The 57,671-nt window shown below is 29.3% G+C and carries 48 protein-coding genes and 2 tRNA genes (2 of these 50 running past the window's edge); 19 read left to right on the top strand and 31 right to left on the bottom strand.

Features of this window, described 5'->3' with window-relative positions:
* Both clpP and clpX read left to right on the top strand, forming a co-directional pair.
* A protein-coding gene (gene clpP, locus H518_RS0104365) for an ATP-dependent Clp endopeptidase proteolytic subunit ClpP (RefSeq protein WP_028887932.1) crosses the window boundary here: on the top strand, window positions 1-489 show its 3' portion. 171 nt of this gene lie to the left of the window's left edge; only the last 489 of its 660 coding nucleotides appear in the window; its start codon lies beyond the left edge, outside the window; it ends in the stop codon at window positions 487-489.
* Window positions 490-596: 107 nt separating this feature from the next.
* A complete protein-coding gene (gene clpX / locus H518_RS0104360) occupies window positions 597-1,835 on the top strand; it encodes an ATP-dependent Clp protease ATP-binding subunit ClpX (RefSeq protein WP_028887931.1) in 1,239 nt (412 codons plus the stop codon).
* A gap of 79 nt (window positions 1,836-1,914) precedes the next feature.
* Here the strand turns inward: clpX and H518_RS20385 are convergent, their stop codons facing one another.
* Window positions 1,915-3,264, bottom strand: a complete 1,350-nt coding sequence (locus tag H518_RS20385) for a hypothetical protein (protein WP_028887930.1) — start codon at window positions 3,262-3,264, stop codon at window positions 1,915-1,917.
* A gap of 120 nt (window positions 3,265-3,384) precedes the next feature.
* Here H518_RS20385 and dnaG point away from each other — a divergent pair, with 120 nt between their 5' ends.
* Complete coding sequence (gene dnaG / locus H518_RS0104350) at window positions 3,385-5,391, top strand: DNA primase (RefSeq protein WP_028887929.1); 2,007 nt, start codon at window positions 3,385-3,387, stop codon at window positions 5,389-5,391.
* A gap of 208 nt (window positions 5,392-5,599) precedes the next feature.
* On the opposite strand, the gene nadE is transcribed toward dnaG, so the two are convergent.
* Window positions 5,600-6,388 carry an NAD(+) synthase gene (gene nadE, locus H518_RS0104340; protein WP_028887928.1) on the bottom strand — a complete coding sequence of 263 codons (789 nt, stop codon included), beginning with the start codon at window positions 6,386-6,388 and terminating at the stop codon, window positions 5,600-5,602.
* Window positions 6,389-6,484: 96 nt separating this feature from the next.
* Here nadE and gldB point away from each other — a divergent pair, with 96 nt between their 5' ends.
* A complete protein-coding gene (gldB, locus tag H518_RS0104335) occupies window positions 6,485-7,447 on the top strand; it encodes a gliding motility lipoprotein GldB (RefSeq protein ID WP_028887927.1) in 963 nt (320 codons plus the stop codon).
* Window positions 7,447-7,782: a gliding motility protein GldC gene (gldC, locus tag H518_RS0104330; RefSeq protein WP_028887926.1), complete on the top strand. Its 336-nt coding sequence runs from the start codon at window positions 7,447-7,449 to the stop codon at window positions 7,780-7,782. The genes gldB and gldC overlap by 1 nt, the downstream gene beginning before the upstream one ends.
* A 26-nt stretch (window positions 7,783-7,808) precedes the next feature.
* On the opposite strand, the gene folK is transcribed toward gldC, so the two are convergent.
* Window positions 7,809-8,939, bottom strand: coding sequence for a 2-amino-4-hydroxy-6-hydroxymethyldihydropteridine diphosphokinase (folK, locus tag H518_RS0104325; protein ID WP_028887925.1), 1,131 nt, complete (start codon window positions 8,937-8,939; stop codon window positions 7,809-7,811).
* Window positions 8,940-9,107: 168 nt separating this feature from the next.
* Between folK and H518_RS19215 the strand changes: the two genes are divergently transcribed.
* The gene (locus tag H518_RS19215; protein ID WP_162143103.1) at window positions 9,108-11,033 is read left to right on the top strand and encodes a tetratricopeptide repeat-containing sensor histidine kinase; all 1,926 of its coding nucleotides are present in this window, start codon (window positions 9,108-9,110) and stop codon (window positions 11,031-11,033) included.
* Window positions 11,023-11,667 carry a response regulator transcription factor gene (locus tag H518_RS0104315; RefSeq protein WP_028887924.1) on the top strand — a complete coding sequence of 215 codons (645 nt, stop codon included), beginning with the start codon at window positions 11,023-11,025 and terminating at the stop codon, window positions 11,665-11,667. The genes H518_RS19215 and H518_RS0104315 overlap by 11 nt, the downstream gene beginning before the upstream one ends.
* A gap of 205 nt (window positions 11,668-11,872) precedes the next feature.
* Here H518_RS0104315 and H518_RS0104310 read toward each other — a convergent pair whose 3' ends face one another.
* From H518_RS0104310 to tamL, 5 genes are all read right to left on the bottom strand, one after another.
* The gene (locus H518_RS0104310; RefSeq protein ID WP_028887923.1) at window positions 11,873-14,116 is read right to left on the bottom strand and encodes a polyribonucleotide nucleotidyltransferase; all 2,244 of its coding nucleotides are present in this window, start codon (window positions 14,114-14,116) and stop codon (window positions 11,873-11,875) included.
* 185 nt (window positions 14,117-14,301) lie between these two features.
* Window positions 14,302-14,571 carry a 30S ribosomal protein S15 gene (gene rpsO, locus H518_RS0104305; RefSeq protein ID WP_028887922.1) on the bottom strand — a complete coding sequence of 90 codons (270 nt, stop codon included), beginning with the start codon at window positions 14,569-14,571 and terminating at the stop codon, window positions 14,302-14,304.
* A gap of 151 nt (window positions 14,572-14,722) precedes the next feature.
* Window positions 14,723-15,580, bottom strand: coding sequence for an acetyl-CoA carboxylase, carboxyltransferase subunit beta (accD, locus tag H518_RS0104295; protein ID WP_028887921.1), 858 nt, complete (start codon window positions 15,578-15,580; stop codon window positions 14,723-14,725).
* Between the two features lie 158 nt (window positions 15,581-15,738).
* Entirely contained in the window at window positions 15,739-16,797 is a 1,059-nt protein-coding gene (gene fbaA, locus H518_RS0104290; RefSeq protein ID WP_028887920.1) for a class II fructose-bisphosphate aldolase, read from the bottom strand.
* Window positions 16,798-16,885: 88 nt separating this feature from the next.
* On the bottom strand, window positions 16,886-19,330 hold the full coding sequence (gene tamL / locus H518_RS0104285) for a translocation and assembly module lipoprotein TamL (RefSeq protein WP_028887919.1): 2,445 nt from the start codon (window positions 19,328-19,330) through the stop codon (window positions 16,886-16,888).
* A 73-nt stretch (window positions 19,331-19,403) separates the two neighbouring features.
* Between tamL and H518_RS0104280 the strand changes: the two genes are divergently transcribed.
* Window positions 19,404-20,138, top strand: a complete 735-nt coding sequence (locus H518_RS0104280) for a TrmH family RNA methyltransferase (protein ID WP_028887918.1) — start codon at window positions 19,404-19,406, stop codon at window positions 20,136-20,138.
* Here the strand turns inward: H518_RS0104280 and H518_RS0104275 are convergent.
* Genes H518_RS0104275 through H518_RS0104265 form a run of 3 tightly spaced genes read right to left on the bottom strand, consistent with a single transcriptional unit; the run spans window position 20,130 to window position 23,008 of the window.
* A complete protein-coding gene (locus tag H518_RS0104275) occupies window positions 20,130-20,744 on the bottom strand; it encodes a deoxynucleoside kinase (protein WP_028887917.1) in 615 nt (204 codons plus the stop codon). The two genes, H518_RS0104280 and H518_RS0104275, sit on opposite strands and share 9 nt — an antisense overlap.
* A 55-nt stretch (window positions 20,745-20,799) precedes the next feature.
* Window positions 20,800-21,477, bottom strand: coding sequence for a response regulator transcription factor (locus H518_RS0104270; protein ID WP_028887916.1), 678 nt, complete (start codon window positions 21,475-21,477; stop codon window positions 20,800-20,802).
* Window positions 21,473-23,008 carry a sensor histidine kinase gene (locus H518_RS0104265; RefSeq protein ID WP_028887915.1) on the bottom strand — a complete coding sequence of 512 codons (1,536 nt, stop codon included), beginning with the start codon at window positions 23,006-23,008 and terminating at the stop codon, window positions 21,473-21,475. Before H518_RS0104265 ends, H518_RS0104270 begins: the two co-directional genes overlap by 5 nt.
* 119 nt (window positions 23,009-23,127) lie before the next feature.
* Here H518_RS0104265 and H518_RS0104260 point away from each other — a divergent pair, with 119 nt between their 5' ends.
* The 3 genes from H518_RS0104260 (at window position 23,128) to H518_RS0104250 (ending at window position 27,216) form a co-directional block, all read left to right on the top strand.
* On the top strand, window positions 23,128-23,382 hold the full coding sequence (locus H518_RS0104260) for a hypothetical protein (protein ID WP_028887914.1): 255 nt from the start codon (window positions 23,128-23,130) through the stop codon (window positions 23,380-23,382).
* A gap of 71 nt (window positions 23,383-23,453) precedes the next feature.
* Window positions 23,454-24,290, top strand: a complete 837-nt coding sequence (locus tag H518_RS0104255; protein ID WP_028887913.1) for a GLPGLI family protein — start codon at window positions 23,454-23,456, stop codon at window positions 24,288-24,290.
* Between the two features lie 157 nt (window positions 24,291-24,447).
* Complete coding sequence (locus tag H518_RS0104250; protein WP_028887912.1) at window positions 24,448-27,216, top strand: TonB-dependent receptor; 2,769 nt, start codon at window positions 24,448-24,450, stop codon at window positions 27,214-27,216.
* 68 nt (window positions 27,217-27,284) lie between these two features.
* On the opposite strand, the gene H518_RS20380 is transcribed toward H518_RS0104250, so the two are convergent.
* Window positions 27,285-32,060: a GEVED domain-containing protein gene (locus tag H518_RS20380; protein WP_051263656.1), complete on the bottom strand. Its 4,776-nt coding sequence runs from the start codon at window positions 32,058-32,060 to the stop codon at window positions 27,285-27,287.
* A gap of 84 nt (window positions 32,061-32,144) precedes the next feature.
* Here H518_RS20380 and lipB point away from each other — a divergent pair, with 84 nt between their 5' ends.
* Entirely contained in the window at window positions 32,145-32,849 is a 705-nt protein-coding gene (gene lipB, locus H518_RS0104240; protein ID WP_028887911.1) for a lipoyl(octanoyl) transferase LipB, read from the top strand.
* 49 nt (window positions 32,850-32,898) lie between these two features.
* Here the strand turns inward: lipB and H518_RS0104235 are convergent, their stop codons facing one another.
* The 16 genes from H518_RS0104235 to trxA form a co-directional block, all read right to left on the bottom strand.
* Window positions 32,899-33,543, bottom strand: a complete 645-nt coding sequence (locus H518_RS0104235; RefSeq protein ID WP_028887910.1) for a YceI family protein — start codon at window positions 33,541-33,543, stop codon at window positions 32,899-32,901.
* Between the two features lie 69 nt (window positions 33,544-33,612).
* Window positions 33,613-34,329 carry a tRNA threonylcarbamoyladenosine dehydratase gene (locus H518_RS0104230; protein WP_028887909.1) on the bottom strand — a complete coding sequence of 239 codons (717 nt, stop codon included), beginning with the start codon at window positions 34,327-34,329 and terminating at the stop codon, window positions 33,613-33,615.
* The gene (locus H518_RS0104225) at window positions 34,326-34,970 is read right to left on the bottom strand and encodes a TatD family hydrolase (protein ID WP_028887908.1); all 645 of its coding nucleotides are present in this window, start codon (window positions 34,968-34,970) and stop codon (window positions 34,326-34,328) included. The genes H518_RS0104230 and H518_RS0104225 overlap by 4 nt, the downstream gene beginning before the upstream one ends.
* Before the next feature lie 10 nt (window positions 34,971-34,980).
* Window positions 34,981-35,433, bottom strand: coding sequence for a D-aminoacyl-tRNA deacylase (gene dtd / locus H518_RS0104220; protein WP_028887907.1), 453 nt, complete (start codon window positions 35,431-35,433; stop codon window positions 34,981-34,983).
* A complete protein-coding gene (gene rsgA, locus H518_RS0104215) occupies window positions 35,434-36,399 on the bottom strand; it encodes a ribosome small subunit-dependent GTPase A (protein WP_028887906.1) in 966 nt (321 codons plus the stop codon).
* A 39-nt stretch (window positions 36,400-36,438) separates the two neighbouring features.
* Window positions 36,439-37,194, bottom strand: a complete 756-nt coding sequence (locus tag H518_RS0104210; RefSeq protein ID WP_028887905.1) for a DUF5995 family protein — start codon at window positions 37,192-37,194, stop codon at window positions 36,439-36,441.
* Window positions 37,195-37,298: 104 nt separating this feature from the next.
* Window positions 37,299-38,381 carry a bifunctional 3-deoxy-7-phosphoheptulonate synthase/chorismate mutase type II gene (locus tag H518_RS0104205; protein WP_028887904.1) on the bottom strand — a complete coding sequence of 361 codons (1,083 nt, stop codon included), beginning with the start codon at window positions 38,379-38,381 and terminating at the stop codon, window positions 37,299-37,301.
* Between the two features lie 20 nt (window positions 38,382-38,401).
* Window positions 38,402-39,250 (bottom strand): prephenate dehydrogenase, encoded by an 849-nt coding sequence (locus H518_RS0104200; protein ID WP_028887903.1) that lies wholly within the window; start codon window positions 39,248-39,250, stop codon window positions 38,402-38,404.
* Window positions 39,251-40,393, bottom strand: coding sequence for a pyridoxal phosphate-dependent aminotransferase (locus H518_RS0104195; protein WP_028887902.1), 1,143 nt, complete (start codon window positions 40,391-40,393; stop codon window positions 39,251-39,253).
* Window positions 40,390-41,220 (bottom strand): prephenate dehydratase, encoded by an 831-nt coding sequence (locus tag H518_RS0104190; RefSeq protein WP_028887901.1) that lies wholly within the window; start codon window positions 41,218-41,220, stop codon window positions 40,390-40,392. Before H518_RS0104190 ends, H518_RS0104195 begins: the two co-directional genes overlap by 4 nt.
* A 334-nt stretch (window positions 41,221-41,554) precedes the next feature.
* Window positions 41,555-44,359 carry a M16 family metallopeptidase gene (locus H518_RS0104185; RefSeq protein WP_028887900.1) on the bottom strand — a complete coding sequence of 935 codons (2,805 nt, stop codon included), beginning with the start codon at window positions 44,357-44,359 and terminating at the stop codon, window positions 41,555-41,557.
* A 157-nt stretch (window positions 44,360-44,516) separates the two neighbouring features.
* Window positions 44,517-44,590 (bottom strand) — tRNA-Asp (locus H518_RS0104180).
* 41 nt (window positions 44,591-44,631) lie between these two features.
* A tRNA-Asp gene (locus tag H518_RS0104175) sits at window positions 44,632-44,705 on the bottom strand.
* A 51-nt stretch (window positions 44,706-44,756) separates the two neighbouring features.
* On the bottom strand, window positions 44,757-45,671 hold the full coding sequence (locus H518_RS0104170; RefSeq protein ID WP_028887899.1) for a DUF58 domain-containing protein: 915 nt from the start codon (window positions 45,669-45,671) through the stop codon (window positions 44,757-44,759).
* Window positions 45,671-48,229: a M1 family metallopeptidase gene (locus H518_RS0104165; protein ID WP_028887898.1), complete on the bottom strand. Its 2,559-nt coding sequence runs from the start codon at window positions 48,227-48,229 to the stop codon at window positions 45,671-45,673. Before H518_RS0104165 ends, H518_RS0104170 begins: the two co-directional genes overlap by 1 nt.
* 81 nt (window positions 48,230-48,310) lie before the next feature.
* Window positions 48,311-48,628, bottom strand: a complete 318-nt coding sequence (gene trxA, locus H518_RS0104160) for a thioredoxin (protein WP_028887897.1) — start codon at window positions 48,626-48,628, stop codon at window positions 48,311-48,313.
* Window positions 48,629-48,942: 314 nt separating this feature from the next.
* Between trxA and metK the strand changes: the two genes are divergently transcribed.
* Window positions 48,943-50,199: a methionine adenosyltransferase gene (metK, locus tag H518_RS0104155; RefSeq protein WP_028887896.1), complete on the top strand. Its 1,257-nt coding sequence runs from the start codon at window positions 48,943-48,945 to the stop codon at window positions 50,197-50,199.
* Between the two features lie 60 nt (window positions 50,200-50,259).
* On the opposite strand, the gene sppA is transcribed toward metK, so the two are convergent.
* Window positions 50,260-52,005 carry a signal peptide peptidase SppA gene (gene sppA, locus H518_RS0104150; RefSeq protein WP_028887895.1) on the bottom strand — a complete coding sequence of 582 codons (1,746 nt, stop codon included), beginning with the start codon at window positions 52,003-52,005 and terminating at the stop codon, window positions 50,260-50,262.
* A 62-nt stretch (window positions 52,006-52,067) separates the two neighbouring features.
* A complete protein-coding gene (locus H518_RS0104145; protein ID WP_028887894.1) occupies window positions 52,068-52,496 on the bottom strand; it encodes a DUF6146 family protein in 429 nt (142 codons plus the stop codon).
* Between the two features lie 99 nt (window positions 52,497-52,595).
* Between H518_RS0104145 and H518_RS0104140 the strand changes: the two genes are divergently transcribed.
* The 5 genes from H518_RS0104140 (at window position 52,596) to H518_RS0104120 (ending at window position 57,214) form a co-directional block, all read left to right on the top strand.
* Window positions 52,596-53,156, top strand: a complete 561-nt coding sequence (locus H518_RS0104140) for a DNA-3-methyladenine glycosylase I (protein ID WP_028887893.1) — start codon at window positions 52,596-52,598, stop codon at window positions 53,154-53,156.
* A 45-nt stretch (window positions 53,157-53,201) separates the two neighbouring features.
* The gene (locus H518_RS0104135) at window positions 53,202-55,247 is read left to right on the top strand and encodes a dipeptidyl-peptidase 3 family protein (protein WP_028887892.1); all 2,046 of its coding nucleotides are present in this window, start codon (window positions 53,202-53,204) and stop codon (window positions 55,245-55,247) included.
* Between the two features lie 292 nt (window positions 55,248-55,539).
* Complete coding sequence (locus H518_RS0104130) at window positions 55,540-56,016, top strand: hypothetical protein (protein WP_028887891.1); 477 nt, start codon at window positions 55,540-55,542, stop codon at window positions 56,014-56,016.
* Window positions 56,006-56,212, top strand: a complete 207-nt coding sequence (locus H518_RS0104125; RefSeq protein ID WP_028887890.1) for a helix-turn-helix transcriptional regulator — start codon at window positions 56,006-56,008, stop codon at window positions 56,210-56,212. Before H518_RS0104130 ends, H518_RS0104125 begins: the two co-directional genes overlap by 11 nt.
* An 81-nt stretch (window positions 56,213-56,293) precedes the next feature.
* Window positions 56,294-57,214 (top strand): ion channel, encoded by a 921-nt coding sequence (locus H518_RS0104120; RefSeq protein WP_028887889.1) that lies wholly within the window; start codon window positions 56,294-56,296, stop codon window positions 57,212-57,214.
* Here the strand turns inward: H518_RS0104120 and H518_RS0104115 are convergent.
* The gene (locus tag H518_RS0104115) at window positions 57,211-57,426 is read right to left on the bottom strand and encodes a hypothetical protein (RefSeq protein WP_240472489.1); all 216 of its coding nucleotides are present in this window, start codon (window positions 57,424-57,426) and stop codon (window positions 57,211-57,213) included. The genes H518_RS0104120 and H518_RS0104115 overlap by 4 nt on opposite strands.
* 38 nt (window positions 57,427-57,464) lie before the next feature.
* Between H518_RS0104115 and H518_RS0104110 the strand changes: the two genes are divergently transcribed.
* Window positions 57,465-57,671, top strand: partial view of an SDR family NAD(P)-dependent oxidoreductase gene (locus tag H518_RS0104110; protein ID WP_028887887.1) — the start only. 525 nt of this gene lie beyond the right edge of the window; the window shows 207 of its 732 coding nt (coding positions 1-207); it begins with the start codon at window positions 57,465-57,467; its stop codon lies off the right edge, out of view.

Below are 57,671 nucleotides of genomic sequence, written 5' to 3'. Positions count from 1 at the left end.
TTAGGTACTGGTGTTAATGATCAAGTAGCTAATGTAATTCAAGCACAATTATTGTTTTTAGAAAGTGTAGATGCGAATAAAGATATTTCAATTTATATTAATTCACCAGGAGGTGGCGTTTATGCAGGTTTAGGTATTTACGATACGATGCAGTTTATTAAGCCAGATGTAGCAACAATTTGTACAGGTATGGCAGCATCTATGGGAGCTGTTTTAATGTGTGCAGGAGCAAAAGGAAAACGTTCTGCTTTGCCACATTCACGTATTATGATTCACCAACCAATGGGAGGTGCGCAAGGACAAGCATCTGATATGGAAATTACAGTAAAAGAAATAGGTAAATTAAAAACAGAATTATATAACATTATTTCTGATCACTCAGGACAACCTTTCGAAAAAGTACAAGAAGATTCTGATAGAGATTATTGGATGAAGGCAGACGAAGCGAAAGCTTACGGAATGGTGGATGAAATTTTAAAAAGAAAATAATTTTTCGTGATTGCGAATAAAACGAGGTAACTTTTTATTAATTAAAAAGATAATAATGGCGTTTTTTATTTTCGTGATAGTAGAGAATAACAAGTTAGTATAATATAATGTCGAAAGAAGAAAACTTAGAATGTTCCTTTTGTGGGCGTAAAAAACCAGAAACAGATTTATTAATCGCTGGTATGGATGCTCATATATGTGATAAGTGTATTGAGCAAGCTCACGGAATTGTAGAAGAAGAAGTTGCAGAAGCTAAAACAGATAGCTTGTCTAAAGATTTAACTTTAAATAAGCCAAAACAAATTAAGGCTTTTTTAGATGAATATATCATAGGGCAAACCGAAACTAAAAGAGGTATGTCTGTAGCTGTATATAATCACTATAAACGATTATTGCAAGAGAAAGATGAAGTAGATGAGGTAGAGATTGAAAAATCGAATATCATTTTAGTAGGAGAAACAGGTACGGGTAAAACATTAATAGCTCGTACAATTGCTAAAATGTTAAACGTACCATTTTCTATTGTTGATGCAACTGTTTTAACACAAGCAGGATATGTAGGTGAAGATGTAGAAAGTATTTTAAGTCGTTTACTACAAGCAGCAGATTATGAAGTGGATAAGGCTGAACGAGGAATTGTTTTTATCGATGAAATAGATAAAATAGCTCGTAAAGGTGATAATCCATCAATTACTCGTGATGTCTCAGGAGAAGGTGTTCAGCAAGCATTATTAAAGCTTTTAGAAGGTTCGGTTGTAAATGTTGCTCCTAAAGGAGGAAGAAAGCATCCAGATCAAAAATTTATAGAAGTAAATACTAAAGATATTTTATTTATTGCAGGTGGTGCTTTTTCAGGAATTGATAGAATTATTAGTAAGCGTTTAAATATGCAAGCTGTTGGTTATAGTGCATCAATTGATGAAGATAGTGTTGATGAAAGTAATTTGTTACAATACATTATTCCATCTGATTTAAAATCTTTTGGATTAATACCTGAAATTATTGGACGTCTACCTGTATTAAGTTATATGAATCCGTTAGACGCAAAAACATTACGAGCAATCTTAACAGAACCTAAAAACTCTATTATAAAGCAATACACAAAGTTATTTGCGATGGACGATGTTGAGTTTACTTTAACTGAAGAAGCGCTACAGTTTATTGTAGATAAAGCAGTAGAGTATAAGTTAGGAGCTCGTGGATTACGTTCGTTATGTGAAGCGATATTAACTGATGCGATGTATGATATGCCTAGTTCTGATGAAAAAGAATTAAGAGTAACAAGAGAATATGCAGAAGCTAAAATAACAAAGTCAGCTTTAAAGAAATTAAGAGCAGCTTCGTAACATAATAAATAATAAGTAAAATAAAAAGCACCACATTTTATAAAAATGTGGTGCTTTTTTGTGCAATAGTAAAAAAGTTTTAGTGCTTTTTAATTTTACTATGTTTACTAATCCATTCAGTAAGTTGATTGGCAGTTATACTATATTTTTGTTGTACTTCTAGTTTTTTAGTTTGTATATAAGAAGCGTTTAAAACCAAAGAGTCGTATTCATTAACAACAGATTTTTTAAATTTATCATAATAACTTTCAGTACTTTCTGATGATTGTATTGTTTTAGTTTTAAGGGCAGTATTACCGAGTAAGTCAATCCATTTAGTAAATTGTTGAGAATTTAAATTGTACTTTTTTTGAATCTCTTCTTTTTTACTTTGTAAGTAAGCAGGGTTTAATATTGCTTTTTCATACTCATCTACTGCTGATTTTTTAAATTTTGAATAATAGGTCGCAGTATATTTTTGTGGAGCTCCAGGATTAATTGTCTTAGCTACATTTTTATTTCCAACTGTTAGATCTGAATATTTTGTTATCCATTGTAAAAGTTGTTCAGGATTTAAACTATATTTTTGAGCTAACTCATTCTTTTTACTTTGCGTATGGCTAGTAGCTAGTACTAATTTGTCATATTCAGAAACAACAGAAAGTTGAAATTTTTCATAATAATTAGCAGCACTTTCTTTAGGTTGATTGTTTGTTACAGGTTGTGATACTTTAGTTTTTGATTGAACAGCTATAGAAGTAGTAGGTTTGCTTTCTTCTTTAACACTTTCTTCATGAACACTTTTTATACTGTTTGCATTTTTTGTGTACACAGCATTTTCGTCTTTATACCATCCCTCAGGTATTTTGTTAAGTTGCGTGTCATTAACAATAATACTATTCATTTGGTTTCCTGTTGTATCTAAGCTTTCTAACTCAGTACAAGCTTTAACATCTAAAGTTGTGAGTTCATTAAAACTAGTGTATAAACTCTTAAGGTTAGGATTATCTCCAATAATTAAAGAATTTAATTTGTTTCCGTCACAACTTACATATACTAATTCAGTATTATTACTAAGATCTAAACGTTCTATTTTATTTTCACTACAGTTTAAAAAAGTAATAGATGTACTTTTTGATAAGTCTATTTCAGTAATTTCGTTTCCAAAACAATCTAAACGTTTTAAGTTAGGAAAGTGTTCAAGACCACCTAAGTTTTTAATTTTAGAATGTACGTTAGGTAGTAATTTGTTTGTTATTGGATCATTAATATTTAAATTAACAACATATTTGGCATCACTCACCAAAATATTTCCATTTAAACCATTAGAATCGATATCTAAATCAATCAAACATTCTTCAAGTCCAATGTCTTTAATAGCAATGGTTTCCTGAGAAAATACGTTAAAGGTTAATAAAAATAAAAGAAAGTGGGATACAGTTTTTTTCATGATAAAAAATTTTAACAAAACTATATATTTATATGTTTTTAACAAATAAAAGGTTAACATATTTATTTTTAACAAAAGAACATCTAAACGAGTATATTTGTAGGCTGTATTTTACATTATATGATAACGCAACAAACAATAGAAAAAGTTTTTGAAGCATCCCAAGTAGAGGAAGTAATAGGGGAGTTTGTACAACTTAAAAAATCTGGAAGTAGTTTTAAAGGCTTAAGTCCATTTACAGATGAACGAACTCCATCGTTTATGGTATCGCCTGTAAAACAAATTTGGAAAGATTTTAGTACAGGTAAAGGAGGGAATGCAGTTTCTTTTTTAATGGAACATGAGCATTATACATATCCTGAAGCTATAAAGTGGTTAGCTAAAAAATATAATATTGAAATAGAAGAAACGGAGCAGTCTGACGAGCAAAAAGAGCAGATGAATGAGCGAGAGAGTATGTTTTTAGCATCTAAATTTGCTAAAGATTACTTTCATGATGTGCTAATGAACACTCAGAAAGGAAGAGCAATAGGATTGTCTTATTTCAAAGAAAGAGGTTTTAGGGAGGATATTATAGAGAAATTCGATTTAGGATATTGTAAAGATGAGTGGAGTAATTTTACAGATGCAGCATTAGCAAAAGGTTATGATTTAAAATATTTAAAATCTACAGGGTTAACAATCGTAAAAGAAGGAGGCCCACAACTTAAAAAGTTTGATCGATTCAAAGGACGTGTATTATTTCCAATACACAGTATGTCTGGACGTATTTTGGGTTTTGGAGGTAGAATACTAACTAATGATAAAAAAGCTGCAAAATATTTAAACTCACCAGAAAGTGACATTTACCATAAGAGTAAAATTTTATATGGAATTTATCATGCTAAGAAAGAAATCGCAAAACAAGATAATTGTTATTTAGTTGAAGGATATACAGATGTAATTTCTTTTTACCAATCAGGAATTGAAAATGTAGTTGCATCTTCAGGTACTGCGTTAACATCCGACCAAATTAGATTAGTAAATCGTTTAACTAAAAATATTACTGTATTATTTGATGGTGATGCGGCAGGAATTAGGGCTTCTATTAGAGGTATTGATTTAATTCTAGAACAAGGAATGAACGTAAAAGTTGTTTCATTTCCAGAAGGAGAAGATCCTGATAGTTTTGCGAAATCACATTCAACAAAAGAATTAAAAGAATTTTTAGAAGAGAAATCACAAGATTTTATCGAATTTAAAGTGTCTTTATTGATGAAAGACGCAGCAAATGATCCTGTTAAAAAAGCTGGATTAATTCGTGATATTGTTACTAGTATATCTAAAATACCCGATGGTATTCAAAGAGAAGTATACGTACAAGAATGTGCTAATATTATGGATATTTCTGAGCGTGTTTTATTTAGTGAATTAGCACAATTATTAAATAAAGGTTTAGCTAAATCTAATAGAGAGAGTCAAAACCGTAATTCAAATCAGTCATCAGGAGAACACTCTCATAGGGAAGAAAAAACCTCAATGGGGCTTGTAAAAGGAGGTAAGAAAGGACGTCAAAAAATTGATCAATTAAATATCTTAGAAAAGGAAATTATAAGAATATTGTTACTTTATGGTAATGAGATGGTTGAGTTTGTTAATTGGGTAGATGTCGTAGATGATAAAGGTCGCGCAGTTTTAGAAAAAGAAGAGTATCAAAATACCGTTTCAAATGAGTTGTATTTAAATTTACAAGAAGATGAAATTGAATTTGCGAATGAAATTTTTAAATTAACATATTATCAACTAGTTCATCAATTAAATCAAGATGAAAAAATTTCGATAGATCAATTGATTATGCATGAAAATCAAGATATATCTAGTTTGGTAACTAATATTTTAATGGATGAAGAAAAGTACTCTTTAAGTGATTGGGAGCGAAAAGAAATATTTGTAACAGAAACAAAAAAAATACTTCCTAAATTGGTATCTGATGCTATATTAAATATTAGAAGAGTTTTAATAGAAGAAAAAATAAAGGAGATAATACACGAGGTTCAAACTCAAAATGTAGCGTTAGACTTAGAGGAAATATCTAATTATACAGATTTAAAAAAGCGCCTTTTTGAAAAATTAAATCGTGTAGTTTAATCTAATATTTTTTAGAAATTTAACAAAATTTTATAATTGTGTTTTTTTTTGTAATTTTGTTTCGAAAAAAGAAAGAAAAACAATTATGAAAAGAGTGCTACAATTTTTTGAACTATTAAGACTATTTATAATATTGCCTTTTAGAATATCTAACGGATACAAAAAGCAAGCATACCAAAAAATTAAACGTCAAATGATGTTAGTAAACTTACTTTAAGTTACTAGGTATTTCACAAACAGGAATAGGAATCATCTTATGTTGATTAATTCGATTTAGGCGCGTATATATTTTAAATACTTCTAATTCTCTATCAGAAAAATCAATGATTGTTTTTCCTGTGTTTTGCATTTTCATAGCCCATTCTAATTCATCGTATGAAGCTCCGATTTGCTCTTCGTCAGTCCTACTATCACCAAACAGACCATCTGTTGGTTGTGCTTTTTGAATAGAGTTAGGTACTTCTAGATATTCACCTAAAGCAAAAACCTCAGATTTTACCAAATCAGCTATTGGACTTAAATCAACTCCTCCATCACCATATTTAGTGTAAAAACCTACTCCGAAATCTTCTACTTTATTACCGGTTCCAGTAACTAATAAACCATGTAGTCCAGCAAAGTAATACAGTGTTGTCATACGTAAACGAGCTCGAGTATTAGCTAAAGCTAAGGCTGTTTTTGCAGAAGGTTCAATTTTAGGAACTACCGTTTTAAAATCTTCAAAAGTGGTTGTTAAATTTACTTCAGCCTCAGAAACATTACTAAAACGTTCTTTTAGTTGTTTAATATGCTCATTTGCTCTATTTACTTGACTTTCTGCTTGATGAATAGGTAATTCAATACATAAAGTTGGTAAACCTGTTTTAGCACATAAAGTTGAGGTTACAGCACTATCAATGCCACCAGAAATACCAACTACAAATCCCTTAACTCCTGAGTTAGTTGCATAGTCTTTTAACCATTGTATAATGTGTTCTGAAACTTTAGGTGTATTCATAATCAAATATATTTTATAAGAGTTTATATAATATTCATATAAACTATTTTAGTAATTTCGGCGTTGTAAAATTTGAATGTAAATATACTAAAGTTCATGAGAAAATTTTTAACACTTTGTGTTTTAGTTTTAGGATTAAATTCTTGTAAAAAAGAGGTTGCTTTTAATTTAGAAGTTGACGTGTCTAATATTAAGGTTAACACGATTATAGATCGTTTTGATATAGATTTTTATAATACAGAACCTGAAGATTTAGAAAAAACAAAAAAAATATATCCATTTTTATTTCCTTCTCAGCCTGACAGTATTTGGGTAAATAAGTTAAATAATAAAGATGAAAGAGAATTGTATGTTGAAACACAAAAAGTATATAATACTCTAGATGATTTAAGGGGGGAGTTAACTTCTTTTTTTAAGCATTTAAAGTATTATAACCCTAAATTTAAAAGCCCGAAAGTAATAACAATGCTTACGAATATTGACTACGATAATAGAATTGTGTATTCTGATAGTCTGTTATTAATTTCTTTAGATGCCTATCTCGGTAAGGAGCATAAGTTTTATAACGATTATCCAGCATATGTAAAGCAGAATAATGAGAAAGAACGTATTATCGTAGATGTGGCGGAATCAATAATAGAAGCGCACTTTTTTCCATCCAAACAACGAAGTTTTATAGATAAAATGATTTATAAAGGAAAAAAAATGTATTTATTAGATGCTTATTTACCAACGATATCAGACAAAATAAAAATTGGTTACACGCAAGTTAAGTTTGATTGGGTAGAAAAAAATGAAGAATCAATTTGGAAGTATTTTATTGAAAAAAACTTGTTATATAGTACAAATAAAGAGTTAGATAAACGTTTTTTAGATATTGCACCTTTTTCTAAGTTTTATATGGAGCAAGATAACCAATCACCAGGAGGTATAGGAGAATGGGTAGGTTGGCAAATAGTACGTTCGTACATGCAAAAGAATGATGTATCTTTGCAGCAATTATTACAAACGAGTGAGGAGGAAATCTTCAAAAAATCAAAATATAAACCAAAGAGATAATGGCGATAGAACATACTTCGAAAATAATATTTAAAGTAGGCTTAGACGAAAATAAAATTCCTGAAGAAATTACATGGAATGCTGAAGATGGTGGAATTAATGGTGAAGCTTCTAAGGCGATAATGTTATCTGTTTGGGATCATAAGAAAAAAGATACATTACGTATGGATTTATGGACGAAAGATATGCCGGTAGATGAGATGAAGCAATTTTATCATCAAACATTGGTGTCTATGGCTGGTTCATTTGAGAGAGCTACTAATGATGAGAAAATGAGTGCTACAATGCGAGATTTTTGTGATTACTTTGCAGAGAAATTAGAATTAAAGAAATAAAAAAAGCAGCTTTTAAGCTGCTTTTTTTATGCGTTGTAATTTTTAATCTCATTAATTACAAATTGATAATCTTTATTATTTTTTACAAAGTCTAAATCAGAAACATCAATAATTAAGATGTTTAAATTAGGTTGCGTTTTAATGAAATTAATATATCCATCATGTATTTTTTGTAAATAATCAGCTTCTATGTTTTGTTCGTAATCTCTTCCTCTTTTTTTTATGTTTTTTAGTAAGCGATCAGTATTTTGATATAGATAAATATATAAATCAGGTTTAGTGATTTCTTTATACATTAAATCAAACATTTTTCTGTATAACTTATATTCATCTTTTTGTAAAGTGACTTGTGCAAAAATTAATGATTTGAAAATATAATAATCTGAAATTATAAAATTTTTAAATAAATCAAATTGTGCTAAGTCATCTGTTAATTGTTGATATCTGTCAGCTAAAAAACTCATCTCTAAAGGAAAAGCATAGCGTTCATTATCTTCATAGAATTTTGGTAAAAAAGGATTGTCGGCAAAACGTTCTAACACCGTTTTTGTGTTAAATTCGTCAGACATCATTTTAGCTAAAGATGTTTTTCCAGCCCCAATATTTCCTTCAATAGCAATATAATTATATTTTTCAGTAATAGGTATAGGTCTTACAAGTTGCTTTTCAAGTACAGAAATAATTGAATCATCAGAACAGTTATTTAAACAAACAGATAGTGGTTTTCTTTCTATTGGATGAACTGTTTTTTTAGCGATTTCAGTTAAGGGAACTAAAACAAATTTACGATCTAACATTCGTGGATGAGGTACGATAAGGTTTTCTGAAAAAATAACTTCATCATCAAAAAGTAAGACATCAATGTCAATAACCCTATTAGTGTATTCATTACTATTAGTTCGAATTCTTCCGATCTTTTTTTCAATAGATAATAACTTTGAAATTAATTGCTCAGGAGGAAGATGGGTAGATACTTTAATACAAGTATTGTAAAAATTATTACCAGTAAACCCAAAAGAAGGAGTTTCATAAACTGATGCAATTTTTAAAATAACTCCAATTTCTTGGTAAATTAAATTTATAGCTTCCTGTAAATTACTTAGCTTACCACCTTCATTGGTGCCTAAAGAAAAATATGTTGTTCTCTGTATTTTCAATTACATAATATATAGAATGCAAAGAAACAAAAAGCATCTAGGAATTCATTTGTTTCTAATAAAGTTTTTTGATCTTTATTACAGTTATATTCTTGTCGTAGTGATTTTATATATTTATATAAATGACTATTTTTGATTATGGTTAAATTTATTTTTAAGTGTTTTGTAGTGTGTTCATTTTTATATACGAAAGTAAGTATTTGTCAAACCAATCGATTAAAAGAAAACGGAATAAAGAGTGAAAAAGAATTGATTTATGAGGCTATTCATTTATTAAATAATAATGAAGAAGAGAAAGCGTATATAATCGCTAAAGATTTAAAAAAAACAACTAAATCTAAGTATGCTTTAATGAATAGTAGTATGATATTAGCGTACTATTTTAATAGAAAATTAGCTGTAGATTCTTCAATAATTTACGCAAAAGAATCTCTTAGTTTTAATACAGAAGGAGGAGATTCTTTAAAAGCTAAACGAAAATCAACTATTTATAATCTTTTAGGAAAAAATTATAGTAAAAAAGGGTTACTTAATGAAAGTAAAAAGTGGTATATAAAAGGTATTGAAGAAGCTCATAAATTTAATGAAAAATATTTCTACTATGCTAATACGCATGGATTAGCTTTGGTGTATTATAATGATAAGAATTCTTTAAAAGCATTAAGTGCTTTTAAAGAATGTTTAGCTTATACAGAAGATAAAGAAATTATATACGGTAGTTATATAAATATAGGAATGATTTATGGGGAACTTAAAGATTATAAGGCTTCTAATGATTATCTAAAAAAAGCATATGACATGAGTTTGGTAGAAAATAATGTAAAAGCTATGTCAACAATTCTTTTAAACTTAGCAGATAATGCAGAAAAGCAAAAGAAAATAAATAAAGCAAAAAAACTTTATAGAGAAGTAATAACAATAAGTGACGAAGAAGGGTTTCATCAATTGAAAATTGAAGCTAGTATCGGTATTGGTAATATAATGATTTATTTAAAAGATTATAAAAATGCCCGTCTAGTTTACAGTATTGCACTTAAAGATGCTTTAGAATTCAAATTATTAGGACAGCAACAAAAACTTTATGAAAAGTTAAAGATAATAGCATTAGAACAATTAAATTATAAAGAAGCTTTTTACCACAATTCAAAGTACTTCAAAATAAAAGACTCTATTTCTAGATTAGAAAAAGAAGAAAAGATTAATGAATTAGAAGTTAAATACGAAACTATTAAAAAAGAAAAAGAGATAGTTTTACTTAAAAAAGATCAAGAGATACAAGAGGTTAATTTAAAAACTGAAAAAAATAACAAAAAATATATATTAATATCTTTTTTAATTATCCTTGTAGCTGTGATAGGGTTGCTAATTAATTATTATTTAAGACTTCAAGCACAAAGTGAGCTAAATAAAAAAGATAAAGAGGTAAATTCACAAAAAGTAAGAACATTATATAAAGAAAAAGAATTAGAACTAATTAAAGCCAATATAGAAGGGAGAGATATAGAAAGGGAAAGAATAGCGCAAGAATTACACGATAGTATTGGGGGAAATTTAGCGGCTATTAAGCTTCAGTTAGGTAGTCCTAAAGTTTCTAATATAGATCATATAAAAAAGGTTCGTATTCAAATAGATGATACTTATAAAGAGGTAAGAAATATATCTCACTCACTGATTCCTAAAAGGAAAGAGGCTAGTAAGTTTTGTGATACAATTGAAACATATTTAAATAATATAGGAAGTTCAAGTGATATAATTACTTCTTTAACAATATATCCAAAACAGATAATAGATGAGTTGGCTGAAGAGGTGAAATCAGAAGTATTTAAAATCATTCAAGAATTAATTACAAACACTCTTAAGCATGCAGGTGCATCATTTATGGAATTGAGTATAAGTTTGTCAGATGAACAAATATTAAATATTCTTTTTGAAGATAACGGAGTAGGATTTAAACCTTCAGAACAAAAAGAAGGTTTGGGATATACCAACATAAAAAGTAGGTTAAGTAAAATACACGGACAATTATTAATTGATTCAAGAAAAGGAAGAGGAACTATTATTAATATAGAAATAGATAATAAATATGAAGTATAATTTAATTATAGTAGACGATCATAAAATGTTCTTAGATGGTTTGCAAAGTATTTTTGAATCTATAAAAGAGTATTGTATTCTGTTCACTGGTAAAGATGGAGCAGAAATTTTAAAGTACATGGAAAATAATAAGGATAAAAAAATAGACCTTGTTATTACAGATATTACAATGCCTAAAGTTGATGGTATAGCATTAAATAAGGCAATTAAAGAGAAAAAAGAGGCTGTTAAAACATTAGTAGTTAGTATGCATTTGAATGCTAAAATGATAGATACTCTAATAAATGATGATGTAGATGGTTATGTACCTAAAAATGCAGAAAAAGAAGAGTTGTCTAGGGCTATCCGAACAATTTTAAATGGAGAAAAATATTTTTCAAGAGAGATAAAAGAAATTTATTTAGAGAATAGATTGTCAAAAAAAAAAGAAGAAGGTGTAAAGTTAACAGAAAGAGAAAAACAGGTAATTACTTTTATTGCTCAAGAGTTTACAACACAGGAAATAGCAGATAAATTATTTTTGAGCAAGCATACAATAGAGAGTTATAGAAAAAACCTTATGATTAAACTAAATGTTAGGAATATTGCAGGTTTAACCAAATATGCTTTAAAAAAGAATTATTTAGAAAATTGATTTTAAAAATTAAGTAGGGTAAAATGGTCTATTCTTGTTTTTATATAGCATACCCTCTTTTAAAGTAAAGTTTATGATAGGTTGGTTATTGGGGATGATCTAACAACATACTCTTTAGTAAGAAGGAAAGCTTTTTTCAGTAATAAATTTTGAATAAAAAAAGGCAACCATAATGGTTGCCTTTTTTAATTTTATAAGAGAAAGATTATTTTTTTTCTTCTCTTGGTTTTCTGTCTTCTCGAGGCTTTCTATCATCACGACGATTGTCTCTGCTTCTGTTATCACGCCCACCAGAACGTTTGTCATCTCTAGGTGGTCTTGCTACGTAACCTTCAGGTTTAGGTAACAATGCTTTACGAGAAACTTTTTCTTTACGTGTTCTAGAATCTATACCAAAGTATTTTACGTCAAAAACGTCTCCCATTTTAACTACATCAGAAACATTCTCTGTACGTTCCCAAGCTAATTCACTTACGTGTAATAAAACTTCGTTTCCTGGAGCTTCAACGTATTCTACGACAGCACCGAAATCTAACATTTTTATTACTTTTACTTCGTAAGCGCTACCAACTTCAGGTTTAAATAACATAGATTCGATACGAGCAGTAACTTTTTCAATTCCTGCAGGATCAGTTCCTAAAATTTCGATAATTCCTTCTTCAGTTACAGCATCTTCAGTAATTACAATAGTAGTTCCTGTTTCTTTCTGTAATTCTTGAATATGCTTACCACCTGGTCCAATAAATGCACCAATCATATCATTAGGAATACGTCTGTTAATCATTTTAGGAGCATGTTCTTTAACCTCTTCGTTAGATTGAGCAATCGTATCAGTTAATTTTCCTAAAATATGTAAACGACCATCACGAGCTTGTTTTAGTGCGTTCACTAAAATTTCGTAACCTAATCCTTTTACTTTAATATCCATTTGACAAGCAGTAATTCCTTCAGAAGTACCAGTTACTTTAAAGTCCATATCTCCTAAATGATCTTCATCACCTAAAATATCAGATAAAACTGCGTAACGATCTCCGTCAGAAATTAATCCCATTGCAATACCTGAAACTGGTCTTGTCATTTTAACACCCGCATCCATTAATGCCATTGTACCTGCACATACGGTAGCCATTGAAGAAGAACCGTTAGATTCTAAAACTTCAGATACAACTCTTACTGTATAAGGACAATCGTCAGGGATCATTCCTTTTAATCCACGTTGAGCCAAGTTACCATGACCAACTTCTCTTCTTGAAGTTCCTCTTAATGGTCTTGCTTCACCTGTACAAAAAGGAGGGAAGTTATAGTGTAAATAGAAATTTTCTTCACCTTCGTAAGATGGCATATCTATTTTGTTAGCATCTCTTGATGTACCTAAAGTAACTGTAGCTAATGCTTGCGTTTCTCCACGAGTAAATATCGAAGAACCGTGTGTTGATGGTAAATAATCTACCTCACACCAAATAGGTCTAATTTCATCAGTTTTACGTCCGTCTAAACGTAACCCCTCAGCTAAAGTTAATTCTCTTACAGCTGATTTTTGAGATTTATTGAAGTACTTACTAACTAAGTCTCCGTAATCTTCTAACTCTTCTTCACTAAAAGTAGCTTTTAATTCTTCTTTTACTTCAGCAAAAGCAGTTGAGCGTTCTACTTTAGAAGTACCCTTTTTAGCAATAGCATAACATTTGTCGTAACAAAAGTCATTTATTTTTGTTGCTAATTCTTCATCTTCTCTTTCTCCTTCGTATTCTCTTGTTTCTTTTTTTCCAAAAGCTTCAGCTAAACGAACTTGAGCAGCACATTGTATTTTAATAGATTCGTGAGCAAATTTAATTGCATCAGCCATTTCTTCTTCAGAAATTTCATCCATTTCACCTTCAACCATCATTACAGAATCAGCAGAAGCTCCAATCATCATATCGATATCAGATTCAGCTAATTGTGCTCTATTTGGGTTGATTACGAATTCACCATTTACTCTTGCAACACGTGCTTCAGAAATAGGGCATTCGAAAGGGAAATCAGATAATTGTATTGCTGCAGAAGCTGCTAAACCTGCTAAAGCATCTGGCATAACATCTTCATCATGAGACATTAATTGAATCATTACTTGTACTTCAGAATGATAATCTTTTGGAAATAACGGACGTAAAACACGGTCTACTAAACGCATTGTTAATACCTCTCCATCACTTGGTCTTGCTTCTCTTTTAAAGAAACCTCCAGGATATCTACCTGCAGCAGCAAATTTTTCTCTATAATCTACCGTTAAAGGTAAAAAATCAACTGTACCCGCTTTATAGCTAGATACAACTGTACATAATAACATTGCTTTTCCCATTTGAACAACAACCGAACCATGAGCTTGTTTTGCTAACTTACCCGTTTCTAATGAGATGGTTCTTCCATCTCCAAGGTCAATGACCTCTCTAAATACTTTTGGAATCATAAATTTTAATTCTAAATTTTTAAATTGTTTGTTGTTGTGTTGTTATTGTTTGTTGTTGCAATGGAAATTCAAAATTGTTGTTAAAAATCTTGAGTTTTTTTATATAAATTTCTATTAGTTAGATAGAAATGAATTTTTTTTGAAAAAAAAAAGAGGCACGTTTATAGAGCCTCTTTTTGAAGAAATTATTTTCTAATTCCTAATTCTTTAATAATCGAACGATATCTATTGATTTCTGTTTTCTTTAAGTAATCAAGTAAACTTCTACGCTTACCTACCATTTTTACTAATGAACGCTCAGTGTTAAAATCTTTACGATTCTTTTTTAAGTGCTCTGTTAAGTGGTTGATTCTAAATGTGAACAATGCAATTTGTCCTTCCGAAGTACCAGTATCAGCTTTACCTTTACCGTGCTTTTCGAATAATCCTTCTTTTACTTCTTTTGTTAAATACATTCCAATATTATTTAAATGATTTTTATGTACTCAATGATGTATTCATTGAAGCAGCAAATGTACAAATAATTTTTAATTTGAAATGTATAGAAATCAGTGTTTTTTATGGTGTAAATAAAACAAAAGAGCCAGCATTTGCTGGCTCTTAAATTTATGCTCTTACAGGTTGATTCTGTATTAAATCAATATATAAGTTTACTTGTTGTTTTAAATCTTTCCTTTCGTAAATTCCATCAAGAAAACCATGTTCTAAAACAAATTCAGAGCGTTGAAAACCTTCAGGCAATTCTTTACCAGTAGTATCTTTTACAACACGTGGTCCAGCAAAAGCAATCAAAGCATTTGGTTCAGCGATGTTAATATCTCCTAGCATTGCAAACGAAGCTGTCGTTCCTCCTGTTGTTGGATCAGTACATAATGATATATACGGAATTTTGGCATCAGCTAATTGTGCTAACTTTGCAGAGGTTTTTACTAATTGCATTAATGATAAAGAAGCCTCCATCATACGTGCACCTCCAGATTTTGAAACCATTAAAAAAGGAAGTTTGTTTTTAATAGAATAATCAATAGCTCTTGCTATTTTTTCTCCTACAACACTTCCCATTGAACCTCCGATAAAAGCAAAATCCATAGCGGCAATAACAATATTTTTACCGTTAGATTCTCCTACAGCTGTACGAACAGCATCTTTTAAACCTGTTTTTTTCTGAGCTGCTTTTAAACGATCTGGATATTTTTTAGTGTCTTCGAATTTTAAAGGATCCTTTGATGTAAGTTTAGAGTTTAATTCTTTAAATTTATTGTCATCAAAAAAAAGCTCAAAATACTCATTACTTCCAATACGAACATGATATCCGTCTTCTGGACTTACATATAAGTTCTTTTTTAGTTCTTCAGTATCAATTACCTTACCGCTTGGTGTTTTATACCATAAGCCTTTAGGTGTATCTTTTTTTTGTTCTGTTGGGGTTTGAATCCCTTTGTCTTTACGTTTAAACCAAGCCATAGTTTAGTTTATGTTTTGTTGTTGATTATTGATTACTCTTATCATATTAATAAAAAGAGTTGACGACAAATGTAAATTATTTTTATGAACTTTACTTTTATAAATAATAAAAAGCACTTAGAAAGTTCTAAGTGCTTTTTTATAAAAATTATAAATCCTTATAATGTGTTTACATTATTTAAATCTTCAAAAGCCTTTTTTAAGCGGGCTTTAAAAGTTAATTCACCTTCTCGTAACCATTTACGAGGGTCATAATATTTTTTATTTGGTTGATCTGCTCCGTCAGGATTTCCAATTTGACTCGCTAAATATTCTTTTTTCTCTAATATATAATCACGAGCTCCTTCAGTAAAGGCGTACTGTAAATCAGTATCTATATTCATTTTAATAACACCGTATCCAATAGCTTCTCTAATTTCTTCTAAAGTAGAACCTGATCCTCCATGAAAAACAAAATCAATTGAATTGTTAGGTACATTATATTTCTCTGAAATGTATTCTTGAGAGCTCTTTAAAATTTTTGGAGTTAATTTTACATTACCAGGTTTATAAACACCATGAACATTACCAAAAGCAGCAGCAATTGTAAATTGATCGCTTACTTTCATTAATTCTTCATAAGCAAAAGCTACTTCTTCAGGTTGGGTATATAATTTAGAAACATCTACATCAGAGTTATCTACACCATCTTCTTCACCACCAGTAATACCCAATTCAATTTCTAAAGTCATTCCTATTTTACTCATACGAGCTAAATATTCTTTACAAATTTCAATATTTTCTTCAATAGGCTCTTCTGATAAGTCAATCATATGAGAGCTATAAAGAGATTTTCCTGTCTCTTTATAAAATTGCTCACTAGCATCTAGTAAACCATCAATCCAAGGTAATAATTTTTTAGCAGCATGATCTGTATGCAAAATTACAGGTATACCATAAGCTTCTGCTAATAAATGAACATGTTTTGCTCCAGCAACAGCTCCTGCTATAGCAGCTTTATGATTTTCATTAGACAATCCTTTACCAGCATTAAATTGCGCTCCTCCATTAGAAAATTGAATAATTACAGGAGAGTTTAATTCTTTAGCGGTTTCTAAAACGGTATTTACGGTATTAGAACCTACAACATTCACAGCAGGTAAAGCGAAGCTTTTATCTTTAGCTAATTGAAATATTTCTTGTACTTCTTTTCCAGTTGCGACTCCAGCTTTTATCATTATTTAATTTTTAGTTAATGGTTGTTTTGAACGACAAATTTACACTTTTTTAGTAAAAATGTAATAGTTTTTAGCGATAACGTTATAGTTAGAAAGGGTAGTTAATACCAATATTTAAAACAGAACTTGAGAAATTGAAGTTTTTAAACCATTTGTTATTATTGTTTAGATAAGGTTCATGTACTTTTAAACCTAGGTCTAATCGGGCTATTAAAAACTTAAAATCATATCTAAAACCAAAACCAGTACCAACTGCCATATTGGTTAACGATTTAATGTTTTTAAATTTAGAAGTTTCTTCTATATATTGAGAATTGGTAATGTCCCAAATATTACCAGCATCAACAAATAATGCTCCTTTTAAAGAACCTAATAAATCGAACCGATATTCGAAACTTGATAAAAATTTTAAACTACCAATATTGTATTCTAATCCAGGTTGTCGAGCACCTGGTCCTAAGTCGTAGGTTCTCCAAGCCCTAATATCATTCGATCCTCCAGCAAAATAACTACGAGAAAAAGGAATGCTTGATTTATCGTAAGTAATAATAGCTCCTAAAAAAGTTCTATGAGCCAATACAGTATTGTTACCTAAGTTCCAATACTTTTTATATTCAAGATCCGTTTTAAAATATTGTGCAATTGGTATTTTAAAAACAGTTTTTTGACCTCTACTATTTATTTTTTTTGATAATAGCCCCATAACATTTCCAGAGTTGGCAATTCTCAGTTTAAAAAAAGAAAAATTAGCATCCTTAATGTTTTCTTGATTATTATATGTGAAGCTATATGCGATTTCTGGAATTAAAAAATCTGAAGTAATAATGTTATACCTATTAAAAATGTTAAGGTTACTTTGATACTCTAAAGGATTTGTAGAAGCAAAAGAAGTATCATTAATAACATTTCTCATAAATTGCAAAACATTTGGCGAGTTACTTGAAGGTAATGTATGTGCTGGAGTTGCATTATCTACTTCTTTTAGTTTTGAATATTCTGAAGAGTAAACATTAAAATAATTTTCAACATTTAAGTTTCGAATATATTGGGTATTAAATAATTCTAATTGGATAGACTTTTTTTTGTTAAAATTCCATTTGTAATCTAAACCAACAGAAATGTTTTGCTTATCTAGACCTATATTTTTCTGAATACCTCCACCAACGAAAAATTTTGTTCTAGGAGACATTCTCTTAGGAACAAACTTATGTAAACCGAAAGGAGCCATAAAACGAGGAACTTCTAAAGAAACGTCAGCACCAATTTCCCAACCAGGACCATTGTTTGAATTAAAATAAGAACCGAAGGTTGAAAATTTAAAAATTTCAGCACCTTTAAATGTATTTCTATTTATTAAAGAAAATTTTAAAGAAACATCGAAATTACGAATGTTTGAACGAGATAATTCTGTATCAAAACCTAAAGTGTATTTTTCAATAGGTGTTAAAAAAATATTAGCTTCTAGTTCATCGTCACTTAATTCATTATAACGAATAGAGGTCGATTTAAAGTTTTTTAAACCCCTTAGATGTGTTCTTGTTAAATTTTTTAATGAATCACTATAAACTGTATTAGGTTTAATAAATAATGATTGAGATAAGTATTTTGGATTGTATTTTAATTTTTTGTGAGCATAAAAATTAAAGCCTTTATATTGCATTGTATCATTATGAACTGAATCTCTTTTATTATAGGTGTAGTCAGTATAAATATTAATTTTTTTTATTTTTTGAATTTTAAAAGGAATAATTCTGTCTGAAATGTTAATTTCAACAGCTGTTTTTTCAGAGTCTACGAGCGTATCAATTTCAAATGAAATATAATTTTCATTAAAATGATATACTCCTTTGTTTCTAAATAACTTTACTAAACGGTTTGCTTCTTTAATGAAATTACCATCTTTATACTGGTTACCAGATTTAAGAAAACTTTTTTGTTTTGATTGACTATATAAAGAATTTAATACAGGAGAAGATATTTTAGAGCTAATTGTGCCTAAAAAAGAAGGGTTTCCTTTGGCGATAAAATAAGAGATCTCTCCTTTTCTTTCACTAATAGTGTCTTTTTTTGAAGTGATTTTTGATTTAAAATAACCTTCTGTTAGAAAATAAGAAGTTAGACTAGCTATTGTTTTTCTTGTCTTTTTATCATCAATAATAATCGGTGCTTGACCACTATTTAAAAACCATTGATTTAGACCAATAAAAGTTTTAGCAACAGAAATACTTTGCTTTTCTGAAAAGCTTTTCTTAAAAAAAGAATAGGTTTTTAAATGTTTTTTACCCCATTCACTTGGGGTTTTTGGGCCATCAGGATTTCCTAGATTATAAAAATATAAAGATAACGGTATACCTAAAGCTTTAGCATTAGGTTGTTGTAGAAGAAATTCAGTAATGTTTTCATCTGAGTTTTTTATGCTATCAACATAAATAGTGTTTTTTGATAGCAGTAACTCATTTTCTTTTACATACTTTATCGTACTGCACGAACTGAATAATATTACTAATAAAAAGAAGAAAGAAAGTTTTTTCATTAACTTTACGCCTCGTGTTTTGAATACCAAAAATACTGTTTTTTAGTGGTTATAATGTGTTAAAAAAAAATTAATGAGTTTATCTAAAAACAATCTGAAGTTAATAACAAGTTTACAGCAAAAAAAGTATAGACAGAAGCATAATTTATTTGTAGCTGAAGGTGTAAAAGTAGTAGAAGAATTGTTAAGTTCTACTATTGAAGTATCACATGTTTTTACTACAGATGAATCTTTTTTGGTACCTAATAGAGTTTCAGTTACAATTGTTTCTGACATAGAGTTAAAAAAAATAAGTACATTAAAAAATCCTAATAAAGTTTTAGGATTATTTAAAATACCCGAAAATAATAATGTAAATAAGGAAAACTTTACTGTAGCTTTAGATGAAGTGAATGATCCTGGTAATTTAGGAACTATAATTCGTTTGTGTGATTGGTTTGGTATTTCTCAGTTAGTTTGTTCGAAAAATACAGTTGATTGTTATAATCAAAAAGTTGTGCAATCTACTATGGGTTCTTTAACAAGGGTTAACATTTCTTATACTGATTTACCAGAATTTTTATCAAACGCTCAGTTGCCTGTTTATACAGCAGATATGGAAGGTAGTAATGTTTATAAAACATCGCTGCCTGAAAAAGCGATTTTAGTTATGGGGAATGAAGCTAATGGAATTTCTAAAGAAGTCTCAGAAATTGTAAAGCATAAGTTAACGATACCAAGGTTTGGAGAAATACAACAAACAGAAAGTTTAAATGTTGCTACAGCAACAGCTATTTTATTAAGTGAATTTAAAAGAAGTTTAGAATAAACCGTTAATTTGTGCGTCTATTTTATCTATTATTGAGCCTAAATCTTCTTGGTTTTTAACGAAATCTAAATTGTCAACGTCAATAATTAACAACTTTCCTTTAGTATATTTACTTATCCAAGCTTCGTAACGTTCGTTTAATCGGCTTAAATAATCAATACTAATTGAGTTTTCGTATTCACGACCACGTTTGTGTATTTGACCAACTAAAGTAGAAATGTCAGCGCGTAGGTAAATTAATAAATCTGGTGGTGTTACCAAATTTTCCATTAACTCAAATAATGATGAATAGTTACTAAAGTCACGATTTGTCATTAAGCCCATTGCATGTAAATTAGGTGCGAAAATATGAGCATCTTCGTAAATAGTTCTGTCTTGAATTATTTTTTTACCAGATTTTCTTAATTCTAAAACTTGACGAAAACGGCTATTTAAAAAGAAAACTTGTAGGTTAAAAGACCATCTTTCCATTTCTCCATAAAAATCATCTAAATAAGGATTTTCATCAACAGACTCGAAATGAGGATCCCAGTTATAATGTTTTGCTAATAATTGGGTTAAAGTGGTTTTACCTGCGCCAATATTTCCGGCAATTGCTACGTGCATAGTTTTAAAATTTCAAGACTGTAAAATTACATAAAAAAAGGGATTTCAAAAGGTTTTAACAAATCAATTTATAACCGTAGCCACGAATGTTAATTATTTGAACAGATTCGTCCTTTTTTAATTTTTTTCGTAGTTTAGAAATAAATACATCCATACTTCTAGCATTAAAGAAATCGTCATTACCCCAAAGTTTTTTAAGAATAAAAGATCTATCTAATATTTCGTTTTTCTTTTGAAAAAGATGAAAGAGTAATTCTGACTCTCTATGAGTTAATAAATCAGATTCTGAATTAAAAAATAATGTCTGTTTGTCGTGATTAAATATAAAATTACCAATAATTATTTTTTCAGAACTTATTTTTAATTCATTTCTGTTTAATAAAGAATGAATACGGACAATTAATTCTTCCATAGAAAAAGGTTTTTTTAAATAGTCATTTCCTCCATGTTCAAAGCCTTCTAAAACATCTTTAGTTTGTGATTTTGCAGTTAAAAAAATAATAGGAATGTGTTTGTTTTCTTGTCTAATTTCTTTCGCTAATGTGAAACCATCCTTTTTTGGCATCATTACATCTAAAACTAAAATTTCTGGTTGTTCTTTTAGATATAAATGATAAGCCTCTTCTCCATTTAAAGCATGTGAAACTTTAAAATTTCTAGTTTCTAAACTTTCTTTTACAATTTGTCCTAAACTAGGTTCGTCTTCAGCTAATAAAAGTTTTATTTTTTTAATCATTAGGTACTATTATTTTAAAAACTGTTTGTTTAACATTAGAATATAAAGAAATAAAGCCATTATGTTTTTCGATGATTTTTTTAGTGTAGTATAAACCAATTCCAAAACCTTTCACGTCATGCGTATTTCCTTTTGGAACACGATAAAATTTTTCGAATATTTTTTCTTGTTGATTTTTTTCAATTCCTTTTCCATTATCAGCTATAGAAATTTCTATATTATTTAAAACAGAATTGATATTGATTTCTATATTATTACCTCCGTATTTTATCGCATTATCAATCAGGTTAGAAATGGCGTTTTCAAAATGAAAAGGATCAATATTTTTTTTTAGCTCTGCAATGTTACTTGAGAATTTAATAATTTTGTTTGGTGTGATTAATTGATGTTTTTTAGTAAGTTTATCGGTCAAGTCAATTAAGTTAATGGGAGCTTTTTTTAATAATAGGTTTTCACTATCTAAAGTCGCAGTTTCTAATAACTTCTCAACCATTAGATGTAGTTTCTTTAACTGACCAGAAGAAATAGAAAGATATTTTTTAGTTTTCTCTTTATCATTAATCATGTTAAAACTTTCGATTGCTTCAATTGCGGTTGAAATAGTTGTAATTGGTGTTTTAAATTCATGAGTGATATTACTAATTAGGTCGTTTTTAATTTCAGCTAATTCTTTTTGTTGATTAATGATTTTTAATAAATAAAATAAACTAGAAATAACGGCAAGAGATAGTAAAAGGGATAACAAAAGACCTGTAGAGCTTCTTTTTAAAGCTTCAATATTTGGACTGTTATAGATTAATTTGAAAGCTTCATTTTCTCTAACAAAAGTTGATTTTGAACTTACAGAGAATATATCAGAATTTAATAAAGAATCCTTTGTTTCATGAAAAAGGGTATCATTTTTTAAATGATGAAAACTTGTTTTTAAGTAAATTTTTTTTTGCTTTAATTGATTTTTAATTAAAGAATCTATTTTTTCATATTCAACAGATTGATCTAGAAATGAAATAAAGATAGGTTTTAAATCTGTAAAAATTTTTAAACTGTCTGCTGCTTTTTTTCCTCTAAAATACTTTATTTCAGTTTTAATATTATATCCTTTTTTAGTTGAACTTTCTTTTTCTTTACTTAAAGAATCAATATCTAAATTAAACTCTTTGGCTAAATTAATCATAGAATCTATTTGCCTTCTAGGCATGTTTCCCGAGCTAAATTTGATATTGTTAATGGTAACTTTTGGCTTTTCTTTTTTCGAATGATTTTTTAAAATTTTGTGAACACCGCTTTTTTTGAATGATTTTTCATAACTATAATTGTTCTTTGTGTTTATTATTGTTAAAAAATCATCTTTAGCTAAAGATGAATAATATTCTTCTACAGCATTATCTAAACTCAATTGAATTTCGTTGGTTACTTGTCTTTTATTTTCTGTGTAATTTTTATAATTCCAATACAGTTGTATGGTAATTGTGGAAAGTATAGTTATTGTAATGAAATATAAAATCCAACGATATTTTCGGTTTTCCATAATTCAAATATAGTTAGTTAAGTGTAATTAAATAGTGGATTAACACTAGTTAACACTAGTTAACCTTAAAGGAGCGTTTCTATATTCATCTTTGTAATGCAAAATATAAATAGAGAAATATGAAAAAAAATATTAACACCTTATTAGTATGTATGTCGGGTGTTATTTACTCTCAGGAAAATATTACAATAGCAGAAGTAAAAGAAAGTAGTATAAACTCTTTAATATTTTCTGTTGATACTATTAAAGAACTGAAAAGTATCAATTGGAATGATATTAATGACATTTTTAATGAAAACACAAAAAAACATAAAAAAATAATTTTAGGTTTTAATATAAAGAACAGTAACATACATTGTTTTGAGGTAATGTGAAGTTTATCAGATTTAGAAGGAACAATTAAAATTACTAAAAAGATAATTTAAGTAATAGAAAAATTATAAAAATGAAAAAAGGTATATTTTTAATAATGTTGTTTTTAGGAACAACAATTTACGCTCAAAACTTTCAAGGAAAGGCAACTTATAAAACTTTTAGAAAAGTAGATTTTAAAATGGGTGAAGAGAAGGGAACTCCAAAGTCAGATATGCAAAAGAAGATACAAGAGCAATTAAGAAAACAGTTTCAACAAACTTATACGTTGAATTTTAATAAATCAAAATCTACATATACGCAGAATAAAAAATTATCGGCACCGCAAGCTAGTTCTGGAGGGTTTAACATGATAATAGTAGGAAGCGGAGGTGGAGCTGATGTGTTGTATAAAAATATTGCAATGAAAAAATATGTTAATAAAACCGAAATTAGTGGAAAGAGGTTTTTAATAAAAGATGAACTAGAAGATTTTGGGTGGAAAATATCTGGAGAAACTAAAAATATAGGAAACTATACTTGTTATAAAGCTACAAAAAGCAAAGAAGAAGAAAGAACAAGTTTTTCTATGACAGATGGTAAGCAAGAAGAGCGTAAAGAAAAAGTAATTATAGAAACAGTTGCATGGTATACGCCTCAAGTTCCTATAAGTAATGGTCCTGAAGGTTATTGGGGGTTACCTGGGTTAATTTTAGAAATTCAAGAAGGGAAGCAAACAATTGTTTGCTCTGAAATAGTATTGAATACATCAGGTAAAATTCAAATTAAAGAACCTTTAAAAGGAAAAAAAGTGACACAAGAAAAGTTTGATGAAATTATGAGTGAACATTCAAAAGAAATGATAGAGCGTTTTAAGAGTAAGCGTAAAAACAAAGATGGGAATTCGCTTAGTATTCAAATACATGGCTAGTGTTCAAAAATAAAAATGAAATAGTTTATAACCACCTTTTTTGTAATCTTTTTACAGGCTAATTTTCAAGGTAAGGCAATGTATAAATCAAACTACTATATAGTGGTTTTGGAGGAAGTAGACGTTTACAAAAAAGTAAAATCACGCATATTTATATATGAAAAAAATACTATTAATAGCCTTTTTATTGGCTACATGGATAATCAATGCTCAAATAACACTAAGAGGAGTTGTTAAAGATAGTATTGGAGCCCCTTTAGAAATGGCGAATGCAATTGCTATTAATACCGTTACAAAAAAACTAGACTCTTACGGGTTTACAGATTCAAAGGGGAACTTTAAGCTTAATCTTAAAAAAAATGCTACGTATAATATTAAAATAAGTTACATCGGATTTATAACTTCTGATGTTATTGTAAAAACAGGTGAGACTAATATTGTAAAAAACATAAATTTAAAAAAAGATGATAGCTTAGATGAGGTAAATATTACTTATAAAATGCCTGTAACTATAAAAGGAGATACGATTGTTTATAATGCAGACAGTTTTAAAAAGGGGACTGAAAAAAAACTAGGAGATGTATTAGAAAACCTACCAGGAGTAGAGGTAAATGATGATGGTGAAATTGAAATAGAGGGGAAAGCTGTGAAAAAGATTATGGTTGAAGGAAAAGATTTTTTTGATGGTGATACTAAAATAGCAACGAAAAATATTCCTGCTGATGCGATTGATAAGATTCAGGTTTTAAAAAATCATAGTGAAGTTAGTCAAATGAGTAGTGTAACTGATAATGAAGATAACATTGTAATCAATATCAAGCTAAAAGAAGGAAAGAAAAATTTTTGGTTTGGCGAGGTAACTGCTGGTTTAGGAGTAGGAATGACAAACAGTAGATATATTGTAACTCCAAAATTATTTTATTATAATCCCAGATACAGTGTAAATATTATAACAGATATAAATGATATTGGAGAGGTATCTTTTACTAGTAGAGATTATTTTAAGTTTACTGGTGGTTTTAGAGGATTAAGTGAAAGTAACGGAACAAATTTTAATGTAGGTTCTAGCGATATTTCTTTTTTAACAATGAAAAATAATAGAGCGAAAGAAATTGAATCTAAATTTGGAGCGGCTAACTTTAGTTATTCACCTAAAAAAACATGGAATTTAAGTGGGTTTGCAATTTATTCAGGGAATGAAACGGATATGCAAGAGGCAACAAGCCGTGTATACTCTAATGCAGGAATAGATAAAAATAACTTACCTGCATATGATGTAAATAACTCTTCATCAGTAAAATATATTGATACAGAAAAAACACAAAATAAAACTAACCAAATAAGTGATTTGGGATTATTTAAAATAAGTTCAAGTTACAAACCAAACAGTAATAATCAGTTTGATTATGATGTTTTTGCTAAAATTTCCAAGCAAAAGCAATTGCAAAATACGTTATCGTCAAGAACCTACTTGAATGCGACGGACGAAATAGTGCCAATTAATCAAACCTCAGAGCAGAGTCCGTTTTCTATCAATCAGAATTTAAAGTATTATTATACTTTAAATGAAAAAAATATTTTCGCTTTTGAAGCGCTGCATTTATGGCAAGATGAAGATCCTTTTTATAATGCAGAATTAGAAAAATTATCTTTTGCGAATTTAATAGGAGCAGATGTAAATGTAAATCCGTTTAATCTAGCACAAAATAAAAGGATAAAAACAAATAAATTTGACGCTAAACTAGATTATTTTTATGTAATAAATTCCAAAAGTAATTTAAATATCACTTTAGGTACAACGCAGAGTAATCAACAATTTGATTCAAGTGTTTTTGAGATTTTAGAAGGGGATAAGAGTGTAATATCACAACCAAATACAGTAAATAATGTAGATTTTATGTTTAGTGATGCTTATGTAGGGTTACATTATAAATTTATAACTGGTATTTTTACTTTTAATCAAGGGTTTACAGCTCATAATTATGTGTCAAAAAACATACAATTAGGTTCTGAAGTGAAAAATAGTTTCACAAAAATATTGCCTGATGCTTCAATTAAAATGAGTTTAAAAAAATCTGAAACTTTACGATTAAGTTATAAAATGCAAACCAGTTTTACCGATGTAAATCAGTTAGCAGAGGGATATGTGTTTAACAATTATAATAGCTTGTATTCAGGGAATAGGGAGTTAGAAAACTCGTTATACCATAACGTGAATTTAAATTACTTTAGTTTTAATATGTTTAACTACACTAATGTTTTTGGAATGATAAATTATAGTAAACGTACTGATGTAATAAAAAGCAATACACAATTTATCGATGTAAATAGTGTGAGAACATCTGTTAATTCAGCTTTTCCAGATGAAACCATTTCGGTAAGAGCAAGTTTTCAAAAAAGTTTCAGGAAATTCAAAGTTCGTGTAGAAGGTAATGTTTCTGGCTCTAAATCGAATAGTTTGATTTCGAATAGACAAACAAATGTAGTTTCGAATCGATTAACAAAAACATTTTCGCAAATATATACTTCAAAGTTTAGTACTAATTTTAATAAAGCTCCAAATTTTGATATAGGTTATAATGTGTCAATAAATAATTCTAATATTGGAGGAATACGAAATTCGTTTACAACTCATAGTCCTTATATCGATTTAGATATTTCTCTTTTAAAGGAGTTTATATTTACCTCTAAATACACTTTTAATAAAGTTATTAATGAAGGTGAAACAATAGATGAATACGGGTTTTTAAGAGCTGATTTAATGTATCAGAAAAAAGATAGTAAATGGGAATACAAATTAAGCGCTACCAATTTGCTAAACTCAAATGGATTAAATCAAAATAGTAGTAACGATATTTATGTGAGTAATTCAGTTTATGTAATTCAGCCAAGAATAGCAATGTTTACTGTAAAGTACAACTTGTAATTTTTGGATTAAATTCATATAAAAAAAGCGAGCCGTTAAGCTCGCTTTTTTTATATATGAATCACTCTTTATTTTATAATTATTTTTTTTGTTTTTATCTTTTTGCCATTTTCAATTTGAATAAAGTATATTCCTGAACTTACTTTTGGAAATTGAATTTTTTTCTTGAATCTACTAGAAACTGTTGAGAAAGTTTGAGTATCTATTAGTCGACCAGTTAAATTAAATAATTTGATTGTAATTAAATCTTTAACCTTTACTTTAAATTCAACTGTTAGTTGTTTTCCTTCTGTTGGAACGGGATACATTTTTAAATCGGTGAATAAAGTAGTATCTGTAGCAAAACTCTCTTCAATATTTATAGTGTAATCTTCAACTTCTCCGTTAAAATTAAGCTCGCAAGATTTAGGGAACTCATTTAATTTTGTTGAAATACGTAAGGTGGTTGAACCTAATAACGCACCTTCAGGAATAGCTATAGAGTTGCTGTTTGATGTTAAATCGTAAGTTTCATTTGCATCAAATAAACAATTTTGATTCCAGTCAATCCAAGCATATGTTTTTACAGTATTATCTCCATCTGTATTAATAATTGTGTTTAAGTCGTAGTTTTCACCTCTTACTACACCTGTAGATATTGATTTAAAATCAGAATATCCGGTTGTTTTTGTTGAGGTATTATCTATTTCTCCAAACTTTACATTGGTAAGACTTATTTGTGATTCTAAATTACCTGAAGATTTACAATGGTTATCATTGACGCTAAGTATTAAATCAACTGATTTAGTAATTGATGTACTAGTACCAGTTATTTTAATAGTATAATCTCCAACACTAACATTATTTAAGTTAGATACAGTAAAAGTTACTATTCCGTTAGAACTAATAGTTGCTGAATTGAAGCTTATATTAGAATTTACTGGAGTATTTGTTGCTGATAGAGTAACATTTTCATTAAAATCATTAGAAGTTTTATAGTCTATTTTATATTCAACTTCGTTAATGGCTTTGTTACATATAGATAGCCCTTCTGTTTTTTTAGTTAATGAAAAAGTAGGTGTAATTGTAATGGTATAATCTTCAACTTCACCATCAAAATTCAATTCACAAGAATTCGGATCGCCATCACTGGCTAGTTTGGTTGAAATACGTAATATTGTTGTTCCTATTAAAGCATTAGTAGGAATTGTAATATCTAAACCACTATTAGTTGTTGCACCAGAAGTGTTTATTACATTTCCTAAGTCGTATTTTTCATCTGTATCAAATAAACAGTTTTGATTCCAGTCTATCCAAGCAAAAGTTTTTGTTGTTTTATTACCATCAGAATTGGCGTTAACGGTCAATTTGTATTTATCCCCTTTTATAACTTCAGAGGTCATTGATCTAAAATCAGAATATCCAGTTGATTTTGTTGAGGTATTATCTATTTCTCCAAACTTTACATTAGTAAGACTTATTTGTGATTCTAAATTACCTGAAGATTTACAAATATTATCATTAACGTTAAAAAGAATATCAACTGATTTCGTAATAGAAGCCGAGGTTGCGGTAACTGTCATTATATAGTCACCTACAGTTGCGTTATTTAGGTTTGAAAGAGTTAAATTAATAGAACCACTTCCATTTGACGAAGTTGGGTTAAATACGCTGGTAGTATTTGCAGGGGTTCCTGTAACTGAGAAACTAACATTTTCATTGAAACCAAATAATGTTTTATAGTCAATAGTAAAAGCTTGTTCATTAATAGCTTTGTTACAAATAGATAAATGCCCTGTTGTATCGGTTAATGTAAAATCTGGTTGAGGAGCTTCTTCAACTACTATAGTATAATCTTCAGTTTCCCCCCACTCAGATTTATGATCTGAGTTACAAGCACCATCACCATTAGGAGCTGAACCTTCATAGTATTCTATATTAACTCTCATTCTAGTTTCTCCTAAAATAGCATTTTGTGGGACAGTTATGTTTAATGTAGCTGTAGAAACGTCTTCTGTTTTATTTCCTAAATCATATCTTTCTGTCGCGTTATCAAATTTAAAATCTTGATTCCAGTCAATAAAAACATAACAATGATCTTGGTATCCAGCAGTATTAATTGTCACGCTTATTTGATAATCTTGAGTTTTTTTAATATTCGTTGATATAGAGGTGAAATCTTCGTACCCATCATCTGCAGTTGGGGTATGATCATTTACTGAATTATTGTTAATAGTGTTAAAAGTTACATTAGATATAAATTCACTACTATCTGATTGAGTAAAGGTTGAGGCACAATATGAAGGAGCTTCAGTAGTAAGTTCCCAAGTACTAGAATTAGAACCCTCTCCACATTTATTTTTAGATTTTACATGCCAATAATATTTTGTAAGTTCAGTTAAAGGAGTTGTTAAGGTGTATGAATTTGTAGTAGTTGTTTCATTAACAATAACGTTAGAGAAGCTAACATCCGTTGCAACCATAATATTATATGATGTTGCATTTGAATCCGATGGCCATTCAAATACAGGGGTAATACTAACATTATCTGACGTATTTGCTGGTGAAATAGGTGTTGTAATATTAGTGAAACTAGTTCCTATAATATTTAAGAGCGCTTCAGATTTTTGAGTAACAGTATTTGAAGTACCCTCAACATTAATTGTATATTCACCTTGATTACTTCCATTTAAATTGTCAATTGTCATTGTAACATCACCATCTGCATTAATTGTAGTTGGATTAAAACTAGCAGTAGCTCCGGTAGGTAAACCAGTAGCTGATAAATTTACAATTTCAGAAAAACCATTAATAAAATCAAAATTTAAAACATAGTTAATAGAATTACTATCTGTATTACAAACTATTTGTTTATTAGTCTTGTTTGTGACTAAAAACGTAGGGTCTGTTGAGTTAATTGTAAAATTAATGGCATTTACATTGTAAAAAATATTATCAATAGCTTCAATAAGTATACGAGCTTCAGTTGTTGCGTTATCAGGTATTGTAATTTCCTCAGTACCATCATTAGTTGTGTTTTCTTTTAAAAGAATAGGAAAAGTTAATCCACCATCAGTAGAAAGTCTAATATTAACTTTAGTACAATTTATAGGAGCTTGATCAGTTGTTCCTTTATTCCATGTTATAGTTTGTGAACTACCAGTATCCCAAGCCACAGCAGTACTTGGTGCAGTTACTGTAAAAGCTTCAGCATTCGTTACTTTAATTTTTACATTGTCTCTTGCTGAACTACCTCCTCCAGAATTATTATCTCTTACAGTAAGCGAAAAATTAAGTTCTCTTTCAACTGAAGGAAGAACTTCCCATTCGTTTGAACTAGCATTTATAACATTAGGTAAAGTTGGAAAATACCTATTAGGAGATGAATTTGAAGGCAATGATCTAAAAGCGGGACCTTTAGTAGTTGTTGAAACAAGTGGCACAGGGGCACTCTCTGTGTCAATTTGTTCCCAATTATACGTTAAGCTAGAAACTCCATCAGCATCTGTACCTATTCCTTTTAAAACAAAAGGAGTTGATTTAGGAATACTAAAATCAGTACCCGCATTTGCAGTTGGAGCATTATTACCTGTGTCGGTTATTGTAGCACAGCCAGGATTTGACTGGATATGATTCCACATTTGAGCAATACTTATAGCATGAAAATAATCATCACTATTATTTTGTACATTTTGAGGAGAACAAATACCTGCATATGCCATTATTGTTGTACCGCTCCCTGGTTCTACAGATGTAGAACCTATGTTACCTCCACAATTACCTGCTGTTCCGTTAAAAGTATGACCAGCACCAAGTTGATGACCTATTTCATGCGCAACATAATCAATGTCAAAAGGGTCAGAAATCGGTTGTCCACTACCAGTAATACCCCTTCCTTTTACACCTGTAACACATAAACCTTGAGCGGCTAATCCACCTCCACCAGTACTAAAAGTATGACCAATATCGTAATTAGCATCGCCAATTATATTATCACATTTTTGTTGGCTTTCATCAATTAAAAAATCAGCATCATCATTAGTTAATCCATCAGTTGTAGCATCTAAAAATATTAATTTTTCATTATCGCTTACAATAATCATTCTCATAGCTAAGTCTCTTTCATAAATTCCGTTCACACGAGCCATAGTTGTATTCATCGCAGATAAAATAGCTGCTTTTTTCTCAGCATCAGTTGCTGATGGATCAATATTTTGTCTATTCAAATGAAATTGAGAATATTCACCTGTACAAGCAATTGCAATTTTATAAGTTCTTAATTTACCGTCATTAGCATTTCTATTTAAAGAAGGAGCTGATATAACTTCTTTAGCAGAATTTTCTACTTCACATTTAAAATCATTTTCACTTGATTTTAAATGTTTTCTTTTATAAATAATATATTCTTTTTGATCCTTAGTATAAGGATCAATATATACGGTACCTTCATTTCCTGACAAGATAATTGCATGAAAACCATCTGTACCTAGACTAATTTTAGCTACTGCAGTTGGATCATCAACTCCTTGAGCAGAATAGGTCTTAATCATTGGGAATTTAACAGCTAAATCTGCAGCTAAATATGAAGTTTCTCTTATCGAAAACCTTTTTAGTTTTCCATCAGAATTAGGTAACGTAATTATCGTTTTACTATTTTTTGACTTTAAACTTAACTTATTTTTAAAACTATTTAAGTTTAGGGAAGCTAAAGCGTATTGTTGTGGTGTGTTTTCTCTGCTTAAAACTTCATTTTTTTGAGAATTAATATTTTTTCTATTTGTACTGCTCCAGTAGTTCTGAGAAAATGAATTACTTGAGAAAAGAGTAAAAATAAATAGGAATAAAAGAAAGGTTTTTTTGATCATAAGTGTCTAGTTAATAGGTGTAAAATATAACAGTTTAAGGCTAATTTTCCCTACCTTTGGGGGATATTGTTAGAATGCAAATTTATGAATAAAAAAATAACAGTCAGTGATTTAGGGAAAAAAGATTATAAAGAAACATGGGATTATCAAACTCGGTTATTAGATAAGGTAGTTATTTTAAAGAGAGAGAAGAGAAATAGCAATAAAGAAATTATAACTCCTAATCATTTTTTATTTGTTGAGCATCCTCATGTATATACATTAGGTAAATCAGGTGATATCAGTAATTTATTATTGAATGAAGAGAAATTAAAAGAAAAGAACGCAACTTTTTATAAAATAAATAGAGGAGGAGATATTACGTATCATGGACCTGGACAAATAGTTGGTTACCCTATAATAGATTTAGAAAATTTTTTTACTGATATACATAAGTATTTACGGTTATTGGAAGAATCAATTATATTAACAATTGCTGAGTACGGATTAAAAGGAGAGCGAAGTGATGGTGAAACAGGGGTTTGGTTAGGTGCAGGTTCTCCATTTGCTAGAAAAATATGTGCCATGGGAATTCGTGCTAGTAGATGGGTTACTATGCATGGTTTTGCCTTAAATGTAAATGTAAATTTAGGTTATTTTGATAATATTATTCCTTGCGGAATTAGAGGTAAAGCTGTAACATCAATGGAAGCAGAGCTAGGAAGAAAAATAAATGAAGAAGAAGTAAAAGAAAAAATATTAAAACACTTTAAAGAACTTTTTGAGGTTGAAGAATTTATTAAAGCATAAAAAAAGGGTTGACAATGTCAACCCTTTTTTTATCTTAAAAAAGACAAACTTATTTTTTAGCTTTAATCTCAAAAGAAATTTCCATTAAATCGTTAATGAATTTATCTTTTAAAGCAGCATCAATTTTCTTAGATTTATAAGTAACACCAAAATCAGTTCTATCAATACTAAAAACATCACTTTTAAAAGTAGCAACACCTTCGTTTTCGGTTACTGTAGCAGGTATCGTAATACTTTTAGTTGTTCCTCTAAGAGTTAAGTTTCCAGTTACATGTAACTTACCTTCTTTTGTTTCAGAACTAGCTATTGCAAATTTAGCAGTAGGGAATTTCTCAACATCAAAAAAGTCTTCTGCTTTTAAATGACCTTCTAAATCTTCCTTTCCTTTACCAGCTTCTAAATCAGTACATGAAATTGTTTTCATATCAATTACAAATTCACCTGATTTAAGAACACCGTTCTCAATATCAAATACTCCATTTGCTACACTAACAACACCATTATGAGAACCTGTTGGTTTATTACCTTTCCAAGTAACTGTAGATTCAGCAACGTTTGCTTTGTAAGAATTAATTACATTTTCTACTTTTTTAATATCTTTAACTTCTTCGCTAGCTGTTACTTTATTTTTTTCTGTTTTACAAGAAACAACGGTAATTGCAATAAGAGCAATAGCCAAAATTGATTTTTTCATTATGATTTGTTTTTAATGGTTGATTTTTTATTTAGAACAAATATATATAAAATATATTTTCCTTGGAGATTATTCTCTTGTTAAAATTTTATTAATAACAAAAGAACTTGCTTGTAAGCCAAAAGCAGCAGGCATATAGCTAATGGTTCCATAAAAAGATTTTTTAAAGTTGCTCCCGTCTGTGAGTTGTAAACTTTCTGGAATTTGAACTTCTTCTGAATAAACAGCAGTTATTCCTTTATTAACTTTTCGTTCTTTTAATCTTTTTTTAAGAGCACGAGCCATTTTACAGTTTTTAGTTTTGCTAATGTCCTTAACAACAACTTTACTTGCATCTAATTTACCACCAGCTCCCATAGCACTAATTAATTTAACTTTTTTTCTTTTGGCTGCTACAATTAAATTAACTTTTGGGGTTATACTATCGATGCAGTCTAATACATAGTCATACTCTTTGCTTACGAGCTCGAATGCTCTTTCGGGAGATAAAAACTCTTCAAGTACTTTTAACGAAATATTCGGATTTATATCTTTAATTCTATCAGAAATTACTGATGTTTTTGATTTCCCTAAAGTACTATTTAATGCAGGTAACTGGCGATTTTTATTTGTTTCATCAAAAGCATCACCATCAACAATAGTCATATTTCCAACTCCAGCTCTTGCTATAAATTCAGCTGCAAAAGAACCAACTCCACCTAAACCAACAATTAAAATGTTAGCTTTCTGAAGTTTTTCAATACCTTCTTTTTTAACTAATAATTCTGTTCTCTCTAACCAACTCATGTTATAAGTATCTTATTTAAATTTTGATGTATATTTTTTTTTAACTCTTCAACAGTTATGTCTTTTAAAGTAGCCGCTTTTTGATAAATAGTAGCGATATCAATTTTAGCATCATCTGTTTCTATAAATAGTTTATCTAAAGAAATATTAGAAAACGTTTTTTGTAACTTAATTGAAGTCATTAATGATTTTCCGAATGATAAAAAGCATCCGTTTTTTATTAAAGAAGTTGCAACCTGTTCATTTTTATTAAATCCATGAATTATCCATTTTTGAGTAGGCTTTAGTTTTTTCTTTAAGTGTATTATTTCTTGAAAAGACTTTACACAATGTATTATTAAAGGTTTTTTATATGTTTCAGATAATTTAATGTGTTCTTTAAAAACGGCTAATTGAATAGTGTAATCTACCTCAGACAGTTTATCTAAACCACATTCTCCAATTGCATAACATTCTTTCTGTAATAATTTTTCTTTTAAAAAAGTAAGTTCATCACCAATTGTTTCTTTGTTTATGTACCATGGATGAATTCCTATAGAGAAAGGAAAGTCAAAATTTATTGAAGTAGGGTAGGAGTTTATAATAGATAAAACTGAATTGCTATTCGTATTATTATGGGTGTGTATATCAATAAATTTCATAAATAAAGTTTTAAACCTTATCTTTAGTATCAATAATAATGGTTACAGGTCCATCGTTTATAAGTTCAACTTTCATGTCTGCTCCAAACTCACCAGTTTGCACCTTTTTACCTAAGTTTATTTCAAATTGACTAACAAATTGTTCATATAAAGGAATTGAAATATCAGGCTTTGCAGCCTTAATATAACTTGGCCTATTACCTTTTTTTGTTGAGGCCTGTAGTGTAAATTGACTTACAATAATTACTTCTCCATCAGATTGAAGTAATGAGGTATTCATTATTCCGTTTTCATCATTAAATATACGAAGGTTTGTAATTTTCTTCGATAGCCAATTAATATCTTCTTGCGTATCTTCATTTACAATTCCAAGAAGAATTAGCAATCCATTTTTAATATTAGCAACTTTTTCGTTATTAATAGTTACGCTTGCTTTAGATACTCTTTGAATAACCGCTTTCATTTATTCTTGATCTTTTTCCCAAATATCAGTTCGGTAATGTTCTTCTTCACCCTCTAAAATTTGTAAATAACTTTTATAACGAGACCATGAAATCGTGTCTTCTTCTAAAGCATCTTTTACAGCACATTTAGGTTCGTTAACATGAATACAGTTATTAAACTTACAATCTTGTTTTAGAGCAAAAAATTCTGGAAAGTAATCACCTAACTCTTCTTTTTCAATATCAACAACCCCAAAACCTTTAATACCAGGGGTGTCAATAATTTTTGCGTCATTTGAGTTTTCGAGATTTAAATCGAACATTTCTGCAAATGTAGTAGTATGTTTTCCTTGATTATGTTGATCCGAAATTTCTTTTGTTTTTAGGTTTAAATTAGCATCAATAGCATTAACTAGGGTGGTTTTTCCAACTCCAGAATGTCCTACAAACATTGATGTTTTTCCTACCATCATTTTTTTAATATGATCAACATTGGTGTTTTCTTTTGCTGAAACTTCTATACATCTATAACCTATAGTTTCATAGATGTCTTTTAAGTATAAAATTTCACCACGCTCTTCTATTTCGTAAGAATCTATTTTGTTAAATACTAAAATAGTATCGATTCTATATGCTCTTGTAGAAACTAAAAAACGATCTATAAAAGTGGTGAAAGTAGGAGGGTTGTTAATCGTAATTAATAAAAAAACCTGATCGATATTAGAAGCAATAATATGTGTCTGTTTAGATAAGTTAACAGATTTACGAACTATAAAATTGTCTCTTTCATGAATATTGGTAATTACACCAGTTTCTTCATTGTTTTTGGTTTCTAGATCAAAATCAACTTTGTCACCAACAGCAATAGGGTTGGTACTTTTAATACCTTTTAATCTAAATTTTCCTTTAATACGGCATTTGTATAAAACCTGTTCGTGCTTTACTAAATACCAACTTCCTGTAGATTTATATACCGTTCCTGTCATGGCTACAAAGATGAGAATAAAAAATGAATGTAAATAAAATTATTTTTGAGCTAAGTCAGTTATTTTATCAGGAATAGAGCCTCTTTCTCCAACTCTAACTATCATAAATATAATTTCAGGAATTAAACCCGGGTTATTTATAATTGTAGCTTTCTGTGCTACTTTTTGATCTCTTTCTTTGATTAATTGTAATTTGTCGTTTTCTGTTTTAGAAGCCAATTTCACAGCAAAATTCCAAGCACCATCTCTTGCTAATTTCATGCTGAAATCAATTAAAAAAGTATCTATTTTATGAGTGAATTTTAATATTTTTTTTAAAAAAGGCCAGATAGTACTTAAATCTTGTTCAATTTCACCTACTAATGAAGAAAGAATCACGTTTATTTTATTGAAGTCATTTTTAAGATTTTCTATAGGTTTTCCTTCCGAAACTTGAGCAGCGGCAATGCCTAAATCTAAGTTTATATGTGCATTCATACCTACAAGTAAATGTTGCAAAACAGTTGGCCAGTATTCAGTAGAAATACTAAATGCTTTGTTCCATGATTCGCTTATTGGTTGGTTATTCTGATAATCATAGTATGCTTTAATGTATCTTTTAGCAAAAATTACATCTAACTTTTCCATTCTTACATTATCCTCAAAGAAATTATTTGAAATTCCGTCTTTAACTTTTTGAGTAACTTTAAGATAAAGAGTTGCAAAATAGCCTAAAGTACTTTTGTTTTTAAGAGTGTCTTTAATAATTTTATGTAAAGTTTCAATTACGTCATCAATAGTGTTTATTGGAGGCATTTTAGTATAAGTTTGGTTGTATGAAAGTACAAAAAATTAATAAATAAAAAAGGTTGCGTAAAAGCAACCTTCTTCATTATTGTATAATAAAAAATGTTATTTTATTATCCTTTTATTATTTTTTCTTGGTGGTTTATAGATTCTTGGTGAATTGCTTTAAACATTTTTAAAACAAATTCTTCACTTAATCCTTTACTTTCACCTTCTAAAATCATATTGCCAAGAATTTCATTCCAACGTCTAGATTGTAAAACAGCAACGTTTTTCTCTTTTTTAAGTTGTCCAATTTTATCAGCAACGGTCATTCTTTTTCCTAACATTTCTATTAGTTGACCATCAACAACGTTTATTTGAGCTCTTAAATTATCTAAAGACTCTCTGTAAGTAGAATCTGTTTCTGTTTCTTTTCTTATTTTTAAGTCTTCCATGATTTGTTTTAAAGAATCAGGAGTTACTTGTTGTGCAGCATCAGACCATGCGTTGTCAGGATCGAAATGAGTTTCGATCATTAGACCATCAAAATTTAAGTCTAAAGCAGTTTGAGAAACATCAAAAATCATTTCTCTATTACCTGTAATATGAGAAGGGTCACAAATTAATGGTAAATCTGGAAATCTATTTTGAAATTCAATAGCTAATTGCCATTCAGGAATATTTCTGTATTTAGATTTTTCATATGTAGAAAAACCTCTATGAATTGCACCTAGATTTTTAATCCCGGCAGTGTATAATCTTTCAATACCACCTAACCACAATGCTAAATCTGGATTTACAGGATTCTTTACCAGTACAATTTTATCTGTTCCTTGTAAAGCGTCTGCAATTTCTTGCATGATAAAAGGTGATACCGTAGAGCGTGCTCCGATCCATAATAAATCAACATCATGCTCTAAAGCTAATTTTACGTGTGCAGCATTTGCAACTTCAGTACAAGTTTTCATTCCTGTTTCTGCTTTTACTTTTTGCAACCACTTTAAACCTAAAGCACCTACACCTTCAAAATTTCCTGGACGTGTTCTTGGTTTCCAAATTCCTGCACGGAAATAATTTACATCAGAATCTTTCAACTCGTGTGCAATTTTTAAAACCTGCTCTTCGGTTTCTGCACTACAAGGCCCTGCTATTACTAGTGGATGAGCAAGCTTCATATCATCCAACCATGTTTTTAATTCTTTTGTATTTTCCATTTGTCTACTTATTGTGGCTTTTATTTTATGCCGTTTAATATTTGTTTAATGTGATTTGTACTTTCCATTTCGTTATGAATTTTAGTAAAATCATTCTGTATCATCAGTTCTTTAAATTGCTGAAGATTATGTATGTATTCGTTTAATGTTTCAATTACATTGGTTTTGTTTTGTTCGAAAATAGGAGCCCACATTGCTGGCGAGCTTTTTGCTAAACGTACTGTAGAGGCAAATCCACTACCAGCCATGTCAAAAATATCACGCTCGTTTTTTTCCTTTTCAATAACTGTTTTACCAAGCATAAAAGCACTAATATGTGATAAGTGTGATACGTAGGCTATATGTTTATCATGCGATTTTGCATCCATATAACGAATACGCATTCCTAATTTCGCAAAAATATCTAATGCTTTTTCTTGTAGTTTAAAAGCTGTTTTTTCTACTTCACAAATAATATTTGTCTTTTTATGAAATAGGTTATTATGTGCAGCAGTTGGTCCAGAAAATTCAGTTCCTGCAATTGGATGTGCTGCTAAATAATTTCTTCGTTTTGGGTGATTTTCTAAAATTTTACAAATATCTTCTTTAGTAGATCCTACGTCGAAAACTAATGTTTCATCAGAAACTAAATCAAGTACTTTTGGTATAACTTTTAATTGAACATCAACAGGAATTGAAACAATAACAATTTCTGCTTTATCTAAATCTTCAAGTGTAGCTTTTATATCAATAACACCTAATTCAATTGCTTTTTCTAAATGATCTTTATTGTTGTCAATTCCATAAATAACGGCTTCAGAATATTTTTGTTTAATATCTAAAACCATACTACCTCCAATCAATCCGATTCCTATTACAAATACGTTCATCTAAAATCTGTTGATAGCATTATTAATTACTTCTTTTGAGATACATAATGAAAATCGAATATATCCCTCACCTTGACTACCAAAAACGGTTCCTGGTGTAATAAAAATATCTTTGTCGTATAAAATAGTATCTGTAACTTCTTCAGCTGTTTTTCCTGTTGGAATTTTTGCCCAAACGAATAGTCCTGTAGAATTTTGATTGTATGTACAATTTAATTTATCAGCTAGCTTAAATACTAAAGACCTTCTTTCTTCGTATATTTTATTTTGTTGATTAAACCAATCATCAGATAACTGTAACGCTTCAATTGCTCCTTTCTGAATTCCGTAAAACATTCCAGAATCCATATTGCTTTTTACTTTTAAAATTTCATTAATGTAAGTACTGCTACCTAAAACCATTCCAACACGCCATCCTGCCATGTTAAAGGTTTTACTCATTGAATTTAATTCTAAAGCAACATCTTTGGCTCCATCAACTTGTAAAATACTCAACGGATTGTTGTTTAAAATAAAGCTATATGGATTGTCATTTATAATTAGTATTTGATGTTTTTTACCAAAAGCTATTAGTTTTTCGAATGTTTCTTTTAAAGCATTGGTGCCTGTTGGCATGTGTGGGTAATTTACCCACATTATTTTTACTTTAGTTAAATCTAATGTTTCTAAAGCTTTAATATTTGGTTGCCAATCATTAGCTTCTTCTAATTCATAAAATAAAGGTTCAGCACCAACTAATTTTGTAACAGAAGTATAGGTTGGGTACCCTGGGTTAGGAATTAAAACTTGATCTCCTTCGTTTAAAAAGGCCATAGAAATATGCATAATACCTTCTTTACTTCCCATTAAAGGAAGTATTTCGTTAGTAGGATTTGCTGTAACATTAAATTTTTGTTTATAAAATTCGGCAATAGCATTTCTTAATTCTGGTAATCCTTGATAACTTTGATATTTGTGAGCTACAGCATCATTAAAACTTTGCTGAATTGCTGTAATTACTTTTGTTGGAGGTTGTAGGTCAGGGCTTCCAATACCCATGTTTATTATTGGTTTTCCTACGGCTGCTAGTTCTCTAACCTCCCTTAGTTTTTTAGAGAAGTAGTATTCTTGTACGGTATCTAATCTTTTTGCTGATTGAATCATTTTCTTCCGTTTTTGTATGTTCCTAAAACTTTTAATTCAGATGCCATTATTTCTATAATTGCTATTGCTTTTTCGTAATCTTTATATTCTTCAAAAGTTACATCAACAAAAAATGAATATTTCCAAGGTGATTCTATGACAGGTAATGATTGTATTTTGGTTAAATTCATTTTACAATCACTAAGTACATTTAAAATAGTTGCTAAGCTTCCTCTTTTGTGATCTAATTGAAATTTTAGTGAAGCTTTATTTATTTGATCAATACCATTATGAGGAATTTCGGTTTGTACAATTACAAATCGAGTAGCATTGTCTTTTATGGTTTGAATTTCGTCTTCGATTATTTCTAGATTAAAAATATCAGCTGCAATTTTTGGAGCAATAGCGGCGACTCCTTTTAATTGATTTTGTGAAATTCTCTTAGCTACTTCAGCAGTATCAACATCTTCTATTAATTTTATGTGCTTATGGTTTTTAAAGAATTCTTTGCATTGTAATAATGCCATTGGATGTGAACAAACTTCTTTAATATCTGCAATTTTTTGATTGGGAAGTGCCATTAGGTGATGATGAATATTTAAATATTCTTCGCCAATAATATGCAGGTTATGGTTGTCTATTAATGCGTAATTAGGAATTATAGACCCTGCAATTGTATTTTCTATAGCCATGACACCTTTGTTAGCAGTTTTGTTTAATAAGCTGTCAACCAGTGTATCAAAAGATAAGCATTCTTTTAGCGGAATATCTTTTCCGTAAAAATCTCTAGCTACCTTGTGGTGGTTAGAACCTTCTGCTCCTTGTATTGCAATTGTTGTTTGTTTCATTTTAGTCAAAAAAAAAGCCTCGATATGTCGAGGCTTTATAATTTATATTTGTTAGTTAAAAATATGGTATAAAGTCTCAGCTCTTATTAAAAAAATAAAAGTAAAAATAGAAACCTTGCCAAATATTTTGTAACATCATTTTTGTTTTTGTTGTACGTGACAAATCTAAAGATTAAAATGAGAAAAACAAATTTTTATACAAAAAACAATTATTTTAAAAATAGTAAACATTGTTTTTTTAGATTTTGTGAATATAAATGAGGATTTAATTAAGATTCTTAATTTATATTTAAACTAGTATAAAAAACATCTCACTAGAGGTATTCTTAATTTTTTATTGCTTAGGTTTAAAAACAATCTCGTAAGATTTATTATTTTTCAATAATTTTTTTGCTATGTTTTTTAAATCTTCAACCGTTATTGACTTTACAATATCTTCAAAGTTTTTAGGGTCATTGATGTTGTATCCTTCTAATACCAAGTTTTTTAATAGGCCCATTTGAAAACTATTGTAGTTTTTGCTTTCTTTTCTAGATTTTAAAAAGTTTGTAAGTGTTTTATCTAAATCTGCTTGACGAATCTCTCCTTTTTCAAGAGCTTTAATTTCTTTATGAACAATAGCTATTAGTTTTTCAGCTAGATCGGGATTACAGTCAAAATTTACAGATATTACAGCTTCTTGAGTAGGTCTTTTTGAAATAGAGCCTCTAGCTGTAGCACCATAAGTACCACCTTCTTCTTCTCTTAAAGATTCTGTGTAACGTAATTGTAATACATCTCCGATTACTGACATTAGTATTGAGTTTTTTAAAGAATACTTCATGTCGTTTTTGATAGCTATAAAAACAGAGGTCTTAGGATTTTTCATTTCTAAATATACATCCTTGTCTATTTTATTATTTATCCAACTTACTGAGTTGTTTTTCCAGTTTTCTTTTTTATCTGTTGTTGGTATACTTGCAATATACTTTTCTAATAAAGGTTTTATTGCTTCTTTTTTTACATCACCTACTATAAAAAAAATAAAATCTCCAGCGTTTCCAAATCTACTTGTGTAGATGTTTTTCATTTTATTAAAAGAAATTTCAGAGATTATTTTTTCATCAAATAAACGCTTTGTAGGGTGGTTTTTACCATATAAAATAGTCGTTATACTATCCTGCATTTTAGATTCAATTCGTTCACTCTTTCTTATTAAAAAGGCATCTATCTGTTGCATTAAAACATCATAAGAAGTTTTATCGAAACGAGGTTTTGTAAAACGTAAATTAACTAATTGCATCATAGTTTCTACATCCTTTGTAGAAGAGGAGCCTGATACATTCTCATGTATATTACCTATGCTTGCTCCTGAACTTGCGTTTTTACCTGCTAAAATTTTAGGTAAATCTATTGCAGTGAATTCGCCTAAACCAGACATTTGAATAACGTTAGCTAGCAATACTGTTGAAGGTAAATCTTTATCGTCTAATAAAGATTGTCCTCCATAGCTGACAGCACTTAATTGTACGTCGTTTTTGTTTTTGTCGGTGAATTTATAGTGTACTTTAATTCCGTTACTTAATGTGAATATTGTTGAGCCAATCTCTTTGTTTTCTTTTTCAGAAATAATAGACCCAGCAACTAATTTAACGCCAGACATTAAGGGCTTTGTGTTTGTTTTTTCTGTGTAACCTTTTAATGTTTTATCATTCTCAACAGTGTTGATAATTTTAATAGCATCTTCTTTTGTTAAATTTTTATTGTCTTTAACCCCTGTAACAATTATAGATCTGTTATTGTTAGTATATAGTTTTTGTATTTGAGATAATAGTTCTTTTTGAGTTAACTTACTGAAAAGCAATTTAGCAATTTCAAATTCCTTTTTTATATCAGTAATTTGAGAGTTTTCTAAATAATTAGCTTTAATTCCACCTACAATTTGTTGGTGACTTCTATTTTCAAATCCAGCAATCTGATTTTCGTAAGAACTTGTATATTGAGTAATAATTCTAGCTATTTCAGCTTTCGTAAAACCAAATTTTACAGCTCTGTTAATCTCTGAAAGTACTAATTTGAACCCTTCATGTTGTTTATTTGGTTTAGGTACTATATGAGCGCTAAATTGATTATTCATTCTAGAGAAACTACCGTAACGAACAGATGCAAATAAAAGAGGTGATTCAGCCTTTTGATTAATTTCATTTAATCTTGTAGATATAATTGATGTTGCCATGCTATTTAAAAGACTTTCTTTTAAATCTGAAACAGTTTCATCTTTTAAAGATTTATTATGGCGAATAGCAAAGGAAATATTAGAAGAAGTAACTTCTTTATCCATTGCGATATCATAAATAAGTTCTTTATTGTCAGGAATGCGAGTGTTTTTACGTTCAATTGGTTTTTTTACTGCAGGAATGGTAGAGAAGAGTGCTTTTATTTTAGTTTCAATTTCATCAACATTTATATCTCCAACAATTGCTATAGCTTGTAAATCTGTTCTGTACCAATCATGATAAAAATCACGCAAAGCTTTGTATTTAAAATTTTCTATAATGTCCATTTTACCAATAGGTAAACGTTTTGAATATATAGCGTTATTAAACATTGTGCCAATCGTTTGTTTCATTACACGTGTATCACCATTTTGGCGAGTTCGCCATTCTTCTTTAACAACGCCTCTTTCAGAATCAATTTCTTTTTCAGTTAAAGACAAGTGGTTAGACCAGTTGTGTAAAATAGATAGCCCTGTGTTTATCAATTCAGGAGTTGTAGGTATGTTGTTTATATTATAAACAGTTTCATCAAAAGAGGTGTAAGCATTAATATCTTCACTAAAAACAAGACCATGCTCTTGCATCTTATTTAAAATTCCCTTTCCTGGGAAATCTTTAGTTCCGTTAAAAGCCATATGTTCTAAAAAGTGTGCTAATCCTTGTTGATTATCTTTTTCTAAGACAGAGCCTACATTTTGTATTATGTAATAACTAGCAACGTTTTTTGTAACACTTGTTTTATGAATATAATAGGTTAAGCCATTTTTTAAAACTCCTTTTCTTATACTTTGTTCTTTTGGTAAGGGAGTTTCTAGATTAATAGTTTGCGCTATGGTATTGTAGCTAAAAGCGAGTAATATGGCGAGTAATAAAATTTTCTTCATTTATGTGTGTTTTATCTTATTGTATATCAAAAAGCTAAGAATATGCGAATGTAGAAAAAAACAAGAGGAAGCTTTTAAGCAGGTTGTTAATGTTAATTTAAAAAGAAGTTAATTATTTTAACGAAAAAAGCTCCTCAAATAAATGAGAAGCTTTTTGCGGTCTGGACGGGACTCGAACCCGCGACCCCCTGCGTGACAGGCAGGTATTCTAACCAGCTGAACTACCAGACCGTTGCTTGTAGCAATATGTTTATTTACTTATATATATTTTGCGGTCTGGACGGGACTCGAACCCGCGACCCCCTGCGTGACAGGCAGGTATTCTAACCAGCTGAACTACCAGACCGTTGCTCTAAGCGAGTGCAAATATAGATACTTTTTTAAAATAAAAAAGAAATTAATTGTAATTTTTTTGCCGACTAATAAGGTAAGCGGTTAATATTTTATCATAACCTTCATTTATATCTACAGGAATGTAATCTATTTTGTATTGTAAGCATTTGTTTTTTAAGTTGTTGAAAAATGTTTCACTCAGCTTAGTGTAGTCTTGTTGAACATTATGAGCGTGTAAATTTATTTCTTCTTTTGTTTCAAGATCTACGAATTTTTTTGGTTTGTTATCAAAATCGAATAAGAATTCTGTCTTTTTATCATAGGTATGAAACAATATCACCTCGTGTTTGTTAAATTTTAAATGTCTTAAAGCATCAAAAAGCTCGTCTTCATTTTTTGTGGTTTGAAACATATCCGTAAATAAAAAAATTAAGGAACGTCGATGAATGTTTTCTGCTATTTCATGTAGGTATTGATGTGTTTCTGTAGTTGTCTTAGAATTAGAACGGATTAAACTGTCTAATTGATTCAATAACATTTTTCGATGACGATCACTTCCTTTCTCTGGAGCGTAATATTCATAAGTATCAGAATAAATACTTAAACCAACTGCATCTCGCTGTCTTTTTAAAATCTCTATTAAAGAAGCAGCAGCAACTGCTGAAAAACCAATTTTATTTAAGTTGTTGATTGCTTGGTTTTTAATAATAGGGTAGTGCATAGAAGCAGAATTGTCGATAATTAAATGACATCTTAAATTAGTTTCTTCTTCGTATTTTTTTATATATAATTTTTCTGTTTTAGCAAATAGTTTCCAATCTATGTGACGAGTACTTTCTCCTTTATTGTATAATTTGTGTTCTGAAAATTCTACAGAAAAACCATGAAATGGACTTTTATGCATACCTGTTATAAAACCTTCTACAACTTGTTTAGCTAGTAATTCAATGTTACCAATAGCATGTTTTTCTATATCCATTATTTTTTTATTTCTTGAGCTCTAGTTAAATTATCAACTGTTTGTAGCAGCTTCATTTTAAGAATTGGGTTGTAGTTTGGATTTTCTTTGAAAAAACGTTGTAAAATGATAAAAGCTTCTTTAGAGTTGTATTTACCAACAGAGCTACTTAGCCATCCTTTTGGAAAGAAGATATCTCCAGTTAATTGTATTTCTTCTAAAATATCTAAACAAGATTTAAAATGTTTTATTGCTGATGCTTGCCTTAGCGGGTGGTGTATATTACTTAGAGCTGCCTGTACCCAAGATTCTTTCTCTCTGTTTTCTTTTTGTAAGAGGCTAATCATAAATGCATTTCTTGTTGCTTCATCAATAGATAAAGTAGGTAGTAGCCATTTAAAGCGCTTTAACTTATCTAGATTGTTAATTCTAGTTAATTGCTCTGTAAGAATTTCTGTAGCTTTAGGGTGTTTGTATATGGCTAATAGCGAAGCTAAATTGGTAAAATCATTTTCACTTATATATAGGTTTTTTATTTCCTTTTCTTTCTTCCATAATAAATACAGTGTTTCTTTTCCTTCTTTAGAAATCGCTATTGAACGGTATAAGCCAAAAACTGTTCTTTTTAAATTTTTAGAGATGTCTGAATTTAATAAGTTCAAGACTTTTCTTTCTAACTCCTCTTGAATATTTGTTTTCTCTTCTTTATTTAAGAAAGACCAATAAATAGTATTAATTCTACCAGAGAGATAATTCACTATTAATTCGTTCTTTTCAATTAGTATTCCATTTAAAAACGTGTTAAAAGCTTTTTTAGGAACTACTTTTTTATTTAAGAAATTTTCATATAAATTAATATATGCATAACCTCTTGCTAGGTCATCTTTAATATTTCTATAAAATTCAATATTGGTTTTGTCAATAGGAAAAATACCGTATCCAAAACCATCGTAATTATAAATAATACTTTTAGGTTTATCTAAGCCAATTACATCGTTAAAATCCAATTCTTTATCTGATAAGTTAACTTTAAATATTTTTATTTCCTTTTCATATATAAAACCGATATTAAAGGTTTGTGCCCATAATTTATTGGTATTGTCTTCTGCTTTTTGATAAATTTTAAAAGAAGTAATTTTATTGTCTTTATATTTAACAGCATCAGAAATAATTGGCCTTCCAGATTTGTTAACCCAAACCTCACTCCATTTCTTTATGTCTTTTGGTGATTTTTTATCAAGAATAGCAACCAATTCACTCCAATCTGCATTTTCATTAGCATATTTTTTAATGTATGATTGCATACCTTCTTTAAAAGCTTCTTTACCGATGATGGCTTCTAGCTGACGCATCATAATTGGTGCTTTATTATAGATGATTCGACCATATAGCGAACCTGCATTTTTAAGGTTGTCTAAGTTTTGTCGTATTGCATTTGTTCCTTGTGTTCTATCTTCTGAATAAGCGCTAGGGTAGTGCGCCATTGTAAATTGTAAATTGTGATTTATTTCAGGAAATACAGGGTTCATTATTTTATCTGCTATAAAATTTGCAAATACTTCTTTCATCCAAACATCATTAAACCATTTCATAGTAACCAAATTACCAAACCACATGTGAGATGTTTCATGAGCAATTAATTTAGCTCTTCTTAGTTTTTTGTTTTGTGTTGCATTCTTATCTAAAAATAAAGAAGATTCTCTATACTGTATTGCACCAACATGTTCCATTCCACCATATTGAAAAGGGGGGATAGTGGCAAAATCCATTTTTTGAAAAGGGAATTTATAAGCAGTGTACTCTTCTAGGTACTCAATAGATTTTTGGTGAATGTTAAATATTTCACCAATATTTTCTTCTATTTTATTTTTATTATTTTCTCGATATAAAAAGCGCATATCAAAAGCGCCTGGATTTTTAATTTCTTCGTTAAACTTCCCCGCAACAAAAGAAAATAAATAGGTGCTCATTTTATCAGACTCCTTAAAGTTGTGTTCAATGAAATTACCTTTACTAATTTGTGTGTTTTCAAATCCTCCGCAAAGAACTTTCCAGTCTTTAGGAGCAGTAATAGTTAGTGTGTAATTAGCTTTAATATCAGGTTGGTCAAAGCAAGGAAATAGGGTGCTAGCTCTATCAGGAACTAATAAGGTGTATAAAAAGTCATCACTTCTGTTTAACGACATTTCACCAGCGTTAAAATCAATCTCTACAAGATTTACCCCTTTTATTATATGTTTTTTGTTAATAATAAGGTGTTGTTTAGTATGAATAATTTCAATACTTTTATTATTAACGGTAACCGATTTAATGTTCGATTTTTTTTCATTAAAATCAAGAACCAAATTATCTGTAAGATCATTAATTGTAACAGATAGTTTTAATTTACTTGGAATTATTTCTGATTTTGATTCAGGAATATTAAAAGTTAATTTATATTTTACATCAGTAACTTGTAGTTTTCTATAGGTTGCTAACTCATATGAAATTCCTTTTTCAATTAAAATTCCGGAATGTTTTTTTTCTTGACAAGAAGTTAGTACGATTGTAAAAAGAAAAATAACAAGTATTTGTTTCATGTAAATAAGTTTAAGTTTTAAAAATAAAAAAAGGTTTAACCGTAGCCAAACCTTTTTTAAAATATATTAGAATTGTGCTATTTATAAAGCAGCATCAATTTTATCTGTATATGCTTTTTTAGGAGCTGCACCAACTTGTTTGTCTACAACTTCACCATTTTTAAATATTAAAACAGTAGGTATGTTTCTTACACCATACTTAGCTGCAAATTCTTGGTTATTGTCAACATCAACCTTACCAACAACAGCTTTACCATCGTATTCAGTATGAATTTCATCTACAATTGGTCCAACCATTCTACAAGGTCCACACCATGCTGCCCAAAAGTCAACTAATACTGGTTTATCTGATTTTAATACTAATTCATCGAAATTTGCATCTGTAATTTCTAAAGCCATATTATTATATTTTAATTAAGTTAATGTCTCGCTTTCTGTAGTACAAAAGTAATCAAAAATTTCACGAATACAATTTCACTAAAATTACTTTTTATTATCATAGTATCAATACTTTCTATTTCCTTACAAGTTTGTTTTTATGTGTGTAAAATTATCTATAACTTCGCATCATAATTTTTGAGGAAAAATTTGACTGATTGCAACCTCATTGAATGTAAAAGTTCATAATAAAATGCTAAAGCAGTAATAATCTACTTCTTTACACGACAAAGCAATCCAAGTTTTTCTTTTATTAAACAAAAAAAAGAAGTTTTATGTCATATTTATTTACCTCAGAGAGTGTTTCTGAAGGACACCCAGATAAAGTAGCTGATCAAATTTCAGATGCTTTAATAGATAATTTTTTAGCTTTCGATTCTGAATCAAAAGTGGCTTGTGAAACATTAGTTACTACAGGTCAAGTAGTGTTAGCAGGAGAAGTAAAGTCTAAAACATATTTAGATGTTCAAAAAATTGCAAGAGATGTAATTAATAAAATTGGATACACCAAAAGTGAATATATGTTTGATGGTAGTTCATGTGGAGTTTTTTCTGCAATTCATGAACAATCACCAGATATTAATCAAGGTGTTGTAAGAGCAAATCCAGAAGATCAAGGAGCAGGAGATCAAGGAATGATGTTTGGTTATGCGACTGATGAAACTGAAAACTATATGCCTTTAGCATTAGAGTTATCGCACCGTTTGTTAATTGAATTAGCAGAATTACGTAGAGAAAATAAGGATATTACTTATTTGCGACCAGATGCTAAATCTCAAGTAACTATTGAATATTCTGATGATAATGTGCCGCAAAGAATTGACGCGATTGTTATTTCTACACAACATGATGATTTTGATAAGAGTGATGATGTAATGTTAGCTAAGATAAAAAAGGATATTGTAGAGATACTAATTCCTAGAGTAGTGGCTAAATTACCAGTTCATATTCAAAAATTATTTACAGATAGTATTACGTATCATATTAACCCAACAGGTGTTTTCGTAATTGGAGGGCCTCATGGAGATACAGGTTTAACAGGGCGTAAAATTATTGTAGATACTTATGGAGGAAAAGGAGCCCATGGTGGTGGAGCTTTTTCAGGAAAGGATCCTTCTAAAGTAGATCGTTCTGGTGCTTATGCTACTCGTCATATAGCTAAGAATTTAGTAGCAGCAGGTTTGTGTAAAGAAATTTTAGTACAAGTTTCTTATGCAATTGGTGTTGCAAAACCAACAAGTATTAATGTAGATACGTATGGTACTGCAACGGTTGATAAAACTGATGGAGAAATAAGTAAAATAGTAGAAACTATTTTTGATATGCGTCCATACTTTATAGAACAGCGTTTAAAATTAAGGACACCTATCTATTCTGAAACTGCTGCATATGGTCACATGGGAAGAAAATCAGAAAAGAAAACAGTTACTTTTTCTAATCCAATGGGTGAAACTGTTTCTCAAGAAGTAGAAACTTTTACTTGGGAGAAATTAGATTACGTAGATAAGATTAAAGAAAGTTTCGGATTGTAAAATAATCAGAAAAATTTATAATAAAAAAGCCTTGACAATGTCAAGGCTTTTTTATTGAGCTTATTTTATTTGAAGAATAAAAGGCATTCTAGCTTGAATTCCTTTTAACTTTTTCATTTGATTAATATTATTGTATAGTTGATAGCTTTCATCGCCTAAGGCTTCTTTTAAAATTTCTTCTTTAGATGCTTTTGCAAAAGGTGATAATTTTAAAGCATCTTTTAGTTCTTTTTTATAAATAGGATAGTTACGCGTTCTATAAGATTCAACATTAGCAAGTTCAGCAGCTATGACAACCGCATCATTTAAATTACCTAATTTGTCTACTAAGCCATTTTTAACAGCCTCTTTACCTGTCCAAACTCTACCTTGAGCAATTTCGTTTACTTGCTCAAAAGTCATATTACGACCTGTTGCAACGCGGTTTACAAAAGTAGTGTAGATGTGTTCAACACCTTCTTTGGTTACATTATAAAATTTATCATTCATAGGTTCAAAAACACTATAATTTGGGTTGTTGTTTGTTGATACTTGTTCTGCGTTAATACCAATATCACTAGCAAACTTATTAAAGTTAGGAATTGCTCCAAAAACACCTATAGAACCTGTAATGGTTGTAGGTTCAGCTACAATTTTATTAGCATTACAGGCAATGTAATAACCACCAGAAGCAGCTAAGTTACCCATAGAAACTACTAAAGGTTTGTCTTTTTTAGCTAATTCTAACTCGCGCCAAATTAATTCAGATGCTAAGGCACTACCCCCTGGAGAGTTTACTCGTAATACAATAGCTTTTACATTTTTGTCTTTTCTAGCCTTACGTATTGCTTTGTTTATAATTCCTTGCCCAATTATGTTTTCATTTCCTTCGCCATACATTATTTGACCTTGCGCATAAATAACCGCAATTTTATTCTTAGCACTAGAAGAAATTCTTCCTTTTCCAGAATTAATATAATCTTCTAAAGAAATGGTGTTTATTTTTTTGTCAGTATGTAATGCTAATTTTTCTTTGTATTCATCTTCGTAAATAATACCGTCAATTAAATTGTTTTCTTTCGAAAGTGTAGCGTTTCTACCATTAGCATTATCTGCAATTAAATTTAGTTGTTCGATAGAAATATTTCTACTTTTACTAATGGCACCAGTAATCTCAGACCAAATAGATTTTAAAAGAGAAGTTGTTTGTTCTCGATTGGCATCACTCATTTTATTAGTTAAATATGGTTCAACCGCACTTTTGTATTTACCATGACGAATTACTTCCATTTTAATACCATATTTATCTTCAAAATCTTTGTAGTATAATACTTCAGTAGATAAACCTTTAAAATCGATTGCTCCAACAGGGTTTAAAAATAAACTATCAGCAACAGAACTTAAGTAATAGTTTTTTTGCGAGTACACATCGTTATATGCGTACACAAATTTTCCACTTTCTTTAAAATCTTCAATTTTTTCTCTAATAGCTTGTGTTTGTGCAACACCTGCATTTATATAAGTAGTTTTAATACTAATACCTTTAATTTTTGCATCTGTCTTAGCATTTTCAATAGCGTTAATTATTTTATTTAAAGCTAATTTATTTTCAGTTAACCCTAATTTTTCTGCGAATGGATTATCTTCTTTCGGTGCGTAATCTTTTATAGGGGTAGATAAATCTAATTCTAAAACCGAATTTGATTTTACAATAATTTCATCTCCAGAGCCCATTACTGAGGCAATAGCTATAAAAAATAAAAAGATTAAAAAGAGGGCTATAAAAAAGCCAAGAATAGAGGCTAATAAATTTCGTAAAAACTTCATACTATACTGTTAATTTTTTAAGCAAATATACATTATAAACAGTGAAGTTGTAAAGAAGGTGTTTAACGATTGGGATTAAAGAAATTACCTAATCTCATACGGTATTTTTGTTGCGCAAACATAAAATAGTTAAATAGTTTGTAGTTAACTTCATAACCGTAATTAATATGCGGGTTGTAATCAATAATGTTCTCGTAAATATTGGGATCAAAATTAAAAGGATTATTAACTCTGTTATTCCAAATAGGTACTATTATACGATTTCTGTTTTCTAAATAGTTTTGTGAATAAAAGCCTTCTGGTTTTGCAATAGAATTTAAATAGGTTGTAAAACCAATATCAATAATTGTAATTTGATATTCTAAACTGTCATTTTTTATAACAACAGGTTCTTCTTTAATACTAGAATTGTTTTTTAAAGGTGATGTACCACAAGCATAAAATAAAATTAGAAAAAAAATAGAAACCGAAATGTATTTTAATGCTTTCATAATCAGTAAAATTTATAATCATAAAGTACGGGAAATTATTTCTATTTTCATTGGTTTTTAACTTGTTTAACAGTAATTTTCAGCTTTAAATAAGCAAAAATGAAGAAAAGATGTTTTTGGGTAAGCAATGACCCTTTGTATATTGAGTATCATGATAATGAATGGGGAGTCCCAACTTTTGATGATGCAGAATTATTTGAGTTTTTGATTTTAGAAACTTTTCAAGCTGGATTAAGTTGGATAACTATTTTAAAGAAAAGAGAAAACTTTAGAAAAGCATTTGATAATTTCGATTATGAGAAAATAGCAAACTATGGAGAGAATAAGTACGAAGAGTTGCTTATGGATGCTGGAATTATAAGGAATAAATTAAAAATAAGAAGTGCTATTACAAATGCAAAACTTTTTATGGGGGTTCAAAAAGAGTTTGGTTCTTTTTCAAAATTCTTTTGGAGTTATACAGATGGAAAACCAATTGTAAATCACTTTAATAAACGAGAAGAAGTTCCTGCTACAACAGCTTTGTCAGATAAAATATCAAAAGACTTAAAAAAACGAGGATTTAAGTTTGTGGGGTCTACCGTAATTTATGCTTATATGCAATCTATGGGGATGGTAAATGACCATACGACTGATTGTTTTAGGTATAACGAAGTTTAAAATTCGTACATTTATCAGCAGAAAAATCAATTTAAAATAATAAAGATGAAATTAAAACAAATGCTTTTTACTGCAGCAGCAGTTAGTGTATTGGTTTCTTGTGGAGTTGAAAATAAAAAAGACCCAAAACAAGAGGTAAAGCAAGAGGTTAAAGAGAAATCTAAATTTAACCACGAAGTTGAGCAGTTTGCTGACATTAAGGTTTTAAGATATCAGATACCTGGTTTTGAGGAATTAACATTAAAAGAAAAAGAATTAGTTTATTATCTAACGCAAGCAGGCTTGGCAGGTCGTGATATTATGTGGGATCAGAACTACCGTTACAATCTTGAAATTAGAGCTGCTTTAGAAAAAATAAACAACGATTATACAGGAGATAGAGCTAGTAATGATTTTAAGAATTTTACAACTTATTTAAAACGTGTTTGGTTTTCAAACGGAATTCATCACCATTATTCTAATGATAAAATTAAACCTACCTTCTCTAAAGAGTATTTAGCAGGTTTATTAAAAGATACAAATGCTACTTTATCAATAGAAGCTTTAGAGGTTATTTTTAATGATAAAGATGCTAAAAAAGTAAATAAAAAGGCAGGAGTAGATAATGTATTGGCATCAGCAATAAACTTCTACGGGCCAGATATTACGAGTAAAGATGTTGAAGCTTTTTATAAGAAAGCATATAAAGGTCCTGAAAAACAACCAATCGAAGCAGGATTAAACTCTAAGTTAGTACGTGAAAACGGTAAGTTAGTAGAGAAGGTTTGGAAATCTTGTGGTATGTACGGTAAAGCAATAGATACTATAATTTTTTGGTTAGAGAAAGCTCAAGGTGTTGCTGAAAATGAAAAGCAAGGAGAAGCTTTAGGTTTATTAATTGAATATTATAAAACAGGTAGTTTAGATGTTTGGGATAAGTATTGTATCGCATGGGCTACTTCTACTGAAGGAAATATTGATTGGATAAATGGTTTTATTGAGGTTTACAATGATCCAAAAGGATATAGAGGTTCTTATGAAACTGTAGTGCAAATTAAAGACTTTGATATGTCTAAAAAGATGAAAGTTTTATCTGATAACGCACAATGGTTTGAAGATAACGCACCATTATTACCAACTCATAAAAAGAAAAACGTGGTAGGTGTATCTTATAAAACAGTTAATGTGGCAGGTGAAGCAGGAGATGCATCACCAAGTACACCAATTGGAGTGAATTTACCAAACAATAATTGGATTCGTCAACAACATGGATCTAAATCGGTTTCATTAGGAAACATTATTGGAGCTTATAATAGTGCAGGTGGATCAGGTCGTTTAAAAGAGTTTGCTCATGATGAAGAGGAAATAGCTTTAGAACTTGAGTATGGTAAATTAGCAGATAAATTACATACAGCTTTACATGAAGTAATTGGTCATGCTTCAGGGCAGATAAATGATGGAGTGGGGCAGCCAAAAGAAACATTAAAAAATTATGCTTCTACAATGGAAGAAGGTAGAGCAGATTTAGTTGGTTTGTATTACTTAATGGACCCTAAGTTACAGGAGTTAGGTTTAGTAAGCGATTGGGAAAAAGTAGGGAAAGCTGCTTATGATGGTTACATTAGAAATGGATTAATGACACAATTAATTCGTATTAATTTAGGTGATGATATTGAAGAAGATCATATGGTAAACCGCCAATGGGTATCTGCTTGGTCTTTTGAGCAAGGAAAGAAAGATAATGTAATAGAAAAGGTTACTAAAGAAGGTAAAACATTTTTTGTAGTAAATGACTATGTGAAGCTTCGTGAAATTTTTGGTCGTTTATTAAAAGAAACGCAAAGAATTAAATCTGAAGGAGATTTTGAAGCAGCTAAAGCTTTGGTTGAAGGCTACGGTGTTAAAGTAGATCAAGCTATTCATAAAGAAGTAAAGCAGCGAAATGAAAAATTTCCTGATGCAGCTTATAGCGGATTTGTAAACCCTGTTTTAGTGCCAGTAACTGATGCAAATGGTGTTGTAACAGATATTAAAGTTACACAGCCTAAAACTTTTGAAGAACAGATGAAATTCTATGCTAAAAACCATAGTTTTTTACCTGTTAAAAATTAAATAAGGAATTTAATTTATTATTTAAAAAGCTACCTGAAAAGGTAGCTTTTTTGTTTTTTTAAATGTCAATTTGATAGGTTTTTAATAGTGAACTGTATGGAGAAGTGTAGTTCAAAGGCAAAAAATGCTGTTCTCTATGCAAATCTCTTCTAACACCTTTTTTCTCATGTAAAAATCACATTATTTTTTAGTGAAACATATTAAAAGAATTATTTGTTTTACTTTTAGTAAAGTTTGTTTGTCTTTATTGATGTGTTTAGTTTATATTTGATGAAAATTAAATTATCATAAAATGAAGAGAAAATATTTATTTCCGAACAAGTACAAGAGAATAGGGTGGCTAATACTTATTCCATCTATAATTATTGGGTTAATAGTCTTTACTCAAGAATATGAACCAATTTTTTTAGATTTCAATGTTCCTGCTGTTTTTATTGGTCAAACTTTTGAAGGAGAGAATTTTATACGAATTATAAAAAATAATATTTTGAATGAAATACTTATGGTTTTAATAATTATGAGCTCATTATTTGTCGCTTTTTCTAAGGAGAAGATAGAAGATGAGTATATTTCTAAAATAAGATTAGAATCTTTGGTTTGGGCAGTTTATGTTAATTATGGAGTTCTTTTGCTTTCATCTTTATTTATATTTGATATATCTTTTTTATTTATCATGGTATTTAACATGTTTACAGTTTTAATTTTTTTCATTATAAGGTTTAATTTACAAATTTATAGACTTAAAAAAATAGCGAATAATGAAGAATAGTATAAAGGTAGAAAGAGCTAAAAAAAATATTACACAAGCGGAATTAGCTAAATTGATTAAAGTAAGTAGACAAACGATTAATGCAATGGAATTAGGTAAGTATGTGCCGTCAACGGTTTTATCATTAAGATTGGCGAAAGTTTTTGAAGTTGAGGTGAGTGATATTTTTACTTTAGAAAATTCTGATTGGGAATAAATTATTTTCGGGTTAATTGAATTATAAAACCGATGCTATTTTAGCATCGGTTTTTGTACTTTTATAAAGTAAATTAATACGATGGCAAGAAAAACTAAAGACCCAGGTTTTGGATTTAATTCTCACGAAAATGTTAGGGGAATTATTAATAAAGATGGTAGTTCGAATGTAATACATGTAAATAAAAAGTTTAATGTAGATGATTTATATACTTATTTCGTCGAAATGTCGTGGATGCGATTTTTTGTTTATGTTTTTATAGGATATACTTTTTTAAATATATTTTTTGGTTTTGTGTATACTTTAATAGGTATAGAACAAATAACACCATCAAAAGGAAGTTTTTTTGGTGATTTTTTAAATGGTTTTTTCTTTAGTGCGCAAACATTAACAACTGTTGGTTATGGTGGTATAGCTCCAAAAGGAATTACTGCTAATTTAATAGCAGCTTTTCAGGCAATGTTAGGTTTATTGTCTTTTTCATTTATTACAGGGTTGTTGTATGGAAGGTTTGCGAAACCAAAAGCAGCAATTCGGTTTAGTGATAATTTAATTTTAAGAGACTTTAAAGATCATAAAGCATTAATGTTTCGATTAATGAATAATCGAAAAACAATTATGATAGAACCTGAAATTAAAGTTACGTTATCTATAAATGAAAAAAACAAAGAAGGTAACTATCAAAGATCATTTCATGAATTAAAGTTAGAACGAGATAAAATAATGTATTTGCCAACAGTTTGGACAGTGGTACACGAAGTAGTTGAAGAAAGTCCGTTACATAAATATTCAAAAGAAGAAATAGAGAAAATGGATGCGAAAGTGTATATATTACTTAAGTATCATGAAGAATCTTTTGGGCAGAGCGTTTATCAGGCAACATCATATGATTTTTCTAATTTAGAAATAAACATGAAGTATACCCCTTCGTCTCATTTTAATGAAAACGGTTTTACTATTTTAGATCACGAAAAATTAAGTGAAGTTGAAGTGATGAATTAACCCTTAATTAAAAATTTAGAAATAAATAACAAGGCTATAAGTGTTATAATTATGATCGCAACATAAATAGCGCCATTTTTATAATGTTTGCTGTTGTTTTTTGCATCTTTTTTATAACTGTATATCATTAAAACTAAAAAAGCAATAACAAATAAGCTCGCAAAAACAATTCTTCCAGGAGTAAACATTTTTGCAGCGATAGGAATAAGCATAAAATTGTATTTTTAGCAAAGTTAAAGAATGATTTATAATGAATAAAACTAAAACGGCAATTGTTTTTGGAGCTACATCAGGTATCGGAAAAAAATTAACTAAATTATTAATAAAAGATAATTTTATAGTAGCAATTACGGGTAGAAGGTTAGATAAACTCAAAGAATTAAAAGAGCAATATCCTAATCAAATTATTATAAAGAAAAATGACATTCAACAAGTTGATGAGGTTGAAAGAATTTTC

The organism is Tenacibaculum ovolyticum DSM 18103 (assembly GCF_000430545.1).
Taxonomy (GTDB): domain Bacteria; phylum Bacteroidota; class Bacteroidia; order Flavobacteriales; family Flavobacteriaceae; genus Polaribacter; species Polaribacter ovolyticus.
This window is presented reverse-complemented; position numbering and strand designations above follow the sequence as displayed.

Coding starts and splice junctions, on each gene's coding strand:
- clpX (WP_028887931.1), top strand. CDS start 597: ATGTCGAAAGAAGAAAACTTAGAATGTTCCTTTTGTGGGCGTAAAAAA.
- H518_RS20385 (WP_028887930.1), bottom strand. CDS start 3,264: ATGAAAAAAACTGTATCCCACTTTCTTTTATTTTTATTAACCTTTAAC.
- dnaG (WP_028887929.1), top strand. CDS start 3,385: ATGATAACGCAACAAACAATAGAAAAAGTTTTTGAAGCATCCCAAGTA.
- nadE (WP_028887928.1), bottom strand. CDS start 6,388: ATGAATACACCTAAAGTTTCAGAACACATTATACAATGGTTAAAAGAC.
- gldB (WP_028887927.1), top strand. CDS start 6,485: ATGAGAAAATTTTTAACACTTTGTGTTTTAGTTTTAGGATTAAATTCT.
- gldC (WP_028887926.1), top strand. CDS start 7,447: ATGGCGATAGAACATACTTCGAAAATAATATTTAAAGTAGGCTTAGAC.
- H518_RS0104315 (WP_028887924.1), top strand. CDS start 11,023: ATGAAGTATAATTTAATTATAGTAGACGATCATAAAATGTTCTTAGAT.
- H518_RS0104310 (WP_028887923.1), bottom strand. CDS start 14,116: ATGATTCCAAAAGTATTTAGAGAGGTCATTGACCTTGGAGATGGAAGA.
- rpsO (WP_028887922.1), bottom strand. CDS start 14,571: ATGTATTTAACAAAAGAAGTAAAAGAAGGATTATTCGAAAAGCACGGT.
- accD (WP_028887921.1), bottom strand. CDS start 15,580: ATGGCTTGGTTTAAACGTAAAGACAAAGGGATTCAAACCCCAACAGAA.
- fbaA (WP_028887920.1), bottom strand. CDS start 16,797: ATGATAAAAGCTGGAGTCGCAACTGGAAAAGAAGTACAAGAAATATTT.
- tamL (WP_028887919.1), bottom strand. CDS start 19,330: ATGAAAAAACTTTCTTTCTTCTTTTTATTAGTAATATTATTCAGTTCG.
- H518_RS0104280 (WP_028887918.1), top strand. CDS start 19,404: ATGAGTTTATCTAAAAACAATCTGAAGTTAATAACAAGTTTACAGCAA.
- H518_RS0104275 (WP_028887917.1), bottom strand. CDS start 20,744: ATGCACGTAGCAATTGCCGGAAATATTGGCGCAGGTAAAACCACTTTA.
- H518_RS0104265 (WP_028887915.1), bottom strand. CDS start 23,008: ATGGAAAACCGAAAATATCGTTGGATTTTATATTTCATTACAATAACT.
- H518_RS0104260 (WP_028887914.1), top strand. CDS start 23,128: ATGAAAAAAAATATTAACACCTTATTAGTATGTATGTCGGGTGTTATT.
- H518_RS0104255 (WP_028887913.1), top strand. CDS start 23,454: ATGAAAAAAGGTATATTTTTAATAATGTTGTTTTTAGGAACAACAATT.
- H518_RS0104250 (WP_028887912.1), top strand. CDS start 24,448: ATGAAAAAAATACTATTAATAGCCTTTTTATTGGCTACATGGATAATC.
- H518_RS20380 (WP_051263656.1), bottom strand. CDS start 32,060: ATGATCAAAAAAACCTTTCTTTTATTCCTATTTATTTTTACTCTTTTC.
- lipB (WP_028887911.1), top strand. CDS start 32,145: ATGAATAAAAAAATAACAGTCAGTGATTTAGGGAAAAAAGATTATAAA.
- H518_RS0104235 (WP_028887910.1), bottom strand. CDS start 33,543: ATGAAAAAATCAATTTTGGCTATTGCTCTTATTGCAATTACCGTTGTT.
- H518_RS0104230 (WP_028887909.1), bottom strand. CDS start 34,329: ATGAGTTGGTTAGAGAGAACAGAATTATTAGTTAAAAAAGAAGGTATT.
- H518_RS0104225 (WP_028887908.1), bottom strand. CDS start 34,970: ATGAAATTTATTGATATACACACCCATAATAATACGAATAGCAATTCA.
- dtd (WP_028887907.1), bottom strand. CDS start 35,433: ATGAAAGCGGTTATTCAAAGAGTATCTAAAGCAAGCGTAACTATTAAT.
- rsgA (WP_028887906.1), bottom strand. CDS start 36,399: ATGACAGGAACGGTATATAAATCTACAGGAAGTTGGTATTTAGTAAAG.
- H518_RS0104210 (WP_028887905.1), bottom strand. CDS start 37,194: ATGCCTCCAATAAACACTATTGATGACGTAATTGAAACTTTACATAAA.
- H518_RS0104205 (WP_028887904.1), bottom strand. CDS start 38,381: ATGGAAAATACAAAAGAATTAAAAACATGGTTGGATGATATGAAGCTT.
- H518_RS0104200 (WP_028887903.1), bottom strand. CDS start 39,250: ATGAACGTATTTGTAATAGGAATCGGATTGATTGGAGGTAGTATGGTT.
- H518_RS0104195 (WP_028887902.1), bottom strand. CDS start 40,393: ATGATTCAATCAGCAAAAAGATTAGATACCGTACAAGAATACTACTTC.
- H518_RS0104190 (WP_028887901.1), bottom strand. CDS start 41,220: ATGAAACAAACAACAATTGCAATACAAGGAGCAGAAGGTTCTAACCAC.
- H518_RS0104185 (WP_028887900.1), bottom strand. CDS start 44,359: ATGAAGAAAATTTTATTACTCGCCATATTACTCGCTTTTAGCTACAAT.
- H518_RS0104170 (WP_028887899.1), bottom strand. CDS start 45,671: ATGGATATAGAAAAACATGCTATTGGTAACATTGAATTACTAGCTAAA.
- H518_RS0104165 (WP_028887898.1), bottom strand. CDS start 48,229: ATGAAACAAATACTTGTTATTTTTCTTTTTACAATCGTACTAACTTCT.
- trxA (WP_028887897.1), bottom strand. CDS start 48,628: ATGGCTTTAGAAATTACAGATGCAAATTTCGATGAATTAGTATTAAAA.
- metK (WP_028887896.1), top strand. CDS start 48,943: ATGTCATATTTATTTACCTCAGAGAGTGTTTCTGAAGGACACCCAGAT.
- sppA (WP_028887895.1), bottom strand. CDS start 52,005: ATGAAGTTTTTACGAAATTTATTAGCCTCTATTCTTGGCTTTTTTATA.
- H518_RS0104145 (WP_028887894.1), bottom strand. CDS start 52,496: ATGAAAGCATTAAAATACATTTCGGTTTCTATTTTTTTTCTAATTTTA.
- H518_RS0104140 (WP_028887893.1), top strand. CDS start 52,596: ATGAAGAAAAGATGTTTTTGGGTAAGCAATGACCCTTTGTATATTGAG.
- H518_RS0104135 (WP_028887892.1), top strand. CDS start 53,202: ATGAAATTAAAACAAATGCTTTTTACTGCAGCAGCAGTTAGTGTATTG.
- H518_RS0104130 (WP_028887891.1), top strand. CDS start 55,540: ATGAAGAGAAAATATTTATTTCCGAACAAGTACAAGAGAATAGGGTGG.
- H518_RS0104125 (WP_028887890.1), top strand. CDS start 56,006: ATGAAGAATAGTATAAAGGTAGAAAGAGCTAAAAAAAATATTACACAA.
- H518_RS0104120 (WP_028887889.1), top strand. CDS start 56,294: ATGGCAAGAAAAACTAAAGACCCAGGTTTTGGATTTAATTCTCACGAA.
- H518_RS0104115 (WP_240472489.1), bottom strand. CDS start 57,426: ATGCTTATTCCTATCGCTGCAAAAATGTTTACTCCTGGAAGAATTGTT.